57 protein-coding genes (1 of these 57 running past the window's edge) are annotated in these 54,233 nt (G+C 68.3%); 26 read left to right on the forward strand and 31 right to left on the reverse strand.

What is annotated here, in order from left to right:
* Positions 1-327: 327 nt before the first annotated feature.
* Positions 328-549 carry a hypothetical protein gene (locus ACEYYA_RS11660; RefSeq protein WP_374800801.1) on the forward strand — a complete coding sequence of 74 codons (222 nt, stop codon included), beginning with the start codon at positions 328-330 and terminating at the stop codon, positions 547-549.
* Here ACEYYA_RS11660 and ACEYYA_RS11665 read toward each other — a convergent pair whose 3' ends face one another.
* Genes ACEYYA_RS11665 through ACEYYA_RS11680 form a run of 4 tightly spaced genes read right to left on the reverse strand, consistent with a single transcriptional unit; the run spans position 550 to position 3,522 of the window.
* A complete protein-coding gene (locus ACEYYA_RS11665; protein WP_374800803.1) occupies positions 550-1,152 on the reverse strand; it encodes a pyridoxamine 5'-phosphate oxidase family protein in 603 nt (200 codons plus the stop codon).
* Positions 1,149-1,919: a lysophospholipid acyltransferase family protein gene (locus ACEYYA_RS11670; protein WP_374800805.1), complete on the reverse strand. Its 771-nt coding sequence runs from the start codon at positions 1,917-1,919 to the stop codon at positions 1,149-1,151. Before ACEYYA_RS11670 ends, ACEYYA_RS11665 begins: the two co-directional genes overlap by 4 nt.
* Entirely contained in the window at positions 1,919-2,845 is a 927-nt protein-coding gene (locus tag ACEYYA_RS11675) for a cell division protein FtsX (RefSeq protein ID WP_374800807.1), read from the reverse strand. The genes ACEYYA_RS11670 and ACEYYA_RS11675 overlap by 1 nt, the downstream gene beginning before the upstream one ends.
* A complete protein-coding gene (locus tag ACEYYA_RS11680; RefSeq protein ID WP_374800809.1) occupies positions 2,845-3,522 on the reverse strand; it encodes a cell division ATP-binding protein FtsE in 678 nt (225 codons plus the stop codon). The genes ACEYYA_RS11675 and ACEYYA_RS11680 overlap by 1 nt, the downstream gene beginning before the upstream one ends.
* 157 nt (positions 3,523-3,679) lie before the next feature.
* Between ACEYYA_RS11680 and ACEYYA_RS11685 the strand changes: the two genes are divergently transcribed.
* Positions 3,680-4,699, forward strand: a complete 1,020-nt coding sequence (locus ACEYYA_RS11685; protein WP_374800811.1) for a zinc-ribbon domain-containing protein — start codon at positions 3,680-3,682, stop codon at positions 4,697-4,699.
* A 9-nt stretch (positions 4,700-4,708) separates the two neighbouring features.
* Here the strand turns inward: ACEYYA_RS11685 and ACEYYA_RS11690 are convergent, their stop codons facing one another.
* The 5 genes from ACEYYA_RS11690 to argH all read right to left on the reverse strand — a co-directional run bounded on the left by ACEYYA_RS11690 (position 4,709) and on the right by argH (position 10,414).
* Complete coding sequence (locus tag ACEYYA_RS11690) at positions 4,709-7,183, reverse strand: DUF4175 domain-containing protein (protein ID WP_374800813.1); 2,475 nt, start codon at positions 7,181-7,183, stop codon at positions 4,709-4,711.
* On the reverse strand, positions 7,174-8,439 hold the full coding sequence (lysA, locus tag ACEYYA_RS11695; RefSeq protein WP_374800815.1) for a diaminopimelate decarboxylase: 1,266 nt from the start codon (positions 8,437-8,439) through the stop codon (positions 7,174-7,176). The genes ACEYYA_RS11690 and lysA overlap by 10 nt, the downstream gene beginning before the upstream one ends.
* Before the next feature lie 3 nt (positions 8,440-8,442).
* Positions 8,443-8,700: a DUF2834 domain-containing protein gene (locus tag ACEYYA_RS11700; RefSeq protein ID WP_374800817.1), complete on the reverse strand. Its 258-nt coding sequence runs from the start codon at positions 8,698-8,700 to the stop codon at positions 8,443-8,445.
* Positions 8,701-8,755: 55 nt separating this feature from the next.
* Positions 8,756-8,929 carry a lipoprotein gene (locus tag ACEYYA_RS11705; RefSeq protein ID WP_374800819.1) on the reverse strand — a complete coding sequence of 58 codons (174 nt, stop codon included), beginning with the start codon at positions 8,927-8,929 and terminating at the stop codon, positions 8,756-8,758.
* Between the two features lie 96 nt (positions 8,930-9,025).
* Positions 9,026-10,414: an argininosuccinate lyase gene (argH, locus tag ACEYYA_RS11710; protein ID WP_374800821.1), complete on the reverse strand. Its 1,389-nt coding sequence runs from the start codon at positions 10,412-10,414 to the stop codon at positions 9,026-9,028.
* 145 nt (positions 10,415-10,559) lie between these two features.
* Between argH and ACEYYA_RS11715 the strand changes: the two genes are divergently transcribed.
* The 5 genes from ACEYYA_RS11715 to yddG all read left to right on the forward strand — a co-directional run bounded on the left by ACEYYA_RS11715 (position 10,560) and on the right by yddG (position 15,877).
* Positions 10,560-11,102, forward strand: coding sequence for a TlpA family protein disulfide reductase (locus ACEYYA_RS11715; protein ID WP_374800823.1), 543 nt, complete (start codon positions 10,560-10,562; stop codon positions 11,100-11,102).
* Positions 11,103-11,196: 94 nt separating this feature from the next.
* The gene (locus ACEYYA_RS11720; RefSeq protein WP_374800825.1) at positions 11,197-12,027 is read left to right on the forward strand and encodes an EAL domain-containing protein; all 831 of its coding nucleotides are present in this window, start codon (positions 11,197-11,199) and stop codon (positions 12,025-12,027) included.
* A gap of 923 nt (positions 12,028-12,950) precedes the next feature.
* Complete coding sequence (locus tag ACEYYA_RS11725) at positions 12,951-14,126, forward strand: acetyl-CoA C-acetyltransferase (RefSeq protein WP_374800827.1); 1,176 nt, start codon at positions 12,951-12,953, stop codon at positions 14,124-14,126.
* Between the two features lie 95 nt (positions 14,127-14,221).
* Positions 14,222-14,947, forward strand: coding sequence for an acetoacetyl-CoA reductase (gene phbB, locus ACEYYA_RS11730; RefSeq protein ID WP_374800829.1), 726 nt, complete (start codon positions 14,222-14,224; stop codon positions 14,945-14,947).
* 63 nt (positions 14,948-15,010) lie between these two features.
* A complete protein-coding gene (yddG, locus tag ACEYYA_RS11735; RefSeq protein WP_374800831.1) occupies positions 15,011-15,877 on the forward strand; it encodes an aromatic amino acid exporter YddG in 867 nt (288 codons plus the stop codon).
* A 48-nt stretch (positions 15,878-15,925) separates the two neighbouring features.
* Here yddG and ACEYYA_RS11740 read toward each other — a convergent pair whose 3' ends face one another.
* From ACEYYA_RS11740 to ACEYYA_RS11750, 3 genes are all read right to left on the reverse strand, one after another.
* Positions 15,926-16,090, reverse strand: a complete 165-nt coding sequence (locus tag ACEYYA_RS11740; RefSeq protein WP_374800833.1) for a DUF465 domain-containing protein — start codon at positions 16,088-16,090, stop codon at positions 15,926-15,928.
* 107 nt (positions 16,091-16,197) lie between these two features.
* Positions 16,198-16,944 carry a tRNA1(Val) (adenine(37)-N6)-methyltransferase gene (locus ACEYYA_RS11745; protein ID WP_374800835.1) on the reverse strand — a complete coding sequence of 249 codons (747 nt, stop codon included), beginning with the start codon at positions 16,942-16,944 and terminating at the stop codon, positions 16,198-16,200.
* On the reverse strand, positions 16,941-17,159 hold the full coding sequence (locus ACEYYA_RS11750; RefSeq protein WP_374800837.1) for a putative signal transducing protein: 219 nt from the start codon (positions 17,157-17,159) through the stop codon (positions 16,941-16,943). The genes ACEYYA_RS11745 and ACEYYA_RS11750 overlap by 4 nt, the downstream gene beginning before the upstream one ends.
* Before the next feature lie 45 nt (positions 17,160-17,204).
* Here ACEYYA_RS11750 and ACEYYA_RS11755 point away from each other — a divergent pair, with 45 nt between their 5' ends.
* Positions 17,205-18,206 (forward strand): polyprenyl synthetase family protein, encoded by a 1,002-nt coding sequence (locus ACEYYA_RS11755; protein ID WP_374800839.1) that lies wholly within the window; start codon positions 17,205-17,207, stop codon positions 18,204-18,206.
* Positions 18,207-18,218: 12 nt separating this feature from the next.
* On the opposite strand, the gene ACEYYA_RS11760 is transcribed toward ACEYYA_RS11755, so the two are convergent.
* The 3 genes from ACEYYA_RS11760 to ACEYYA_RS11770 form a co-directional block, all read right to left on the reverse strand.
* Positions 18,219-19,049, reverse strand: coding sequence for a 4-(cytidine 5'-diphospho)-2-C-methyl-D-erythritol kinase (locus ACEYYA_RS11760; RefSeq protein ID WP_374800841.1), 831 nt, complete (start codon positions 19,047-19,049; stop codon positions 18,219-18,221).
* The gene (locus tag ACEYYA_RS11765) at positions 19,039-20,895 is read right to left on the reverse strand and encodes a tetratricopeptide repeat protein (protein ID WP_374800843.1); all 1,857 of its coding nucleotides are present in this window, start codon (positions 20,893-20,895) and stop codon (positions 19,039-19,041) included. Before ACEYYA_RS11765 ends, ACEYYA_RS11760 begins: the two co-directional genes overlap by 11 nt.
* A 165-nt stretch (positions 20,896-21,060) precedes the next feature.
* Positions 21,061-22,710, reverse strand: coding sequence for an electron transfer flavoprotein-ubiquinone oxidoreductase (locus ACEYYA_RS11770; RefSeq protein ID WP_374800845.1), 1,650 nt, complete (start codon positions 22,708-22,710; stop codon positions 21,061-21,063).
* 281 nt (positions 22,711-22,991) lie between these two features.
* On the opposite strand from ACEYYA_RS11770, the gene greA reads away from it, so the two are divergent.
* From greA to ACEYYA_RS11790, 4 genes are read left to right on the forward strand one after another with little or no spacing between them, the layout of a single operon-like run.
* Positions 22,992-23,462: a transcription elongation factor GreA gene (gene greA / locus ACEYYA_RS11775; protein WP_374800847.1), complete on the forward strand. Its 471-nt coding sequence runs from the start codon at positions 22,992-22,994 to the stop codon at positions 23,460-23,462.
* A 9-nt stretch (positions 23,463-23,471) separates the two neighbouring features.
* Positions 23,472-24,455 carry a hypothetical protein gene (locus tag ACEYYA_RS11780; protein WP_374800849.1) on the forward strand — a complete coding sequence of 328 codons (984 nt, stop codon included), beginning with the start codon at positions 23,472-23,474 and terminating at the stop codon, positions 24,453-24,455.
* Entirely contained in the window at positions 24,452-25,168 is a 717-nt protein-coding gene (locus tag ACEYYA_RS11785; protein WP_374800851.1) for an AzlC family ABC transporter permease, read from the forward strand. Before ACEYYA_RS11780 ends, ACEYYA_RS11785 begins: the two co-directional genes overlap by 4 nt.
* Positions 25,165-25,491: an AzlD domain-containing protein gene (locus ACEYYA_RS11790; RefSeq protein WP_374800853.1), complete on the forward strand. Its 327-nt coding sequence runs from the start codon at positions 25,165-25,167 to the stop codon at positions 25,489-25,491. Before ACEYYA_RS11785 ends, ACEYYA_RS11790 begins: the two co-directional genes overlap by 4 nt.
* Here ACEYYA_RS11790 and ACEYYA_RS11795 read toward each other — a convergent pair.
* From ACEYYA_RS11795 to dapD, 3 genes are all read right to left on the reverse strand, one after another.
* Complete coding sequence (locus ACEYYA_RS11795) at positions 25,488-26,099, reverse strand: hypothetical protein (protein WP_374800855.1); 612 nt, start codon at positions 26,097-26,099, stop codon at positions 25,488-25,490. The two genes, ACEYYA_RS11790 and ACEYYA_RS11795, sit on opposite strands and share 4 nt — an antisense overlap.
* Positions 26,100-26,129: 30 nt before the next feature.
* Positions 26,130-26,276: an aa3-type cytochrome c oxidase subunit IV gene (locus ACEYYA_RS11800; RefSeq protein WP_374800857.1), complete on the reverse strand. Its 147-nt coding sequence runs from the start codon at positions 26,274-26,276 to the stop codon at positions 26,130-26,132.
* Between the two features lie 102 nt (positions 26,277-26,378).
* On the reverse strand, positions 26,379-27,215 hold the full coding sequence (dapD, locus tag ACEYYA_RS11805; protein ID WP_374800859.1) for a 2,3,4,5-tetrahydropyridine-2,6-dicarboxylate N-succinyltransferase: 837 nt from the start codon (positions 27,213-27,215) through the stop codon (positions 26,379-26,381).
* 102 nt (positions 27,216-27,317) lie between these two features.
* Here dapD and ACEYYA_RS11810 point away from each other — a divergent pair, with 102 nt between their 5' ends.
* On the forward strand, positions 27,318-28,133 hold the full coding sequence (locus ACEYYA_RS11810) for an LOG family protein (protein ID WP_374800861.1): 816 nt from the start codon (positions 27,318-27,320) through the stop codon (positions 28,131-28,133).
* Between the two features lie 98 nt (positions 28,134-28,231).
* Positions 28,232-29,359, forward strand: coding sequence for an alanine racemase (locus tag ACEYYA_RS11815; RefSeq protein WP_374800863.1), 1,128 nt, complete (start codon positions 28,232-28,234; stop codon positions 29,357-29,359).
* A gap of 7 nt (positions 29,360-29,366) precedes the next feature.
* Here the strand turns inward: ACEYYA_RS11815 and ACEYYA_RS11820 are convergent, their stop codons facing one another.
* The 3 genes from ACEYYA_RS11820 to ACEYYA_RS11830 form a co-directional block, all read right to left on the reverse strand.
* The gene (locus ACEYYA_RS11820; RefSeq protein WP_374800865.1) at positions 29,367-30,239 is read right to left on the reverse strand and encodes a 50S ribosomal protein L11 methyltransferase; all 873 of its coding nucleotides are present in this window, start codon (positions 30,237-30,239) and stop codon (positions 29,367-29,369) included.
* Between the two features lie 12 nt (positions 30,240-30,251).
* Entirely contained in the window at positions 30,252-30,896 is a 645-nt protein-coding gene (msrA, locus tag ACEYYA_RS11825) for a peptide-methionine (S)-S-oxide reductase MsrA (protein ID WP_374800867.1), read from the reverse strand.
* Positions 30,897-30,992: 96 nt separating this feature from the next.
* Positions 30,993-33,179 carry a primosomal protein N' gene (locus ACEYYA_RS11830; RefSeq protein WP_374800869.1) on the reverse strand — a complete coding sequence of 729 codons (2,187 nt, stop codon included), beginning with the start codon at positions 33,177-33,179 and terminating at the stop codon, positions 30,993-30,995.
* Positions 33,180-33,320: 141 nt separating this feature from the next.
* Here ACEYYA_RS11830 and fsa point away from each other — a divergent pair, with 141 nt between their 5' ends.
* From fsa to ACEYYA_RS11850, 4 genes are all read left to right on the forward strand, one after another.
* Positions 33,321-33,974 carry a fructose-6-phosphate aldolase gene (fsa, locus tag ACEYYA_RS11835; RefSeq protein WP_374800871.1) on the forward strand — a complete coding sequence of 218 codons (654 nt, stop codon included), beginning with the start codon at positions 33,321-33,323 and terminating at the stop codon, positions 33,972-33,974.
* A gap of 169 nt (positions 33,975-34,143) precedes the next feature.
* A complete protein-coding gene (locus ACEYYA_RS11840; RefSeq protein ID WP_374800873.1) occupies positions 34,144-34,851 on the forward strand; it encodes a DUF484 family protein in 708 nt (235 codons plus the stop codon).
* Positions 34,848-35,780 carry a tyrosine recombinase XerC gene (locus tag ACEYYA_RS11845; RefSeq protein WP_374800875.1) on the forward strand — a complete coding sequence of 311 codons (933 nt, stop codon included), beginning with the start codon at positions 34,848-34,850 and terminating at the stop codon, positions 35,778-35,780. Before ACEYYA_RS11840 ends, ACEYYA_RS11845 begins: the two co-directional genes overlap by 4 nt.
* Before the next feature lie 39 nt (positions 35,781-35,819).
* Positions 35,820-36,518, forward strand: coding sequence for a CDP-alcohol phosphatidyltransferase family protein (locus ACEYYA_RS11850; RefSeq protein WP_374800877.1), 699 nt, complete (start codon positions 35,820-35,822; stop codon positions 36,516-36,518).
* Here the strand turns inward: ACEYYA_RS11850 and ACEYYA_RS11855 are convergent.
* On the reverse strand, positions 36,515-38,170 hold the full coding sequence (locus ACEYYA_RS11855; protein WP_374800879.1) for a thiamine pyrophosphate-binding protein: 1,656 nt from the start codon (positions 38,168-38,170) through the stop codon (positions 36,515-36,517). The two genes, ACEYYA_RS11850 and ACEYYA_RS11855, sit on opposite strands and share 4 nt — an antisense overlap.
* Positions 38,171-38,309: 139 nt before the next feature.
* Here ACEYYA_RS11855 and smpB point away from each other — a divergent pair, with 139 nt between their 5' ends.
* The gene (gene smpB, locus ACEYYA_RS11860; RefSeq protein WP_374800925.1) at positions 38,310-38,783 is read left to right on the forward strand and encodes an SsrA-binding protein SmpB; all 474 of its coding nucleotides are present in this window, start codon (positions 38,310-38,312) and stop codon (positions 38,781-38,783) included.
* Positions 38,784-38,877: 94 nt separating this feature from the next.
* Here the strand turns inward: smpB and ACEYYA_RS11865 are convergent, their stop codons facing one another.
* Together ACEYYA_RS11865 and ACEYYA_RS11870 are read right to left on the reverse strand one after the other, a co-directional pair.
* On the reverse strand, positions 38,878-39,474 hold the full coding sequence (locus ACEYYA_RS11865; RefSeq protein ID WP_374800881.1) for a hypothetical protein: 597 nt from the start codon (positions 39,472-39,474) through the stop codon (positions 38,878-38,880).
* Between the two features lie 51 nt (positions 39,475-39,525).
* Positions 39,526-41,340 carry an OmpA family protein gene (locus tag ACEYYA_RS11870; RefSeq protein WP_374800883.1) on the reverse strand — a complete coding sequence of 605 codons (1,815 nt, stop codon included), beginning with the start codon at positions 41,338-41,340 and terminating at the stop codon, positions 39,526-39,528.
* 278 nt (positions 41,341-41,618) lie between these two features.
* Here ACEYYA_RS11870 and ACEYYA_RS11875 point away from each other — a divergent pair, with 278 nt between their 5' ends.
* From ACEYYA_RS11875 to ACEYYA_RS11885, 3 genes are all read left to right on the forward strand, one after another.
* Positions 41,619-41,912: a hypothetical protein gene (locus ACEYYA_RS11875; protein WP_374800885.1), complete on the forward strand. Its 294-nt coding sequence runs from the start codon at positions 41,619-41,621 to the stop codon at positions 41,910-41,912.
* Between the two features lie 96 nt (positions 41,913-42,008).
* Positions 42,009-42,860, forward strand: a complete 852-nt coding sequence (gene sseA, locus ACEYYA_RS11880; RefSeq protein ID WP_374800887.1) for a 3-mercaptopyruvate sulfurtransferase — start codon at positions 42,009-42,011, stop codon at positions 42,858-42,860.
* Complete coding sequence (locus ACEYYA_RS11885; RefSeq protein WP_374800889.1) at positions 42,860-44,041, forward strand: amino acid aminotransferase; 1,182 nt, start codon at positions 42,860-42,862, stop codon at positions 44,039-44,041. Before sseA ends, ACEYYA_RS11885 begins: the two co-directional genes overlap by 1 nt.
* Positions 44,042-44,049: 8 nt before the next feature.
* Here the strand turns inward: ACEYYA_RS11885 and ACEYYA_RS11890 are convergent, their stop codons facing one another.
* Positions 44,050-45,303 (reverse strand): NAD(P)/FAD-dependent oxidoreductase, encoded by a 1,254-nt coding sequence (locus tag ACEYYA_RS11890; RefSeq protein ID WP_374800891.1) that lies wholly within the window; start codon positions 45,301-45,303, stop codon positions 44,050-44,052.
* Between the two features lie 101 nt (positions 45,304-45,404).
* On the opposite strand from ACEYYA_RS11890, the gene ACEYYA_RS11895 reads away from it, so the two are divergent.
* Positions 45,405-45,800, forward strand: coding sequence for a hypothetical protein (locus ACEYYA_RS11895; protein WP_374800893.1), 396 nt, complete (start codon positions 45,405-45,407; stop codon positions 45,798-45,800).
* 81 nt (positions 45,801-45,881) lie between these two features.
* Positions 45,882-47,144, forward strand: coding sequence for a lytic murein transglycosylase (locus tag ACEYYA_RS11900; protein ID WP_374800895.1), 1,263 nt, complete (start codon positions 45,882-45,884; stop codon positions 47,142-47,144).
* 222 nt (positions 47,145-47,366) lie between these two features.
* Here the strand turns inward: ACEYYA_RS11900 and ACEYYA_RS11905 are convergent, their stop codons facing one another.
* From ACEYYA_RS11905 to gpmI, 4 genes are read right to left on the reverse strand one after another with little or no spacing between them, the layout of a single operon-like run.
* Complete coding sequence (locus tag ACEYYA_RS11905; RefSeq protein ID WP_374800897.1) at positions 47,367-47,861, reverse strand: RNA pyrophosphohydrolase; 495 nt, start codon at positions 47,859-47,861, stop codon at positions 47,367-47,369.
* Positions 47,858-49,282, reverse strand: a complete 1,425-nt coding sequence (locus ACEYYA_RS11910; protein ID WP_374800899.1) for a S41 family peptidase — start codon at positions 49,280-49,282, stop codon at positions 47,858-47,860. The genes ACEYYA_RS11905 and ACEYYA_RS11910 overlap by 4 nt, the downstream gene beginning before the upstream one ends.
* A gap of 1 nt (position 49,283) precedes the next feature.
* A complete protein-coding gene (locus ACEYYA_RS11915) occupies positions 49,284-50,435 on the reverse strand; it encodes a murein hydrolase activator EnvC family protein (RefSeq protein ID WP_374800901.1) in 1,152 nt (383 codons plus the stop codon).
* Complete coding sequence (gene gpmI, locus ACEYYA_RS11920) at positions 50,435-51,955, reverse strand: 2,3-bisphosphoglycerate-independent phosphoglycerate mutase (protein ID WP_374800903.1); 1,521 nt, start codon at positions 51,953-51,955, stop codon at positions 50,435-50,437. The genes ACEYYA_RS11915 and gpmI overlap by 1 nt, the downstream gene beginning before the upstream one ends.
* Before the next feature lie 214 nt (positions 51,956-52,169).
* Between gpmI and ACEYYA_RS11925 the strand changes: the two genes are divergently transcribed.
* Complete coding sequence (locus tag ACEYYA_RS11925) at positions 52,170-53,090, forward strand: DUF535 family protein (protein WP_374800905.1); 921 nt, start codon at positions 52,170-52,172, stop codon at positions 53,088-53,090.
* Here ACEYYA_RS11925 and rlmH read toward each other — a convergent pair.
* Both rlmH and rsfS read right to left on the reverse strand, forming a co-directional pair.
* The gene (gene rlmH, locus ACEYYA_RS11930; RefSeq protein WP_374800927.1) at positions 53,078-53,548 is read right to left on the reverse strand and encodes a 23S rRNA (pseudouridine(1915)-N(3))-methyltransferase RlmH; all 471 of its coding nucleotides are present in this window, start codon (positions 53,546-53,548) and stop codon (positions 53,078-53,080) included. The genes ACEYYA_RS11925 and rlmH overlap by 13 nt on opposite strands.
* 10 nt (positions 53,549-53,558) lie before the next feature.
* The gene (gene rsfS, locus ACEYYA_RS11935; RefSeq protein ID WP_374800929.1) at positions 53,559-53,954 is read right to left on the reverse strand and encodes a ribosome silencing factor; all 396 of its coding nucleotides are present in this window, start codon (positions 53,952-53,954) and stop codon (positions 53,559-53,561) included.
* A gap of 195 nt (positions 53,955-54,149) precedes the next feature.
* On the opposite strand from rsfS, the gene ACEYYA_RS11940 reads away from it, so the two are divergent.
* Positions 54,150-54,233, forward strand: the start of a protein-coding gene (locus tag ACEYYA_RS11940) for an SH3 domain-containing protein (RefSeq protein WP_374800907.1). 252 nt of this gene lie beyond the right edge of the window; 84 of the gene's 336 nt are visible here — the first part of the coding sequence; its start codon is at positions 54,150-54,152; the stop codon falls past the right edge of the window.

Raw genomic sequence — 54,233 nt, forward strand, 5'->3', positions numbered from 1 at the left:
CTGTTGCCGAAGCGCCGCGCCACTGTTGCCGATCCGCACCAGCCACCCTAAAGGTCGCGGCGACCGGGGAATTTCCCCTTTTCCGGGCGGGCCGCCCCATGGCTGACTGCCGCCACAGCAACCCACCCCAGCGAAGGAGGGGACAGATGAACCATGTTACCCTCGTCAACACGCGCTGCGGTGTCGGCCTGAACGCGCGATACCATCGCGGATAAGGCCCCGGCGTCTGACGCCCGCACATTCCCCAAGCTGAGCTGACCTGCCACCGGCGGGCTACCCCATTCCCTTTGCAGAAGGCCGGTCGCGCAACCCGTGACCGGAGGCATCATGATCCTGACCAATCCGGCGCCGCAAGGCGCGGCCTTGCGTGACGATTTCAACCTGCTGATCGCCCGTTACGGGCGGATGCGCGTGATCTGGGCGGCGCTTGCGTTGCTGTGGCCACGGCGCAGGACGGTCAGCACCAGCACCCTGTCCGACCGGCTACGGCGCGACATCGGCCTGCCCCCGCAGGCCGGAGGGCCGCCGCGCCACTGGGATCTGCGCTGATCACCACAGCGACTGGCGGGCGCGCGCCGGCCAGTCGCGGTCATAGGCTGCCCAGTCGCCGGTGGCGATCTCGGCCATGATCTGGCCGATGCTGGGCAGGCCATCCGGCGCCGGTCGCCCGGCCCAGGTACCGGCGCGCATCAGCGCGCGGGCGCATTGGATCATGACCTGGGTGATCGTCACTTCGATCACGCTGCGCGGCAGCTTGCCGTTGCGGGCAAAGCCGTCCCGCAGCGCCTGATCGGCGCTGATCCGCGCGGTGCCGTTGACCCGCACCACATTGTCCGATCCCGGAACCATGAACATCAGCGCCACCCGGTTGTCGTGCAGGATGTTGCGCAGGCTGTCGATGCGGTTGTTGCCATGCCAGTCGGGCAGCAGCAGCCGTTCGGGCGACAGGATCGCCACCACCGGCCCGTCATCGCCGCGCGGGCTGGCATCCGGCCCGTTCGGCCCGATGGTCGTCAGCACGCACAACGGCGAGGCCGCGATCCAGCGCGCATAGCCGGGCGTCAGCCGCGGCACGACCTTTTGCATCGCCGCACCCACCGGCGTGCCATAAAGCGCGGCCAGATCATCGGGGTCAGTGATCCAGCCGGTCACGCGCCAAACCCCGCTTCGGCCATCAGCGCATCAGATCGCGCCTCGACCATGGTTTCCAGTTGCGCCAGCATCTCCTCCGGCGGCAGGCCGGGTTCGATCGCGGGAAGGAACTCGACCACGGCGTGACCCGACCGGATCGGCATCCCCTTCTTGTTCCAGAACAGGCCGACATTGGTGGCCGCAGGCACGCAGGGCAGATCCAGCGCCTGATAAAGGCCGGCGATCCCGTATTTGTATTTCCGCTTTTCACCGGGGCGGGTGCGAGTGCCCTCGGGGTAGACGATCAACTGACCCAGACCGCGCGCCTGATGCGCGGCCTTGGCCTCGGACAGCATCAGCCCCATCGCCTCATGCCCGCGCGACCGGTCGATGGGGATGCAGCCCGCCTTCATCGCGAACCAGCCCATGATCGGCACATGCAGAACCTGCTTTTTCATGATGAAGCAGCGCCGCGGCACGTTCCGGGCGATGATCAGGATGTCGAAGAAACTTTGGTGCTTGGCCCCGATCAGGCAGTTACCAGTGGGGGCGGTGCCGCGCAGCTCATAGGACAGGCCCATATACCAGCGCGCGGCATCCAGCAGGTGCTGGGACCAGACGTCACAGGTGCGATGCGCCCCCAGATAGCCATCCCTGCGTGAGATATAGGCGCCCCAGATGCCGATCAGCACTGTCGCCAGCGCGATATGCACATACCAGGCCGCCGTGCGGATATAGGTGAACGGCGTCACCCGGCCCGGTCGGTTCCCCGGTCTGTCCATCGCCATCAACGCACCTCGTTCAGCATGTGCAGCGCCGCGCGGCGGGTCGCGGCGAACCCCACGGCGGCGGCGACCAGCGGGATCACCAGCGGCCACAGCCAGCCCCAGCCCTGAAAGCCAAGGCCTGTCAGGAATGTGCCCGCGCTGTCCATATTCGGCAAGAGCGCAATGGCGATCATCCCCACCGCCGTGCCCGCCAGCGCCCCGCCCAGGGCGCGCCGGGTAAAGCGGCGCACGAACGCGGTGGCGATGGTGATGTCGCGCGCGCCGACCAGCCGCAGCACCCGGATCACCTGGCCATTCGCGGCCAGCGCCGCCTGCGCCGCCAGCGTGATGACCCCGGCCGAAGTCGCCGCGATCAGCCCCAGCGACAGAAGCCCCAGCCAGCGCAGCCGCCCCGCCGCGCTGACCAAGGGGCGACGCCAGCGGGTGTGATCGTCCAGCACCGCGCCGGGGGCCTCGGCGGTCAGGCGCAGCTTCAGCCCCTCGGGGTCGAAACCGCTGCTATCCTCGACCACCTCGATCAGCGCCGGGATCGGCAGCGCGTCGACCGGCACATCGGGGCCGAACCAGGGGGCCAGCAGGCCCTGCATCTCGGATTGGTCGAGGGCGCGGAAACTGGCAATGCCGGGGGTGGTCTGCAAGACGTTCAGCGTCGCCTGCACCTGCGCGGGCAGTTGATCCGCCGCCGCCGAGACGCGGATGGTGACGCTGCGCGCCAGCGAATCCGACCAGCGATCGGCCATCCGCCCGGCGGCCATCGACAGTGCCAGCGCGAACACCGCCAGAAACGCCATCGCCGCCGAGGTCAGCGCCGTCAGCCGCGCCGCATGGCCGCTGGGCGGCACCACCCGGTCGGTGCCCGACTGATCCGCCCCGATCAGCGATTGCAACAGCCCGCGAAGGTCCAGATTGCGCCGTGCCGGGTTCATCACAGATCCGCCCCCGCCAGTTGCAACTGCTTGCCCGAGATCCGCAGCACCCGCGCCGCGACCTGCTGTTTCGCGGCCCGGATCAGGTTCAGATCATGCGTGGCGATCAGCACCGCCTTGCCGGATTTGTTCAATTCGATCAACAGCGTCAGCAGGCGCATCGACATGTCCCAATCCAGGTTTCCGGTCGGCTCGTCCGCCAGGATCAGGTCCGGCGACAGGATCACCGCCCGCGCCAGCGCGGCGCGCTGCCGCTCGCCCCCAGACAGTTGCGGCGGATAGGCCTGCGCCAGCGGCGTCAGCCCGACCCAAGCCATCAGGTCATGCAGCGCGTCCGGGTCGATGGCCTGGCCCGACAGCATCAGCGGCAGGGTAATGTTCTCGGCCACCGTCAGATGGTCAAGAAATTGGCAATCCTGATGCACCACGCCGACGCGGCGGCGCAGCAGGGCGATCTGGTCACGGGTCAGGCTGGCGGCCTCATGCCCGAACAGGGTCATGCGGCCAGCGGTCGGCAGCAGTTCCGCATAGGCCAGCTTCAGAAAGGTGGTCTTGCCCGCGCCCGACGGCCCGGTCAGGAAATGGAACGTCCCCGGCATCAGATGCAGCGACATGCCGGCCAGCAGGTCGCCGCGACCCTGGCCATAGCTATAGGCGACATCCTGCATTTCGATCACGGGGCGGACCTCCGGGCTGGCACAGGGGCGAAAGGGGGCGGGGTTGACGCTTCCCACCCGGTCCCGCGCTTGCTACACCATCGCCAGGACGAAGGCCAGAAAGGGCGCGCGGATCGGCCTGACGAAAGCGTCAGATCCGGCGCCGCGAAAGGATGCGATGCGGCTGACCTGCCCCAACTGCGGCGCGCAATATGCGTTGGCCGATGGCGTGATCCCGCCCGAGGGCCGCGACGTCGAATGTTCGGCCTGCAACCACATCTGGTTCCAGCGTGGGGCCGGTGCCCTCGCGGTTCAGCCGGTGCGCCAGCCTGCGCCGCAACCCGCAACTCAGCCCGCAACTCAGCCCGCGCCGCAACCTGCGCAGCGCCCCGTTCCGCCGCGCCCCGCCCCCGGCATCGACTTTGCCGCCTTCGAGGATGAGGCCCCCCCGGCGCCGCGCCTGCCCGATTTTCCGCCCTTCGACACCGACGACGCCCCCGCGCCTCTGCCGCCGCCGCGCCGCTCGCTGAACGACAGCCTGCTGGCCGTCCTGCGCGAGGAAGCCGAGCGCGAAGCCAAAGCCCGCCGGGCAGAGGCGCAACGGTTTGAATATCAACCCGATCTGGGCCTGCCCGAGCCTGCACCGCAGGCGCAGGCCGCGCCACCCGCGCCGCCCGCCACCCGCCCGGATGCCGGGGATACAGCGCAGCCTGACCGCGACGCATCGCCGGACGCCGCGCCTTTGCCGCAGGAACCGGCAGACCAACCTGCCACACCCGCACCCGTCGAAGGCACATCCGCCAAGGCCGCGCCGACCCCTTCGGCAGCGCCCACCCCCGCGCGTGAGGCCCCCCCGGCGCCCAGCTTTCCGACTGGCGCGACTCTGGCCCGCCCCGCTTTGCCCGACCCCGAGGCGATCGGCGCGACGCTGACCACCACCCGTCCCGTCGATCCGCCCCGCCTGCCCGAGCCGCAGCCGCAAGCCGCGCCGCAGCCCGCAGCCGCCCCCCCGCGCCCCGGCCATGGCTTTGCCTGGGGCCTGCTGACGGCGTTGCTGATTTTGGCACTGGCAGTGTCACTTTATGCCTTGGCCCCGCGCCTTGCGGCGGCCTTCCCCGATCTGGCGCCGCATCTGGCGGTCTGGGTGGCTTGGGTTGACAGTCTGCGCGCGGGTCTGGCCGGGCTGGTGGGCCGTTAGCGCCGCGCCTTACGGGAAATTGTCCAGAAGCCTGCGCAGATAGCCGCGTTCCTCGGGCGGGCGGGTCTGTTCACCGGCGCGGCGGCGGATCTCGTCCATCAATTGCCGCGCGCGGCCGGGGCCGATCTCGTCGGGCAGCAGCGCATCGGGCGTGGTGATCGGCCCGCCCTGACCGATGGCACGCCCCAAAGGGTCACGCGCCTGGCCCTGTTGATCGGGGCTGCCCTGCTGGTCGGCGGGCATCCGCTCACCCGGTGCAGGACGCGCGGCCAGCGCCTCGCCCAATTGCCGCATCCCGTCGCGCAGCGACTGGATCGCCTCGGCCTGCCGGTCGATGGCCCCGCCCGGATCGCCGCCGCGCAGCGCCTGTTCGGCTTCGTCCATTGCGCGGCCCGCATCCTCCAGCGCCTGCCGCGCGCCGTCCCCCGCCGCCGTGCCGCGACCGGGCAGCATTCCCTGACTGCGGCCCAATTCGCGGCGCAGATCGCGCTGACGGTCGGCCAGATCACCGGGATCGGCGCGGTCCGACCCGTCGTCGGGTGGCTGGCCATAGGGGCGGTAGCTGTCCTGAAGGCTGCGGAACGCCTGATCCGCAAGATCCTGCTGACGGCGCAAGGTCTGGCCCAGATCCTGCATCGAGCCGGGCGCGCCATCGCCCTGCGCCGGATCGCCGCCCTGCCCGTTCTGGGTCACACGCAGGTTTTGCATCATGCGGTTGAACTGATCCAGCAGCGCCTGCGCCTCGGCCATCTTGCCCTCGTTCATCAGGCGCTGGATCTCGTCCATCATCTGCTGGATCTGGTCGCCGGTGATCGGCTGGCTTTGCGGTTGGCGGGCAAAGCGTTCGGCGGGGTCGGTCTCATCCCGCTCGGCCAGCATCCGGGTATAATCCTGGGTCGCCTGGCGCAGCTCCTGCATCAGGCGCTGGATTTCGTCGGGGCTGGCGCCCTGGCGGATCGCCTCGGACAGGCGTTCCTGGGCGCGCTGCATCCGGTCCAGCGCATCCGACAGGCCGCCATCCTCAAGCGTCACCGCCGCGTCCCACAGGATGCCCGCGACCTGATCGCGGGTGTCGGCGGTCAGGTCGGGGGCCTCGGCCTCGATCCGGCGGATCACGCTGCGCAGCAGCAGATAGACGGCCTGATCGGTCAGAAAGCCCTCGGGGTGATGGGTGATGGCGCGCAGGATCTGGGCCACGCGGGGGGCATTGGCGCGCGACCACAACAGGTCGCGGCGCTGTTCGATCAGCGCAGCGGCCAGAGGATCAAAGAACCGCCGCCCCGGCAGGATCAGGTGGAGGGCCGCGGATTGGCCGGTCTGGTCCAGGCCGTCGCGCACCGTGGCCTGCATCACCACGGGCAGGTTGGCAAAGGCATGTTCGGCGGCGTCGCCGGTCAGGCTGCCGGTGAAATCCTGCCGCGACCGGGCGGCGGGCAGCGGCAGGTCCAGCACCAGCGGATCGCGCGGTTCGGGGTCGATGGCCAGGCCAAAGCGGCGGTCGATGGCCGCCAGATCAAGGGCAATCGTCACCTGCCCGCCGACCACCGCGTGATCATCGCCCGCCGCAAAGGGCTGGGCCAGCCGCCCATCGGCCCGCCGCTCTGCCGGATCGCCAAGCGCGACATGGGGCGGCTGATCGGGGGTCACCGTCACATTCAGCACCTGCCCGTCCACCCGCACCAGACCCGAGCGATCCGCCGTGAAGGTCACCTGCCCCGGTTCAGGCGTCTGGCTGTCCTCGGCCAGCGTCTGATCCAGCGCGACCGCGCCGGGTTCGCCATACAGGCGGAAGGCCAGCTTGCTGCCCTGAGGCAGGGTCAGATCGGCGCTGTCCAGCCGGTTCAGATAGATCGTGGGCTTGCCGGTATGGGCCGGCGGGGTCGCCCACCCCTCCCAATTCCGGGCGGTCTGGGCGGGGGCGGGGCGCGGCGCGGTCAGGGTCTGGCGGGTCAGGTCGATCAGCCGCGCGGGCTGACCAAAGACCAGCGCCATGGCCAGCGCCAGCAGCGCGACCAGCCGCAGCGCAAAGGGATCGCGCGGCGCCAGATCAGGGCGCGGGCGCAAAGGCCGGGCCTGGGCTGCCTGCGCCGCCAGCCGCTGCCGATGCGCCGCCCACAGCGCGTCCCCCACGGTGCCGCCCGACAGAACCGGGCTGTCGCGCAGACCGGCCAGCGGGCGGCCCGGCAGGCTGGCATCCAGCCGCGCCTCGGCCTGTGTCAGCGGGATCGGGCGCAGACGGGCCAGCCCCCAGATCGCGGCCATTGTGATGCAAGCCAGCACGACCCAACGCGCCCAGCCGGGCAGCCGCGCATCCACGCCAAAGGCCAACGCCGCCGCGATCAGCGCGATCAGCGCCGCCAAGGGCCAGAAGGCGCGCGCGATCTGGTCGAGCCACAGCGCCCGCCGCGTCGCGCGGATGGCACCGATGGGCCAGCCGCCGGGGGCGGGGTCAGGTGTCAGATCGGTCGCGGGGCCTAGAGCCATTCCGGGATGCTATCGCGGGCCAGCATCTCGTCATAGCTGGGGCGGGCGCGGATCACGGCGAACTGATCGCCGCTGACCAGCACTTCGGGGATCAGCGGGCGGCTGTTGTATTCGCTGGCCATCACCGCGCCGTAGGCCCCGGCAGAGCGAAAGGCGACCAGCGCGCCCTCATCCACCGGGGGCATGGGACGCGCCTTGGCGAATGTGTCGCCGGTTTCGCAGACCGGGCCGACCACATCGACGGGCTGAAGCTGCGTGGCGGGGGCGGGTTCGATCACCGGCACGATGTCGTGATGCGCGCCATACATCGCCGGACGCGCCAGATCGTTCATCGCCGCATCGACGATCAGGAAGTCGCGGTCCTCGCCCTGTTTCAGGAACAGGACCGAGGTGACCAGCAGCCCGGCATTGCCGGAAATCAGGCGGCCCGGCTCGATCTCGACCTCGACATCCAGATCGGCAAAGACATCGCGGATGACCTGGCCATATTCCAGCGGCAAGGGCGGCGCGAGGTTCGAGCGTTCATAGGGAATGCCCAGGCCTCCGCCCAGATCGACGCGCCGGATCGCATGGCCCTGCGCGCGCAGATCTCGGGTCAGATCGGCCACCTTTTCAAAGGCTTGGCGAAACGGCTCAAGGTCGGTCAACTGGCTGCCGATATGCACATCGACGCCCACCACCTCGATCCCCGGCAGGGTGGCGGCCTCGGCATAGACCTGCGGGGCACGCGCAATCGGGATGCCGAACTTGTTTTCCTTTTTGCCGGTGGCGATCTTTTCATGGGTCTTGGCATCGACATCGGGGTTGACGCGCAGCGCGATCGGGGCGCGCAGGCCCATCTGATGCGCGATCGCCGACAGGGCGCGCAGTTCGTTCTCGGATTCCACGTTGAACTGCCGGATGCCGCCGGACAGGGCCAGCCGCATCTCATCCGCGGTCTTGCCGACGCCGGAAAAGACGATGCGGTCGCCGGGCACGCCGGCGGCGCGGGCGCGGCGGTATTCCCCGCCCGAGACCACATCCATGCCCGCACCCAGATCGCCCAGCAGCTTCAGCACCGCAAGGTTCGACAGCGACTTGATCGCAAAGCAGACAAGGTGGTCCATGCCTGCCAAGGCCTCTTGGAACAGGCGGAAATGCCGGATCAGGGTGGCGGCGGAATAGACGTAAAAGGGCGTGCCGACGGCCGCCGCGATCTCGGGGATCGCCACGTCCTCGGCGTGAAGAATACCGTCGCGATACAGAAAATGATCCATGCCCTAACCCCAATCGACCTTCGCCAGCCGCAGATACAGATACAGCGGCAAACCGCAACCCAGACCAAGGACAGCCGCCACCGGCAGCGCGATCAGCGCCCACCAGTTGCGCCGCACCGCAGTTTCCGACAAGGCCCAGACCGCCAGCGCCACCAGCCCGACCAGCGCCCCACCCGTCAGCGGCGGATGCAGTCCACCCCAGAGACCGATGAGGCCGCCAAGGATCGCCAGTGCCAGATAGGTCAGCCGCAACGGTGACATGAACGCCCTTTCCCTTGCGCCTTCGTAACGGCGCGCGGGGCCGGTGAAAAGCCGCTTAAAGCCCGATCACCACCCCGGTCGAGGCCTCACCCGAGACGGTGACGGCGGGGCCGGGCACCGGCGCGGGGGCCGGATAGGGCTGAACCGCGCCCGCAGGCGGGATCGGCGGGCCATCGACGCCGCAAGCGGCAAGGGCCAGCGTCAGGGCGATCAGGGCGATGCGGGTCATGGCGGCATTCCTTTTGTGCGGTTATCGCGCCGGCGGGATGGTTCAGCAAGACATGTGCGGCGGGCAAACGGGGGGCGCTGCCCCCGTCGCGGCCTGTCAGGCCAGCGCCGCCCGCCAGCGCACGATCTGCGCGCGGACCTGATCGGGGGCCGTCCCGCCATAGCTGGTGCGTGACGCGACCGAGTTATGCACGCCCAGCACCGAATAGATCGCCTGGGTGATCCTGGGGTGAACCGCCTGCATCTCATCCAGGGTCAGGTCGGGCAGATCGACGCCGCGCGCCTCGGCGCGGGCGACCAGGGTGCCGGTGACGTGATGCGCCTCGCGGAAGGGGATGCCGGCCTCGCGCACCAGCCAGTCGGCCAGGTCGGTTGCGGTGGAAAAGCCAGACGAGGCCGCCGCTTCCAGCTTGTCGCGGTTGACGGTCAGGTCGGACAGCATCCCCTGCATCGCCGCCAGCGACAGCATCAGGTTGTCGGCGGCGTCAAAGACCTGTACCTTGTCTTCCTGCATGTCCTTGGAATAGGCCAGCGGCAGGCCCTTCATCACCACGAACAGCGCCACCGCCGCGCCCAGGATCCGGCCAATCTTGGCGCGGATCAGCTCGGCCGCGTCGGGGTTGCGCTTTTGCGGCATGATCGACGATCCGGTGGACCATTTGTCCGATAGCGCGACAAAGCGGAATTGCGCGCTGGACCAGATCACCAGTTCTTCGGCCAGGCGCGACAGATGGGTGGCGCAGATCGCGGCGCAGGACAGGAACTCCAGCGCGAAGTCGCGGTCGCTGACGGCATCCAGGCTGTTGGCCATCGGGCGGTCGAAATCCAGCGCCTTGGCCGTCATCTGGCGGTCGATGGCAAAGCCGGTGCCGGCCAGCGCGGCCGCCCCCAGAGGGCTTTCGTTCATCCGCCGACGCGCGTCCTGAAAGCGCGACAGGTCACGGGCGAACATCTCGACATAGGCCATCATGTGATGGCCCCAGGTCACCGGCTGGGCGGTTTGCAGATGGGTAAAGCCGGGCATCACCCAATCGGCCCCCGCCTCGGCCTGATCCAGCGCCGCGCGCATCAGGGCGCGCAGCCCGGCGATGGCTGCATCGGCCTGATCACGGACCCACAGCCGGAAATCGGTCGCCACCTGATCGTTGCGCGACCGGGCGGTGTGCAGTCGGCCCCCGGCCTCGCCGATGATCGCGGTCAGGCGGGATTCCACATTCATGTGGATGTCCTCCAGCCGGGTCGAAAAAGCAAAATCGCCCGCCTCGATCTCGGCCAGCACCTGCGCCAGACCGGCGTCGATAGCCTTGGCGTCGGCTTCGGTCAGGATGCCCTGCGCCGCCAGCATCGCGGCATGGGCGCGCGATCCGCGGATATCCTGGGCATAGAGGCGCTTGTCGAAACCGATCGAGGCATTGATCGCCTCCATGATCGCGTCCGGCCCGGCGGCAAAGCGGCCGCCCCACATGCTGTTCGAAGATCCGCCCATGACTGGCCCCCTTTGCTGTTGCCCCGGCATACACGCGCGCCCGCAGCGGTGCAAACATCGCCTGACAAAGGGGTGAGCGCGGCCTGCGACGGGTTCCCGGCGACCGCCCGCCGGGCTAGGGTCGGGCGAAACAACCGAGGTTGCCATGCGCCTGATCCCCCTGACCCTTGCCCTGCTCACCGCACTGGCCGCCCCTGTGTCGGCCCAAGAGGCCCCCGAGACCCTGCTGGTGGGCGAAATGAAGCGCTTTGCCTTTGCCGCCGACCGCCCGCTGGCCCCGGTCGATACCGCCGTGGCCACCGCCGATGGTGGCAGCGTCCGGCTGGCCGATTTCAAGGGCAAGCCGATCCTGCTGAACTTCTGGGCGACCTGGTGCGCGCCCTGCCGGGCCGAGATGCCCTCGCTGGATCGGTTGCAGGCCGAACTGGGCGATGAGATCAAGGTCTTCACCCTGGCCACCGGTCGCAACGCCCCCGAGGCGGTGACGCGGTTCTTTGACGAAACCGGGGTCACGCATCTGCCGAAATATCTGGATCCGCGACAGGATATCGCGCGCGCGATGGGGGTGTTCGGCCTGCCCGTCACCGTGCTGCTCGACGCCGAGGGGCATGAGGTGGGGCGGCTGATCGGCGACGCCGAATGGGACACGCCCGAGGCCATCGCGCTGATCCGGCGTGCCGCGCGCTAGGGTCTGCGGCATTCGCATCAAATGCCCGGTATCGATTTACGGTGCGTAAGGAATTGCGCGCCATAATCCCCCTGAACGGATAGGGGGAATCGGCATGGACCGACGCGATCAGGATACCGACGGCGGCTTTTCCAGCCCGCTGGACTTTGCGATTTCGCAGCGCGAACGCGAAACCATGGCAGCCGTGCGCCGGGCCTTGCAACGCGGCGATGCGGTGCTGGCCTATCAGCCGGTGGTGCGCCGCGACCGCACCGACCGGCCCGCCTTTTACGAAGGGTTGATCCGCATTCTGGATGAAACCGGCCGGATCATCCCGCTGCGCGACTTCATGGAACGGGCGGAGACCACCGAGCTGGGGCGGCAGATCGATTGTCTGGCGCTGCATCTGGGGCTGAAGGCGCTGTCCGAAGATCCCGGCCTGCGGCTGTCAATCAACATGTCGGCCCGGTCCATCGGCTATCCGGCATGGTTGCAGACGCTGGATCGCGGCCTCGGGCGTGACGACCGGCTGGCCGAACGGCTGATTCTGGAAATCACCGAAAGCTCGGCGATGGGGCTGCCCGATCTGGTCGCGGCCTTCATGCGCGACCTGCAACTGCGCGGCGTATCCTTTGCGCTGGATGATTTCGGCGCGGGCTACACCTCGTTCCGCTATCTGCGCGATTTCCAGTTCGACATGATCAAGATCGACGGCCAGTTCATCCGCGACATCGGCCAGCATCCCGACAACCAGGTGCTGACCCGCGCGCTGATGTCGATTGCCCATCATTTCGACATGTTCACCGTCGCGGAATCGGTGGAAACCGCCGAGGATGCGGCGTTTCTGATCGAGCTGGGGATGGACTGCATGCAGGGCTATTACTTCGGCGCGCCGACCATCACCCCGCCCTGGAAGTCGCCGCAGGCGGCGGCAAAGCGGGCTTAGGAAAAGGCAGCGTCGCGTGCGGCGGGGCGCGGCGCGCTTTGCCTTGCAAGTGATCTGGGCGTGAACCACCAGACGCGCCGGGGCGACGGGATATTGGATGGCCGGGGAACGAGGGCGCAGCGCGGCCAACGCGCTTGGGCATGTTGCGCCCGATGTCCATCGCATGTGCCCATCGACATACGCCCCGCGCAGTTGGGCAGAGTCGCGGGTGTTTCGGCGGCCATTCGGTCGTCAGCGTGCGCCCCGCTCCGTGGGGCAGAGTCGTCGGCGGTGATCGCGGTCGTGCGGTCCGCCGTGCGTCCCGCGCGCGATGGGCAAAGGGCGATGGCGGTGTACAAGCACGACCGTCGGTCGCGTGCGCCCCACGCACGATGCGGCAGAGGGGTTTCATCGACCCGCGCAAGACGCGGCAGGTGGTGCGCCCCGCGCGCGATGGGGCTGAGGTGATACGGCTGGGCCGCCCCCTCGCGGCTGCCCGTGCGCCCCACGCACGATGCGGCAGAGGGCGGTTTCGCAGGTCATCCGCGCGCCCTCTCGGGTGCGTCGCAGGCGCGATCGGACGGATCTGGTGGATGTCTGGCCGCATCCCTGCGGCGTCCTGCACCCCGCGCATTGGGGGGCAAAGGTCGCCAGTTGCGCCAGGGGGGCATTCCCCCAACGCACCCTGCGCGCAACGGACCAACCTGCAGGGCGTTGCCTTGCGGCCTCTTTAGGTTAAAGCGGCCCCGCCCCGACACCGACACGGCCTTGTCCGACCATCCCCGGAAACACGCCTCTCGGATTTCGGCCAGCAGCGCCAACACGCATCATCACCGCCGCTGGCTGTGGTCAGGTGCCGTCCGCAAACCGGCTTGCACGCCGGCCTCGACCCGTCCAAGCTGACCCGGAAGGCCGTCAGGCCCAACTTTGGTTGGAGGAACCGCATGAGTAACGTCGTTATCGTCTCGGCCGCCCGCACCCCGGTCGGCAGCTTCCTTGGCTCATTCGCCAGCACCCCGGCGCATGAACTGGGCCGCATCGTTCTGGAGGAGGTCGTGCGCCGCGCCGGGATCGACAGGGCCGAGGTCTCCGAGACGATCCTGGGCCAGGTGCTGACCGCCGCGCAGGGCCAGAACCCCGCCCGTCAGGCGCATGTCAATGCCGGTCTGCCGATCGAATCGGCGGCCTGGGGCATCAACCAGGTCTGCGGTTCGGGGCTGCGCGCCGTCGCGCTTGGCGCCCAGCAGATCGCTTTGGGCGATGCGGCCATCGTCATCGCGGGCGGCCAGGAAAACATGAGCCTGTCACCCCATGCCGCCTATCTGCGCGCCGGGCAGAAGATGGGCGACATGGGCTATGTCGACACCATGATCCGCGACGGGCTGTGGGATGCTTTCAACAACTATCACATGGGCCAGACCGCCGAAAACGTCGCCGCGAAATACGGCATCACCCGCGACATGCAGGACGAATTCGCCGTGGCCAGCCAGAACAAGGCCGAAGCCGCGCAAAAGGCCGGCAAGTTCCAGGATGAGATCACCGCGGTCACGCTGAAGACGCGCAAGGGCGATGTGATCGTGGACAGCGACGAATACATCCGCCACGGCGCGACGATCGAGGCGATGCAGAAGCTGAAGCCCGCCTTCACCAAGGACGGCACGGTGACGGCGGCCAATGCCTCGGGGCTGAACGACGGCGCGGCGGCGGTGCTGATGATGTCCGAGGCCGAGGCGAACCGGCGCGGCCTGAAGGTGTTGGCCCGTATCGCAAGCCACGCCACCGCCGGTCTGGACCCGACGATCATGGGCTGCGGCCCGATCCCGGCCAGCCGCAAGGCGCTGGAAAAGGCCGGCTGGAAGGCCTCCGATCTGGACCTGATCGAGGCGAACGAAGCCTTTGCCGCACAGGCCTGCGCGGTGAACAAGGAAATGGGCTGGGACACGTCCAAGGTGAACGTCAACGGCGGCGCGATTGCCATCGGTCACCCGATCGGCGCCTCGGGCGCGCGGATCCTGAACACGCTGTTGTTCGAGATGCAGCGGTCGGGCGCGAAAAAGGGCCTGGCGACGCTGTGCATCGGCGGCGGCATGGGCGTGGCCATGTGCCTGGAACGTGCCTGACGCAGGGTCTTGAAAATCGGTCGCGCAATAATCTTGCGCGACCCGCTTGCGACGGGTAATTCTGTTGCCAAGCTGATTGTTACAGGGGAGGAATCATGTCGAAAGTTGCAGTCGTCACGGGCGGATCGCGGGGGATCGGTGCCGCCATTTCCAAGGCATTGAAGGACGCGGCCTATACCGTCGCCGCCAACTATGCCGGCAATGACGAGGCCGCCCAGGCCTTTACCGCCGAAACCGGCATCAAGACCTATAAATGGTCGGTCGCCGATTACGATTCCTGCGCCGCGGGCATCAAGCAGATCGAGGCCGACCTTGGCCCGGTCGCCGTGCTGGTCAACAATGCCGGGATCACCCGCGACGCGATGTTCCACAAGATGACGCCGCAGCAGTGGAAAGAGGTGATCGACACCAACCTGACCGGCGTGTTCAACATGACCCATGCGGTCTGGAACGGGATGCGCGACGCCAAGTTCGGCCGCGTCATCAACATCAGCTCGGTCAACGGGCAAAAGGGGCAGGCGGGCCAGGCCAACTATTCCGCCGCCAAGGCCGGTGACATCGGCTTCACCCGCGCCCTTGCACAAGAGGGCGCGCGCGCCGGGATCACCGTCAACGTCATCGCGCCGGGCTATATCGGCACCGACATGGTGCGCGCGATTGATGAAAAAGTGCTGAACGAACGCATCATCCCGCAGATCCCGGTCGGCCGCCTGGGCGAACCCGAGGAAATCGCACGGGCCGTGGTCTTTCTGGCCTCGGACGAGGCCGGTTTCATCACCGGCTCGACCATCTCGGCCAATGGCGGGCAATTCTTCGGCTGATCGCCCCTTGATTTCGCAAACGGCCCGTGCCCCCTTGGCGCGGGCCGTTTCCTTTGGGGCATCATGTCGCGCACCACCGCTACGCTGATCGGATTCACTGCCATCCTGATGTGGTCGGCGCTGGCGGTGCTGACCGTCGCCACAACGCCGGTGCCGCCGTTCCTGCTGAACGCGCTGACCTTTGCCATCGGCGGCGGGCTGGGGCTGGTCTGGGCCGCCGCCAGAGGCCAGATCGGCGCGCTGCGCCGCGTGCCACTGCGGGTCTATGCCATGGGGACGGCGGCGATGTTCGGCTATCACGCGCTTTATTTCAGCGCGCTGCGGCTGGCCCCCCCGGCGCAGGCCTCGCTGATCTGTTTCCTGTGGCCGCTGCTGATCGTGCTGGGGTCCGGCCTGATGCCGGGCGAGAGGCTGCGCGCCGGGCATGTCATCGGCGCAATCATCGCCTTTGCGGGCGCGGCGGCGATCCTGGGCGGGGGCGGCGCGCTTCAGTCCGGGGCGATGCTTGGCTATGGGCTGGCCTTTTGCTGCGCGCTGATCTGGGCGGCCTATTCGCTGGGATCGCGGCGCGGCGCGCATGTGCCGACCGCCGCCGTCGCGGTGTTCTGCCTGGCCACCGCGCTGCTGTCGGCGCTGATTCACCCGCTGGTCGAGGTCACTGCCTGGCCCCGCGATCCGCTGGGCTGGGGGGCCGTCGCCGCCCTTGGCGCGGGGCCGGTGGGGCTGGCGTTCTTCACCTGGGACATCGGCGTCAAGCGCGGCGATATTCAGGTGTTGGGAACGGCATCCTATGCGGCCCCGGTGCTGTCGACGTTGATCCTGATTGCAACCGGCGCGTCGCAGGCCGGGGCCGGGGTGATCGCGGCGGCGGCGATGATCGCCACCGGCGCGCTTCTGGCTGCGCGGGCGGGGCGCAGCAGGCCCGAATGACAACGGGCGCCACCCGGGGCGCCCGTTGTTGATGGAATGGGGACGGCCTTAATGGCCCAGTCGCTCGATCTCTTCCTTCAGCTTCAGCTTTTCCTTTTTCAACTGGCTGATTTCGGCATCACTGCTGCCCGGCGATTTCTGGATCGTTTCAACCCGGTCAGACAGTTGCTGGTGCTTGCGCTTCAGCTCGGCAAGGTGGGAGTCCATCGACATCGTTGTCTCCTCTGCTGGTGTCGGTGTCATGATTTCAGCACAGAGCGGGCAAGCTGTCACCCGCTAACAGGGGCCTGCGTAAAATGACGCATGTTTTCGCCGCCAGATCAGGCATCCATCGGCAAAGGCGCGCCATCGCGCAGGATCGCGCGTGTCACATCGGTGTAATCATCGGTGCCGTCGCCCTGATGCGCGGCCGCCGCATGGATGACCAGCGGCGCAAGCAGGGTCAGCCCGTCGCGCCGCCCCTTGATCGCGGTCAGGACGAATCGCGCCGCCGCCGCCCCCGCGCGTGGGGCGAGGGGCCGCAGGCGGATCGCACCGGCGCGCGGGGTCAGCGCCGCCAGCACCTCGGGCAGGCGGTCGCTGCGCTGGATCAGGCTCAGGCCCCCGCCCGGCCGCAGCCGCCGCAAGCCGGCGTCGATCCACTGACCGAGCGCCACGCCGTCCTGCCGCGCCCGCGCGCGCCCGGCATCGGGACCAGTCGTGCCGGGGGTGAAATAGGGTGGGTTCATCAGCACCTGATCGAACCGTCGCGCCCGCAGATCGGCGGGCAACGCCGCCAGATCGGCCGTCACTACGCCGAATCGCGCGCCGTTTTCCGCGCCGTTGCGTCGCGCCAGATCGGCATAGTCGGGTTGCACCTCGACCCCGGTCAGATCCAGGTCAGGCATCCGCGCGGCCAGACACAGGCTTGCCGTGCCGACCCCGCAGCCCAGTTCCAGCACCGCCTGACCGGGGCGCGCGGGGCAGGCGGCCGCCAGCAGCACCGGGTCCATCCCGGCGCGATAGCCGCGCGCGGGCTGCCAGATCCGCAGCCGGTCATTCAGAAAACCGTTGCAGGTCAGGCTCATGCGTCATCGGGCCACTGGCCGGTGTCACGCAGCGCGCGGATGGCGCGGTCATAGTCATCGTCGGCGACCATGATCCGGCGCGGCAGAATGCCCAGACTGCCCTCCAGCACGCTCGTGTGGACGTCCAGTTCAAAGGCGGCTATACCCTCGCCGTCCAGAACGGCGGTCGACAGGGCGAGGCGCACCGGATCGGTGCTGCGGAACAGTTCTTTCATGACCGCAGGTTAGGACAAAGCACGGTGGTTGAGAAGGGACGCAGGATGATGCTGGACGACAAGGCGACCAAGCCACATGACCGTCTGGCCGCCGCGCTGTCGGATGACCTGGTGGCGGTGAACGCGCTGATCCGCGACCGCATGGCCAGCCGCCACGCCCCCCGCATCCCCGAGGTGACCGCCCATCTGGTCGAGGCTGGCGGCAAGCGCCTGCGCCCGATGCTGACGCTGGCCGCCGCGCGGCTGTGCGGCTATGCGGGCGGCGATCACGTCAAGCTGGCCGCCACGGTCGAGTTCATCCACACCGCCACCCTGCTGCATGACGATGTGGTGGATGAAAGCGCGCAGCGGCGTGGGCGGCCGACCGCCAACCTGCTGTGGGACAACAAATCCAGCGTGCTGGTGGGCGATTACCTGTTCGCCCGCAGTTTTCAGTTGATGATCGAGACCGGCAATCTGCGGGTGCTGGACATTCTGGCCGATGCCTCGGCCACGATTGCCGAGGGCGAGGTGCTGCAACTGACCGCCGCGCAAAGCACCGCCACGGATGAGGCGACCTATCTGCAGATCATTCGCGGCAAGACCGCCGCGCTGTTCGCCGCCGCGACCGAGGTGGGCGGGGTGATCGCCGGGGTCGATGCCGCGCAGGTGCAGGGTTTGCGCGATTATGGCGACGCTTTGGGCATCGCCTTTCAGATGGCCGATGATCTGCTGGATTATCAGGGCGATGCCAAGGCCACCGGCAAGAATGTCGGTGACGATTTCCGCGACCGCAAGATGACGCTGCCGGTGATCCATGCCTATGCGCGCGGCGATGCGGATGAGCGCGCCTTTTGGGATCGGGTCATTTCCAGGGGCGATCAGAAGGATGGCGATCTGGACCGCGCGCTGGACCTGATGGAGCGCCATGGCACGCTGGATTCGGCGCGCCGTGTGGCGCTGCATTGGGGTCAGGTGGCGCGCGATGCCTTGGCGCCGCTGCCCGATCACCCGCTGCGCGACATGCTGTCGGATCTGGCCGATTACGTCGTGGCGCGGCTGAACTAGGCCCAACCTGAATCAACGGCTGCCCGCGCCCAGGATCGGCGCGTCCTGCACCCACCAGCCGGGCTGGGCGGCGCGCAGGCCCTGCGCGGCGGCGGCGGCGGCATCCGCCGTGGCATAAACCCCGAAGCAGGTGGCCCCCGATCCCGACATCCGCGCGATCAGGCAGCCATCGCTGGCCGCCAGCGCGCCCAATACCGTATCGACGGCGGGCGCGATCCGGCGGGCGGGGGGTTCCAGATCGTTGCGGCAGGACAACAGGAAATCGGCCAGCCGCCGCGCATCCGACAGATCGGGCAGCGCATCGGGCATCGGCGGATTGTCGCGGCGCGCCAGTGCGCCAAAGACCGCGCCCGTCGGCACCGCAACGCCGGGATTGACCAGCACCAGATGGGCGCGTGCAAGACCCGTCACCGGGGTCAGCACCTCGCCAATGCCCGCCATCCGCATCGGTTGCGGCGCCGCCAGACAGACCGGCACATCCGCGCCCAGCGACAGCACCGCCGCCGCATCGGGCAGCGCGCGCCCCTGCCCTGCCAGCGCCCGCAGCACCGCCGCCGCATCGGACGATCCGCCGCCCACGCCCGAGGCCACCGGCAGGTTCTTCACCAACCGCACAGCCGCGCCGCCCATCAGCGCCGCCGCCTGCATCACCAGATTGTCCTTACCCCCCGGCACCTGGCCCGCGAACGGCCCGGTGACCGTCAGCCCGTCCCCCGGCGCAACAGCAATCTCGTCGCCGATGCCCGCAAAGACCACCAGCGAATCCAGCAGGTGATAGCCGTCGCCACGGCGTCCGGTGACATGCAGCGTCAGGTTGACCTTGGCGGGTGCGTCAATCGGCATGAAGCGGTTTTGCGCCTTCGTCCTTCAGCACCTGATCCAGGCCGACCTCGATCTTGCGGCGCACGCGGTCGGGGTCCACCTCATCGGCGGTCTGCGCCCCGGCGGGGATCAGCGACAGCGCGCGACGCCATTGCACCCGTGCCTCACGCTCGCGCCCCACGGCCCAATAGACGTCGCCCAGGTGATCGTTGACCAGCGGGTCGTCGGCCATGCGCGCGATCGCCAGCTCCATCGGCGCGACGGCCTCGTCATAGCGGCCCAGGCGGAAATAGGCCCAGCCCAGGCTGTCCTGAATGTAACCATCCTCGGGGCTGGCCTCGACCGCGGCCTTGATCAGCGACAGCGCCTCATCCAGCTTTTCGTTGCGATCAACCAGCGCGTAACCCAGATAGTTCAGCGCCTCGGGCTGTTCGGGCGACAGCTCGATTGCCTTGCGGAAATCGGCCTCGGCCTTGGGCCATTGCTTCGACCGCTCATGCGCGACGCCGCGCGCGTAATACAGAAACCAGCTTGCCCCGCCGGTCTTTTCTGCCAGATCAATGGCCTTGTCATAGGCAGGCGCGGCCTTGGCGAACTGGCTGTCCTGGCGCAGCATGTCGCCCAACGACAGCCAGCCGGTGATCAGATCGGGATGCGCCTTGGTCACCGCCTGCGCGACGTCGATCCCCTGTTCGACCTGCCCGGCCCGGCGCAAAGCCTGCGCGCGACCAAGATCGGCAATGGCGCGCATCGGGCTGTCCTGCGGCACCGCCTCATAGGCCTGAACCGCCAGATCGAACTGCTCCATCTGTTCCAGCAGCGCCGCCGCCAGCATCTGCGCATCCAGATTGGCCGGGGTCAGCCAGGCTGCGATGCGGGCATAAACCAGGGTCGAGGCATCGGGGACATCGCCGCCCAGCATCATGCCGGCAAAGTTGAAATAGACCTCGCCCAGGCCGTCGCTGGCCGATGTCACGGTGTCGAACGGCACCGCCTCACCGGCGGCCAGCCGGTCGCGCAGGCTGGACAGCACCGGGTCGGCCTCGACCTTCAGCGCGCTGTCCAGCAGGGCGATGGCGTCGTCATTCTTTTCAAGCTGCGACAGGATCTGGGCATGGGCCACCAGCCCGCGCCGGGTCAGGCGCAGTTCCTCGCCGTCCTGGCCGGTCAGCAGCGCATTCGCACCCTCGAAATCGCCGACCGAAGCCAGCGCCAGTGCCTTGTGATAGCGGCCAAAGGGGGTGGCGCCGGGTTGGGCGATCACCCGGTCAAAGCCCTTGACCGCCTCGGACATCTGGCCCTGGCCGACCTGCGCCCAGGCGCGCACAAGTTCCGCGATCAGGTCGATCTGCGGGGCGGCATCGGTGCCGCCGTTGGCCGGGGGCGTTTCCTGCGCGGCGGCCTTGGCGGCGGCATCGCCCTGATCCAGCAGGGCCAGCACACCGGCAAAATCGCCTGCCTTGGCGGCCTTGGCCAGCCCAAGGATCTGCCCGATCATATGGGTCGCGCCCTGATCCGCCATCGTCTGCGCGCGCTCGATCGCCTCATCCACGCGGCCCAGCGCGACACGCGCCAAAAGCGCGGTTTCCTGCATCGCCTGATTGCCGGGATCAGCCTGCAAGGCGCGTTCAAAGTAATCCAGCGCCGATTGGAAATCCGACCGCGTGGCCGCATAGCCCGCCGCCAGATAGGCCCCGGCATCCTCGCCCGCCAAGGTCGGCACCTGATCGGCGGGCAGCGCGCGATCGGCGCTGACACCCATGCCCATCTGCGGCATGGCCGGGGTATCGGCGTTCTGCGCCAGCAGCGGCGCGGGCAGGCCCATCGCCAGGGCCAGGGCAAAGATCGAGGTCGTCAGGCGCAACATGTCCATCCTTCGGCGGCGCCGCCATGGCGCGCCCCGACCCTAGCCCCGGCCCCCGGCACTGTCCATCCGGCCCCGCCCGCGCACACCCCCGCCCCCGCCCGCCTGACGGGAATGTGACGGGCGCGGGTGCCATGAAAAAGGCGGCCACGGGGGCCGCCTTCCTGATCACATATTGGGATAATTCGGCCCGTCACCGCCCTGCGGCGTGGTCCAGACGATGTTCTGCGACGGATCCTTGATGTCGCAGGTCTTGCAATGCACGCAGTTCTGAAAGTTGATGACGAACCGCGCATCGGCGCCCTCGCCCACCACCTCATAGACGGCTGCCGGGCAGTAACGCTGCGCCGGTTCGGCATATTCGGGCAGGTTCACCGCAATCGGGATCGAGGGATCCTTCAGCCGCAGATGGCTGGGCTGGCTTTCCTCGTGGTTGGTGAAGCTGAAGCTGACGTTGGTCAGCCGGTCGAAGGACAGCTTGCCATCGGGCTTGGGATAGTCGATGGGCGCAAAGTCCTTGGCCTTTCCGGTATGGGCGGCGTCGCTCTTGCCGTGTTTCAGCGTACCGAACAGCGAAAAGCCGAACAGGTTGTTCGTCCACATGTCCAGCCCACCGAACACCAGCGAGGGCCACATCCCCCAATGCGACCACATCGGCTTGACGTTGCGCACCCGCTTCAGATCCTTGGCGATCGGGCCGCTGCGCAGGTCGGTTTCATATTCGACCAGCTCATCGCCTTCGCGGCCGGCCTTGATCGCGGCGCAGGCGGCCTCGGCGGCGGCAATGCCCGACAGCATGGCGTTATGGTTGCCCTTGATGCGCGGCACGTTCACCAGCCCCGCCGAACAGCCCAGCAGCACAGCGCCCGGCACCGTCAGCTTGGGGATCGACTGCCAGCCGCCTTCGGAAATCGCGCGCGCACCGTAAGCCACGCGCTTGCCGCCCTCCAGCAGCTCGGCGACCATCGGGTGATGCTTGAAGCGCTGGAACTCCATATAGGGGAACAGATACGGATTCTCATAGTTCAGGTGAACCACGAAGCCGACCAGAACCTGATTGTTGTCAAGATGATAGATGAAGCTGCCGCCGCCCGCATTCTTGCCCAGCGGCCAGCCCATCGTATGCGTGACGGTGCCTTCGCGGTGCTTGGCAGGGTCGATTTCCCAGATTTCCTTCATGCCCAGGCCGAACTTTTGCGGGCATTTCCCGGCCGACAGATCGTATTTTTCCATCAACTGCTTGGCCAGCGACCCGCGCACGCCCTCGCTGATGAAAACGTATTTGCCGCGCAGCTCCATCCCCGGCTCATAGCTGGGGCCGGGGGTGCCGTCGGGGTTCAGCCCCATTTCGCCGGCCACGACACCGGCGACGCGGTTGCCGTCGAACACCAGTTGCGAACAGGCCATGCCGGGGAAAATCTCGACGCCCAGAGCTTCGGCCTGTTCGGCCATCCAGCGGCAGACATTGGCCATCGACACGATGTATTTGCCGTGGTTCGACATCAGCGGCGGCATCGGCCAGTTCGGGATGCGCATCCCGCCGGCGGCGCCCAGGATATAGAAATTGTCGTGCTTGACCTCGGTCTTGATCGGCGCCCCCATCGCGCGCCAGTCGGGCAGCAGCGCGTCAAGACCCGCGGTATCCAGCACCGCACCCGACAGGATATGGGCGCCGACCTCGGACCCTTTTTCCAGCACCACCACCGACAGGTCAGGGTCGATCTGTTTCAGCCGGATCGCCGCGGACAGGCCCGACGGCCCCGCCCCCACGATGACGACATCATAGTCCATCGATTCGCGCATCATCTGGTCGCTCATCCGTCCCCCCACATCTGGCGCGGCAAGGCCCGATCCGGCCCGCCTGCTTGACCTTCACGTCAGCACTAGCCCAGCCGGGGCCGTGGCGCAATGATGACGCCACGCGCGTCTTTGGCGCAATTTTCGATCCCGGCCCAGCAAGAAGCCGCCACAACGGTCATCCAAGGGTTGCATTCCGCGCCGGTTCCGGTTTCCTGTGACGCATGACTTGCAGACCGACCTTGCCCGCCGCGCGGGTGGGGTCGGTCTGTTCATGAAAACGAACGGCGTTGCAGGACGGCATGGAAAAGATCCCGATGACCCGCGCGGGCTTCGCGCAACTGGACGAAGAACTGAAACAGCTGAAATCGGTCGAGCGGCCGGCGGTCATCAAGGCCATCGCCGAGGCGCGCGAACATGGCGATCTGTCGGAAAACGCCGAATATCACGCCGCCCGTGAAAAGCAGAGCTTCGTCGAGGGCCGGATCAAGGAGATCGAGGCGCTGATTTCCCGCGCCGAGGTGATCGACCCCGCCAAACTGTCCGGCCCGATCAAGTTCGGCGCCACCGTCACCCTGGTCGATGAAGACAGCGACGAGGAAAAGACCTATCAGATCGTCGGTGAGACCGAGGCGCAGATCGAAGGCGGCCTGCTGAACGTGCGCTCGCCCCTGGCGCGGGCGCTGATCGGCAAGGAGCCGGGCGACAGCGTGGAAGTGCGCACCCCCGGCGGCGAAAAAAGCTATGAGATTCTGGACGTCCAATACATCTAGGGGGCGCGCATGACCGGGCTGGTCGACGGCTTTCGCAAGGTTGTGGCGCGTCATGGCGCGGTCGTCGTGGCGGGCGCGATCAGCCTGATCTGGCTGGCGCTGGTGGGGCTGTTCTGGCTGCTGACGCCCAGCCCCGACCAGCCCCCCGGTGCGCTGGCGCGGCTGATGTCGCTGGTCGGCGTGCTGCTGCCGGTGGCGCTGATCTGGATGGCGGCAGGCGCGGCCGAGACGCTGGCGCAATTGCGGGCCGAGGCCGACCGGCTGCGCGCCGACATGGATCGCATCCGCCCGCCCGCACGCCCTGCCCCGACGCCGATCGACGCAGTCGAGCCAGCCACGCCCGAGGTTCGCCCGGCGGCGCGCCCCGCCGCAGCCCCGATGGCCGCCGCCCCGATCGCCGCCGCCCCGATCGCCGCGCCGCAGCCCCGCGCGCGCGTGGCAGCCCCGACCGCAGCCCCCACCGCACCGCAACCCGCGCAATCCAGCCTGGCGCTGGATCTGCCGGGCGCCGCGACCGACAGCCTGCCTGCCGACACGCTGATCCGGGCGCTGAACTTTCCCGAAAGCGGCGATGACAGCGCCGGGATCGCGGCCTTGCGCGCAGCCTTGGCCGATGCCACGGCCTCGCGCCTTGTGCGGGCGGCGCAGGATGTGCTGACGCTGCTCGCGCGCGACGGCATCTTCATGGATGACCTTGCGCCTGACCGCGCCCGACCCGAACTGTGGCGGCGCTTTGCGCATGGCGAACGCGGGCGCGAGGTCTCGGCCCTGGGCGGGGTGCGCGACCGGGTGACACTGACGCTGGTGCAGGATCTGTTGCGCAGCGACACCATCTTTCGCGATGCCGCGCATCATTTCCTGCGCCAGTTCGACCGCGCCCTGGCGACGCTGGAGCCACAGGCCGACGATGCCCAGATCGCCGCCTTTGCCGCCACCCGCACCGCCCGCGCCTTCATGCTGCTGGGCCGCGCCGCGGGGACGTTCGACGGATGACCACGCGTGCTTTTGCCAAGGGGCTGCGCGACGGGCTGCCGTTCCTTCTGGTGGTGCTGCCCTTTGCCCTTTTGTTCGGCGTCGTCGCGCATGAGGCGGGGCTGGATCTGGCGCAGATCATGGGCTTTTCGGTGCTGGTTCTGGCCGGTGCCTCGCAATTCACCGCCGTGCAACTGTTGGCCGACAATGCCCCCGCGCTGATCGTCATCGTCTCGGCACTGGCGGTGAACCTGCGGATGGCGATGTATTCGGCCAGCCTGGTGCCGCATCTGGGGGCCGCGCCGCTGCGGATGCGGGCGCTGATCGCCTATCTTCTGATCGACCAGACCTATGCGCTGTCGGATGCCGAGTTTACCGCACGCCCCGCCCGCCCCCTGGCCGAAAAGATCGCCTATTTCATGGGCACCTCGGTCACCTTGTGCCTGCCCTGGATGGCGATGACAGCGATCGGTGCGACGATGGGCCGGGCGATCCCGCCGGCCTTCGCGCTGGATTTTGCGGTGCCGATCACTTTTCTGGCGATGATCGCGCCGGCGCTGCGCAGCCTGCCTCATGTTGTGGCGGCGGCGGTGTCGGTGATCGGCGCACTGGTGTTTTCGGTGCTGCCGCACGGCCTGGGCCTGCTGGTCGCCGCGCCACTGGCAATGGTCGCGGGCGCCCGGACCGAGCTGTTCCTGGCCCGCCGCGCCGCCCGCAGGGGGGCCTTGGGATGACCGCATCCAGCACGACGATCTGGCTGGTGATCCTGGCGCTGGGCCTTGGCACCTATGTGATCCGGCTGTCGTTTCTGGGCCTGATCGGCGCGCGGCAACTGCCCGAATGGGTGCTGCGGCATCTGCGCTATACATCCGTGGCGGTGCTGCCCGGGCTGGTCGCGCCGCTGGTGATCTGGCCCGCCGCGACCGGCGGCGCCTTTGACGCGCCGCGCTTTCTGGCGGCACTGGCCGCGCTGGGCTTTGGCATCGCCTTTCGCAACACGCTGGCCGCGATCCTGGGCGGCGCAGCGGTGCTGTATCTTTCGCTGGCGCTGATCTAGCGGTTCAGAACCTTGCCCTGCTGCACCAGCAGGACATTGTGATTGTTCGCCGGATCGCCATCCTTGTGGATCTTGGTCTGCACGCCGGGCAGCTTGCCGAAGGCATCACGGATGCGCAGCGGATAGAAGCTAACCGGGATCGTCTCGAACCCTGGCAAGCCGCGCAGCACGGTCGAGGTGGCATTGGCGCACATCGCCTTGGACACCGCGCCATATTCCTCGGCCCGGCGCATCGCCAGTTCGGCGACCTCGGGGCTGACCAGCACCTTCTGCTCTTCGACGTAATAGGTCTCGCGCGCGTGGTAATCGATGTAGAACGCCTTCATCATCGGCGTGATGCCGTAATGCACATCGTTGCGTTCCGGCACGTTGGGGTGGCGCCAGGTTCCGGCCGGGTCGAACATGACCCGCTGGCTGGCGTCGATCATCAGCGCCGAATGCCCGCCCTCGCCGCGCGGAATGCCGATCACGGTGAACAGCGTGATCGAGGGCGGCTCGCCCGTCGAAAACCGCGCCTGACGCACCGCATCATCGGGCGCCCAGGTCGGTTCGGCCCCGCAGGCCGCCAGCAGGGGCAGCAAAAGACAGACCAGAAGTTTACGCAGCATGATCTGCCTTTCTTGTTCGTGCCGTGATGATCAGGCGTTCGACAACGCCAGGAAGATCACCACCAGAATTGCCAGCACCGCCGCCCAGGTCGACAGCCGGATGAAGCCGTCAAAAGTCTTTTCATGCTCACGCACCGACATGTCGCCGTGAACATGGGTGGTCTTGTGATCGGCCATGGTGGTTCCCCCCTTGCAATGACGCGGTTGGCCGATCTCCCTTCGGCCACCCGCTTTTGCTAACCGATCCGAAACGCCCTGTCAGCCCCGCAGATCGCCCGTTCAATCCCGCAGCAATTCGTTGATCGAGGTCTTGGACCGGGTTTGCGCATCCACGCGCTTGACGATCACCGCGCAATACAGGTTCACGCCGTTCTTCGACGGCATCGAACCGGCCACGACCACCGACCCGGCGGGCACCTCGCCATACATCACTTCGCCGGTTTCGCGGTCGACGATCTTGGTCGACTTGCCGATGAACACGCCCATGCCCAGCACGCTGCCTTCGCGGACGATGCAGCCCTCGACCACCTCGGACCGGGCGCCGATGAAGCAATTGTCCTCGATGATGGTCGGGCCTGCCTGCATCGGTTCCAGCACGCCGCCGATGCCGACGCCGCCCGACAGGTGAACGTGCTTGCCGATCTGCGCACACGAGCCGACGGTGGCCCAGGTGTCGACCATCGTGCCTTCATCGACAAAGGCGCCCAGGTTGACGAAGCTGGGCATCAGCACCACGCCCTTGCCGATATGGGCGCTGCGACGGACGATGGCACCGGGGACGGCACGGAAACCGGCGGCGCGCCACTGGTTGTCGCCCCAGCCCTTGAACTTGGTGTCCACCTTGTCCCACCAGCTTGCGTCCTGCGGCGCGCCCGGCATCTGTTCCATGTCCTTCAGGCGAAAGCCCAGCAGCACGGCTTTCTTGGCCCATTGGTTCACATGCCAGTCGGCCCCGCGCTTTTCGGCCACCCGCAGCGCGCCGCTGTCCAGCGCCTCCAGCGTGGCCTCGATCGCCTCACGCGCCTCGCCCTTGGTGGAGGGGGTGATCGTGTCGCGGGCCTCCCACGCGGCTTCGATGGCGTTTTCCAGCTCGGCGGTGTTCAGGGGGGAACTCATGCGGGGGCCTCATTGGTTGTGAACGGACGGGTCGCGCGGGTATAACCGCCGCCACGTCCCCCATGCAATGCGCCGCGCGCCGATGGCCGCCGAAAGGATCAGATGACCGACGACCACCAGACCCCGTTCCGCGACAGCCAGCAGGACGCCGCGGCCGCGCGCGAGATCCCCGATACGCCGCAGACCCGCGCCCCGGCCTATAAGCTGGCCTTTCAGGATCGGGATTTCCTGCTGCGCCCGGAACTGCGCCCCGTGCGCCTGCAACTGGAGCTGCTGAAGCCGCAACTGGTGATGGACGAACGCGGCATCGTGTCGACCGTGGTGATGTTCGGCGGCGCGCGCATCCCCGCCCCCGACCAGGTGGCGCGGGCGCGCACGCAGACGCTGGCCGATCTGTCGCGTTACTACGAACAGGCGCGGCTGTTTGCCCAGGCGATGACCGAGCGCAGCCTGAAAAGCTATGGCCGCGAATGGGTGGTCTGCACCGGCGGCGGCCCCGGCGTGATGGAGGCCGGCAATCGCGGCGCGCATGAGGCGGGCGGCCAGTCCATCGGCCTGAACATCGTGCTGCCGCATGAACAGGCGCCGAACGAATATGTCACGCCCGACCTGTGCTTCAACTTCCACTATTTCGCCATTCGCAAGATGCATTTCCTGATGCGCGCGGCGGCGATCTGCGTGTTCCCCGGCGGCTTCGGCACTTTGGATGAGATGTTCGAGGCGCTGACCCTGATCCAGACGCTGCGGATGAAGCCGGTGCCGTTCCTGCTGTTCGGGCGCGACTTCTGGGACGGGATCATCAACTGGCAGGCGCTGGCAGAGGCCGGCACGATCTCGGCCGAGGATCTGGACCTGTTCACCTATGTCGAAACCGCGGATGAGGCGATCGCGGCCATCGACGCCTTTCGGGCGGACTGACGTGGCGGACTGACGTGGCGTCATGACCCTGCGGCTTGCCAGACTGTTCGGTCGTGCTAAAACCCGGCCGAACAAACGGGCAGCCGGGGACAGGGGCGATGGATTTTCAGGCGGTGACGCGGGCCTTGGCCCAGGCGGGGATCGTTCGCCCCGCCCTGGTGCTGGACCGGCGGCGGCTGCGTGACAACCTGTCGGTGCTGGCGGCGGGCCTGCCTGCGGACCATGCGGTGCGGCTGGCCGACAAGTCGATCCCGGCGCCCGATCTGATCGCGGCGGGGATGGCGGGGCTTTCGACCGACCGCATCATGTCCTTCCACCTGCCGCTGACGGCGCGGGTGCTGGCGCGCTTTCCGCAGGCCGAGGTGCTGATGGGCAAGCCGATGCCTGCCGCCGCCGCCGCCGCCTTTCGCCGCGATGTGGCGGGGGCGGATCGGGTGATCTGGCTGATCGACCGCTGCGAGGTGCTGCGTGATTACCTGTCGCTGGCCGCCGCCGATGGCCGCCCCATGCGTCTGGTGTTCGAGGTCGACATCGGCCTTGGCCGTGGAGGCTATGCCCGGCCCTCTGATCTGGCCGCCGCCGCCGGGCGCGTCACCGCCCCGGTCCAGATCGAGGGCCTGATGGGATATGAGGCCCATGTCAGCGCCCTGCCCCGGCTGCTGGGTGGTCAGGGCCGGGCCGGGGTGCAGGCGATGGCGCGGCTGTCGGATTTCATCGCCGCCTTGCCGCCGGGCGCGCGGCGCATCCTGAACACCGGCGGGTCTTCCACTGCTTTGGCGATGCCAGCCGGCACACCGGGGAATGAGGTCGTGGTCGGCTCGGCCCTGGTCAAGCCGTCGGATTTCGACCAGCCCTGCAACGCGGCGCTGACGCCCGCGCTGTTCATCGTGGCGCCGGTGCTGAAAACCGTGCCGCACGGCCTGCCCGGCCATCCGCGCCTGTCAGAGGCATTGCGCGGCGCGCGGCTGATCGGCGACCGCATCGCCTTTGGCTGGGGTGGCAAGTGGATGGCGCAGCCGGTCTATCCGGCCGGGCTGCGGCCCAGCCCCTTCTATGCGCCATCCTCGAACCAGCAGGGATGGGTGCTGCCGCGCGGCGCGCCCGAGCCTACCGTGATCGCCCTGCGCCCCACCCAATCCGAGGCCGTCATTCAGGATTTCGCCGAAATCCTGATCCATGAGGACGGCCGCATCACCGATAGCTGGCCGGTCTGGCCGCCCGGCTAGTCTGCCATCAGGGCTTGCGCAGCACCAGCGTCGACCATTCGCCCAGATCGTCGCGGTGTTCGGGCACCAGCCCCTGCGCGACATAGGCCGCCGTCACCTCATCGGCCTGGGTGGTCAGCAGCCCCGACAGGATCGCCCGCCCGCCCGCCGCCAGATGCGCGGCCATGTCGGGGGCCAGGTCGATCAGCGGCTGTTTCAGGATATTGGCCAGCACGATGTCATAGGGCGCGGCGGCAGCATGATCGGGGTGATCAAAGCCCGTCGCCTGAAAGCAGGCGACCTTGCCGTCCAACCCGTTGTTCAGCACATTCGCCTCGGCCGTTTCGACCGCGATCACGTCGTTATCCGAGGCCATGACCGGCACCTCCAGCCCCGGCCACAGCCGCGCGGCCCCCATCGCCAGCACCGCCGTGCCGCAGCCGATGTCCGCCACCCGGCCCGGCGCGGTATCGGCCAGCCGGTCCAGCGCCAGCAGGCAGCCCTTGGTGGTGCCGTGGTGGCCAGTGCCAAAGGCCATCGCCGCGTCGATATTCAGCGCCAGGGCCCCGGCAGGCAGCTTGTCGGCGTCATGGCTGCCATAGACGAAGAACCGCCCGGCCTGCACCGGCGCCAGTTCGCGCCGCACATGCGCCACCCAGTCGATGTCGGGCAGTTCCGACACGACAAAAGGCTGCGCGCCCTGCGCGGCGGCCAGCAGCAGCAGCGCCACCTCATCGGGGCGTTCGGTGAAATAGGCGCCGACTTCCCACCGGTCGGACCCGTCCTCGATCTCGAACACGCCGGTGCCATAGGGTTCCGGCTCAAGCGCCTCGACATGCTCGGCCAAGGCCTCGGCCTGGGCGCGGCTGGGGCAGGTGGTAAAGGCGGTGAAGGTGGTCATGGCGGCCCCTGTTCAAAGCGATTGGCTGGTGCTGGCCTTAACCCCGGTGCCCTTCAGCCCGCAATAGCCGTTCGGATTCTTGTGCAGATATTGCTGATGCTCATCCTCGGCGAAATAGAACACGGGCATCGGCGCGATCTCGGTGGTGATGGCACCGAAGCCACCGACCGCCAGCCGGTTGCCGAAGTCCACTGCCGAAGCCTCGGCCAGTGCCAGATGGTGATCGTTCATCGCATAGATGGCCGACCGATACTGGGTGCCGCGATCATTGCCCTGGCGATTGCCCTGGGTCGGATCGTGATTGTCCCAGAACAGTTGCAGCAGATGCGACAGGCTGATGCGGGCCGGGTCAAAGACCACGCGCACCACCTCGGCATGGCCGGTGCGACCGGTGCAAACCTCGGCATAGGTGGGGTTCGGGGTCAGGCCACCGGCAAAGCCCACCGCTGTCGAATGCACACCCTCGGCCTGCCACAGCAGGCGTTCGGCGCCCCAATAGCAGCCCATGCCCAGCAGCACGACCTCATGCCCGGCGGGCAGTTCGCCGATGTCGGTGCCCAGCACGGCATGGCGGCCCGGCACCATGATCGGGGCATCGCGGCCCGGCAGCGCCTCGTCGGCGGTGGGCAGGCGGTCGGCAAAGGGTCCGGTGGTCATCGCACTCTCCTGTCGTTGGGCTGCCCGAAGATAGGGGGCGGGCGGCGCTGTTACCAGACCGAACGCCGCGGGCCAGCCCGGCGTTCCGCTACGGGGCTACAGGAAGCTCTGCGGGTCGATATCGACGGCCAGCCGCACCTTGGCGGGCAGCCGCACCTGCGCCAGCCAGGCCGACAGCGCCGGTTGCAGCGCAGCCCCCCGGTCGGCGCGCACCAGCAGGCGCAGGCGGTGGCGGCCCCGCACGCGGGCAATCGGCGCGGGCGCAGGCCCCCAGACCTCGGCGCCGATGGCGCGCAGAGGGGCATCGGCGCGCGCAAGCGCCTCGCCCACCTCCAACGCCGCTTGGGCGTCGGGCGATGACAGGATGATCCCGGCCAGACGGCCAAAGGGCGGCATCCGCAGCGCCTGACGTTGCGCCGCCTCGGCCTGCCAGAAGCCTTCGTCATCGCCCGCCAGGATGGCGCGGATCACCGGGTGGTCGGGCTGGTGGGTCTGCAACAGCGCCAGCCCCGGCGCCTGCGCCCGCCCGGCGCGACCGGCGACCTGGCGGATCAGTTGAAAGGTCCGCTCGGCGGCGCGCAGATCCGACCCGAACAGGCCCAGATCGGAGTCGATCACCCCCACCAGCGTCAGATCGGGAAAGTTGTGCCCCTTGGCCACGATCTGCGTGCCGATGATGATATCGGCCTGCCCCGCCGCAATCGCCGCGATCTGATCGCGCAAGGCCCGCGCGCTGGTGAACAGATCCGACGACAGCACGGCAGCCCGCGCACCGGGAAAACGCGCCGCGACCTCCTCGGCCAGCCGCTCGACACCGGGACCGACGGCGGCCATGGCACCGGTGGTGCCACAACTGGGGCAGGTCTGCGGCACCGGGCGGGTCGCGCCGCATTGGTGGCAGACCAGACGGCGCAGAAAGCGATGCTCGACCATGCGCGCATCGCAGTGATCGCAGGCGATCTGGCCGCCGCAGGACCGACAGACGGTCAGCGGTGCATAGCCACGCCGGTTCAGGAACAACAGGCTTTGCTCGCCCTTCTCCAGCCGGTCGACCATGGCGCGCGCCAGGCTGGGGCTGATCCACTGGCCCGCCTCCATCGGCTCGGCGCGCAGGTCGATGGTGGCCATGTCGGGCAGTTCCGCCACGCCGAACCGCGCGGTCAGATCGACGCGCCCGTAACGCCCGGCCCGCGCATTCACCCAAGTCTCAAGCGCCGGCGTGGCCGAGGCCAGCACCACCTGCCCGCCCTCAAGACTGGCGCGCAACACCGCCATGTCGCGGGCGTGATACAGCACACCGTCTTCCTGCTTGTAGCTGGTGTCATGCTCCTCATCGACGACGATCAGGCCCAGATCGCGGAACGGCAGGAACAGCGCCGATCGCGCGCCGACCACCAGCCCGACCTCGCCGCGCCCGGCCATGGTCCACAGCCGCCGCCGCTCGGCCTGGGTGACACCGGAATGCCACTCGCCCGGACGCGCCCCGAACCGCGCCTCGACCCGCGCCAGAAAGGCCGAGGTCAGCGCGATCTCCGGCAAAAGCACCAGCGCCTGACGCCCGGCGCGCAGACAGGCGGCCACGGCCTCAAGGTAAACCTCGGTCTTGCCCGACCCGGTGACGCCCTTCAGAAGCGTGGTGCCATAGCCCCCCGCCGTCATGCCCGCGCAGAGCTGATCTGCGGCGGCCTGCTGGCTGTCATCCAGCGCCTTGCCGGGCAGGTTGGGATCCAGCCGCGGATAGGGCAGATCGCGCGGCGCGGCGATTTCGGCCAGCACGCCCGCCTTGACCAGCCCGTGAATGACCGAATGCGATACGCCCGCAAGCGCGGCCAGCTCACCCAGGGCGAACCCTGCGCCGCCGTGATCCGCGATCACCGCCATCACCCGCGCCCGCGCCTCGGTCAACCGCGCGGGCGGCGCCCCGGCGGGCACATAGATGCGTCGCATCCCCGGCGGATCGGCCAGCCCCGGCGCGCGCGTGGCCAGCCGCACCATCGCAGGCAGCGGCGTCATCGTATAGGCGGCGGCCCGCTCCAGAAACGCCCGCATCCCTTCGGTCATCGGCGCGGCGTCCAGCACGGCAATCACCGCGCGCAATTTCTCGATCGGGTAATCGCCCGCCGCCGGCCCCCAGACCACCCCGACCAGCCGCCGCGGCCCCAAGGGCACCAGCACGAAATCCCCCGCGGCGCAGCCCGCCTCGGGCGCCAGATAATCCAGCGCCCGACCGAGGCCCTCGGGCAGCACCACCGCAACCGGCTGACCTTGGGCAAAGCGGCTCATGCCCCTTTCCCCTGTTCGCAAATACTCCGGGGGGTGCGGCGCAGCCGCAGGGGGGCAGCGCCCCCCGGCCGCCCCATCCGCCCTTTCCGCGACCGGCCTTTTGCGCTATCACCGCGCCAACTCATCCCAAAGGAGTATCCCATGAAGTTCTTCGTCGATACCGCCGACGTCGCCGCCATCCGTGAACTGAACGACCTGGGCATGGTCGATGGCGTGACCACCAACCCGTCGCTGATCCTGAAATCCGGCCGCGACATCACCGAGGTGACGCGCGAGATCGCCGAGATGGTCAGCGGCCCGGTCTCGGCCGAGGTGGTGTCGACCGACGCCAAAGAGATGATCCGCGAAGGCAAGGTTCTGGCCAAGATCGCCCCCAATATCGCCATCAAGGTGCCGCTGACCTGGGACGGTCTGACGGCCTGCAAGGCTTTCGCATCCGAAGGCCACATGGTCAACGTCACCCTGTGCTTCAGCGCCGCGCAGGCGATCCTGGCAGCCAAGGCGGGCGCGGCCTTCATCAGCCCGTTCATCGGGCGGCTGGACGACATCAACCTGGACGGCATCCAGCTGATCGAGGACATCCGCACCATCTATGACAATTACGACTTCAAGACCGAGATCCTGGCCGCCTCGATCCGGTCGGTGAACCATATCACCGACGTGGCCCGCATCGGTGCCGATGTCATCACCGCGCCGCCGAATGTGATCAAGGCGATGGCCAGCCATCCGCTGACCGACAAGGGCTTGGATCAATTCGTCAAGGACTGGGCCGCCACCGGTCAGAAGATCGGCTGACAGGCTAGGGGCCGAGGCGTTCGTCGGCGAAAAGGTCCATTGGACCTTTTCGTGACCCGCCTCACTCCCCCCAGGGATATCTCCGCCAAGAAGAAAGAGGTGCGCGGGGTCTCGGCTTCGGTTATCTTTGCGCAACTGCCCGCGTCAGACGGGCCGAGTTGAGGCGAGCATGACCCGAACCACCCTTGCCCCCGATCTGCGGGCGCAGCTTCTGGCCGCGCCCGAAGCCCTGTTGAACGATGCCGAAGTGATGCGCGCGCTGATGGATGCGCGCGATGCCGAACAGGGCGGCAATGTCATCGACATTCGTGGTCGCTGGATGGCCCGGCTGGAAGAGCGGCTGGACGATCTGCAAACCACCCATCGGCATGTGCTGGCTGCCGCCTATGACAACGTGGCTGGCACCCGTCAGGTGCATCGCGCCGCGCTTGCGTTGATCGGGGCCGCCGATCTGGCCGGGCTGCTGGCGGTGTTGGGCGATCAATTGGCGGTGCTGCTGCGCATCGAATCCGTCCGCCTGCTGATCGAGGACGCCCCCGTTCCGCTGGCGGCTGACACGCGCGCCGCCCTGCTGGCCCATCCCCGGCTGGTCGAGCTGAGCCCCGCCGGTGCAGTCGCCGCGCGGCTGGCCGTGCGGCGGGCGCAGGCCAGCGGCGTCACCCTGCGCCGCACCGGGGACGACGCCGCGCGCGCCCATCCCCATGCCAATGCGCCCATCGCATCCGAGGCGGTGCTGCCCCTGTCCCTTGGCGGCGCGCGCGCCGGTCTGCTGCTGCTGGGCGCGACTGAGGCCGCCACCTTCGCCCCCCAGCAAGGCAGCGACCTGATGGCCTTTCTGCAAGGCGTCATCGACGCCCTGCTGGCCCGAATGCTGTGAGCGTCGCGGGCTTCTCGGATGCCGCCGCCGATCTTCTGGCGCGGTTTCTGGCCCATCGTCAGGCAATCGACGGGGCGAGCGCCCATACGATCACCGCGCTGCGCAGCGATCTGGCGCGGTTTCTGACCTTTCTGGGCGATTACCAAGGCGGCCCGCTGACCCCTGCGGCGATTGGCGGGCTAGGCCCCGCCGATCTGCGCGCCTTTCTGGGGGCCGAACACCGGCGCGGGCTATCGCCGCGGTCGATGGCGCGGCGGCTGTCCTCGATCCGGGGGTTCATCGCCTGGGTGGCCGACCGGCAGGGCGTCGATGCCAGTGCCGCGCTGACCACACGCGCGCCGAAATACGCCCGCAAGCTGCCGCGCCCGCTGGCCCAGGATCAGGCCCGCGACGTCATTGATCTGGTCGAGGTGCAGGCCACCGCCCCTTGGATCGGCGCGCGCGACGCGGCCATCGTCACCCTGCTTTACGGCTGCGGCCTGCGCCTGTCCGAGGCATTGTCGCTGACCGGGGCCGATCTTCCGCTGGGCACCGCGCTGCGCATTCGCGGCAAGGGCGGCAAGGAGCGGCTGGTGCCGGTGCTGCCCGTCGCGGTGCAGGCAGTCGAGGCCTATCTGGCGGTCTGCCCCTGGCCGATGGCCGATGACCAGCCGCTGTTTCGCGGCGCGCGCGGCGGCCCGCTGAACCCGCGACTGGTCGCCCGCGCGATGGAGGCGGCCCGCACCTCGCTGGGGCTGCCCGCGACCGCCACCCCCCATGCCCTGCGCCACAGCTTCGCCACGCATCTGCTGGGCGCAGGCGCCGATCTGCGCGCCATTCAGGATCTTCTGGGCCATGCCCGGCTGGCCACCACCCAGGTCTATACCGCCATCGACAGCGCCCGGCTGGTTCAGGCCTATGACGCGGCCCATCCGCGCCAGCGCCGCTGAACGGTTGATTTCACCCCTTTTCTGCGCCACAAGGCGCGCATGACCCCACGTCTGAAAGCCCTTTCCGTGCATCTGCTGACCGCCACCGGCGCGGTCCTGTCGATGCTGGCGATGCTGGCCGCCGTGAACGAGCAATGGGCGCTGATGTTCTTCTGGCTGGTGATCGCGCTTGTCGTGGATGGCGTCGATGGCCCGCTGGCGCGCCGCTATGACGTCAAGGCCAACTGGCCGACCTATGACGGCGTGCTGATGGATCTGATCGTCGATTACCTGACCTATGTCTTCATCCCCGCCTATGCCCTGTTCAAATCGGGCATCCTGCCGGGCTGGACGGGCTGGGTCGCGATCATCGTGATCGTCTATGGCTCGGTCGTCTATTTCGCCGATACCCGCATGAAAACGCGCGACAATTCCTTTGCGGGCTTTCCCGCCTGCTGGAACATGGTGGTGTTGGTGCTATTCGCGCTGAAACTGAACTTCTGGGTCGCTTTGGCCATCGTCGTGGCTTTGGCCGCAACCATGTTCACCAATCTGAAGTTCATCCACCCGGTGCGGACCGAGCGGTGGCGCGCCATTTCATTGCCCATGGCTTTGGCCTGGACGGGCTTTGCCTTCTGGGCGGTGGCGGTCGATTTCCACCCGCAAAGCTGGGCGCTCTGGGGGCTGCTGCTGACCTCGGCCTATCTGCTGCTGGCGGGGATCGTTCAGGAAATCATCCCCGAACGCCGCCGCGCCTAACCCGCCGCGGACTGCCCTGCCGCGCGCGCCTCACTCAGGGTCATGCCGGTCGACAGCGCCTCGGGGTCCAGCCGCAATTCGATCAGCGCGACCCCCGGCGCGGCCAGCGCGCGGTCCAGCGCGGCGGGGAAATCAGCGCCATCAGCCACGACCTCACCCTGGCCGCCATAGGCGCGGGCCAAGGCGGCGAAATCGGGATTGGCCAGATCGGTGCCGGACACACGCGCCGGATAGGTCTTTTCCTGATGCATCCGAATGGTGCCATAGCGCCCGTTATTGGCCACGATCAGCACCAGCCGCGCGCCGTGCTGGGCGGCGGTCGACAGCTCATTCAGGGTCATCTGCACGTCGCCATCCCCGGCCAGACAGACGACCGTGCGCCCCGGCAACGTCAGTGCGGCCGCGATCGCCGCAGGCAGCCCATAGCCCATCGACCCCGAGGTCGGCGCCAGTTGCGTGCCCGGCCCCTTGTAGGTGAAATAGCGGTGCAGGAAGGCCGCGAAATTGCCCGCGCCATTGGTCAGGATCGCATCCTCGGGCAGGTGGTCGGACAGATGCTGCACCACCTCCTCCAGCCGCACCGCGCCGGGCGTCGGGCGCGGCTTCTGCCAGTCCAGATAATCCGCCCGCAGCGACGCCGTCCAATCATCCCAGCGGCGCGGGGCCGGGCGGTCGGCCAAGGCCGCCAGCAGCGCGCGCGGGCAGGCCGCGATCCCCGGATCGGCGCGCCACAGCACCCCGATCTGATCGGGGTCGGGGTGGACCTGCACAATCCGCCGCCCCGCCGCCCGCGGGGCCATCAGATCATAACCGCCGGTCAGCGTATCCCCCAGCCGCGACCCCAGCGAGACGACGCAATCCGCCCGTCGCAGCGCCTGCCCCAGTTTCGGGTTCATACCGACGCCCAGATCGCCCACATAGTTCGGCAGGCGATTGTCCAGATGCCCCTGACGGCGGAAGGGCACGGCGACGGGCAGGCCCCAGCCCTGGGCCAGCCGCGCCAGATTGGCCGCGTCATCCGCCGTCCAGATCGAGCCGCCGGGGATCAGCAACGGCTGGCTGGCGGCGGCCAGGGCCTCGGCCACGGCATCCACCTGGGCGGCGCTGATCCCGGCGATCACCGGCGGCGCGGGCGGCAGGTCGGGCGTGTCGGCGCGGGCCGACAGCATATCCTCGGGCAGGGACAGCACGACCGGACCGGGGCGGCCCGACATCGCCACGTCAAAGGCGCGCGCGACATATTCGGGGATGCGCGCGGTCGTGTCGATCTGGGCCACCCATTTCGCCAGGCCACCGAACATCTGGCGATAGTCCACCTCTTGAAAGGCCTCGCGGTCGCGGTCGTCGCGGGCGATCTGGCCGATGAACAGGATCATCGGCGTGCTGTCCTGCCGCGCCACATGCACGCCCGCACTGGCATTGGTCGCGCCGGGACCACGGGTAACCAGGCAAATGCCGGGGCGGCTGGTCAGTTTGGCGCTCGCCTCGGCCATCATCGCGGCGCCGCCTTCGTGACGGCAGACGATATTGGCGATGCCCGACCCGTGCAGCCCGTCCAGCACCGCCAGGAAACTTTCGCCGGGCACCGAAAATACCCGCGTCACCCCATGCAGCCGCAATTGATCGACCAGGATCTGCCCACCGTGACGCATCGCTTGCCCCCATTTCCAGCCGCAGCAATCCTGCGACAGCCGCCCGCCGGGGGCAAGTCGGTGATGGCGCGGCCCCAATCCCGGGCCGCGCGCCCCATGGGTGCTGGACTTGCGCCATCCGCGCGCCTATCTGATCGGCATGGTCCAGAAATCCGATCCCAACAGCAAGCTGATCGCCGAAAACCGCCAGGCCCGGTTCCATTACGCCATCGAGAGCGATCTTGAGGCCGGGATCGTGCTGACCGGATCCGAGGTGAAATCCCTGCGCACCGGCCAATCGAACATCGCCGAAAGCTATGCCAGCGTGGAAGATGGCGAATTGTGGCTGATCAACGCCTATGTCGCCGCCTATAAGCAGGCCGGCGTCTTCGGGCATGAGGAGCGCCGCAAGCGCAAGCTGTTGGTCAGCAAGCGCGAACTGGCGCGGCTGTGGCAGGCGACGGGTCGCGAGGGGATGACGCTGGTGCCGCTGCGCATGTATTTCAACGACCGCGGCATCGTGAAGCTGAAACTGGGCATCGCCAAGGGCAAGAAGCTGGCCGACAAGCGCGAAACCAGCGCCAAACGCGACTGGAACCGGCAGAAACAGCGCCTGCTGAAGCAGAACCAATAGCCCGTTTCGCTGTGCCGAGCTAGTCGGGGGTGCGGGGGCAAAGCGCCCGTGCCGCGGCGGCAGGGCCGGGGGCCGCAGCCCCCAAGCCAAGATTTTACTTCTGCGGCATGATGCCCTGGGCCAACAGCCTGGCCTGCCCCACCCAGTCATCGCGGGTCACGCGGCCCTTGAAACCCTCAAGGTTCTCATCGACCCAAGCGATTTCCTCGGCGGTCCAGGCGGCCACCTGATCGAAGTGGTAAAAGCCCAGGCTGTGACACAGCTTTTCCAAGACCGGCCCCACGCCCGAGATCAGCTTCAGATCGTCAGGCTGGCCATTGCGCGCGGCGGCCAGCGCGGCCGGGCGGCGGCCGACGGCGACAAAGCCTTCGGCATCGACTGCGGCGGGGGCGGCAGGTGCGGCGGCGAAGGCCGCCGGTGCAGGCGTGTCTTTCAGCGCGGCCTCGGCCTCGGCGCGGCCCGCCTCGCATTCGCTCAGGCGCTGCCGGGCGGCGGCCAATTGATCGGCGCAGGCCTTGCCGTCACGGCGGCAGGCGGCCAGATCGGCGCGAAGCTGGTCGGCCTCGGCGCTGTTGACCACGGTGGTGCTGCGGCGGCCGAAGATCAGCCAACCGGCCAGCAGCCCCAGCAGCGCGGCCAGCGCCAGCAGGAACCAGATTTCGCCCAGCAGGAAGCCCCATTCACGAAACATGTGTCTCTCCTTGTCAGTTGCGCCCCGCGGGGTCGCACAGGATGGATTGGATCAGTTGGTCCAGACGATTGTCGTCCGGCGGTTCTTGGCGCGGCCTTCCTCGGTCGCGTTGTCGGCAATGGGCTGGCTGGCGCCAAACCCCATGGCGGTCATTGCCGCCGCCGGAACGCCACGCGCGACCAGCGCGTCAAAGACCGATTGCGCGCGATCCTGGCTAAGCTTGCGGTTCACCTCGGCATCGCCGGTGGCATCGGTGTGGCCACCCAGTTCCGCCTTCAGGCCGGCCGCCGCGCACGGCGCCATGATCGCGGCCAGCTCGTTCACCGCGCGGGCGGCCTCGGCGTTCAGCCGGGCCGAGCCGGTCACGTAGCCGATGCCGAACCGGTCCAGGATGTCCTGCGCCATACCGTTGCAGGCGGCGACATCAGCGGTGAAATCGCGCTTGGGCAGCCAGAAGCCGCCGACGAACCGCTCGGTCTCGCCGGTCGCGGCATTCAGCCGCTCGGCCCCGTCTGCGACGCGCAGCGCGGGGGCGGACACGTCCAGCGCGACGCCCGTGCCCAAGCCTTCAGACAGCGCCGCGCCGATCAGTTCGGCATCCGCCCCGGCGGTCAGTTCGACCGAGGCGGCGGGCTTGGCGCCCAGGCTAAGACCCAGCTTTTCGATCTGCGGCAGCCAGGCCTTGAAGGCCCCGATCGCCGCCAGCCCCGCATCGCGCAGATCCGCGCCGCCCTTGGCAGGGGTCAGATCGGCCGAGACGGTGTTCAGGCCCAGCGCCCCGGCGACGGCCGCCGCATCCAGCCCTTCGGGCGCGGCACCGGCAATCGTCGCGCCCTCGCCCGCAACATAATCCAGACGATAATCCGCCTCGGGCAGGGTCGCGGCGACACTGATGTCAGCCCCCTGCGGCAGCGCGCCCGCAAGCGCCTGCCGGATCGCATCGACATCCGCGCCGGGCTTGGCGGTCACAGTCGCGGCAGCGGTCAGGCCCTGCATCCGCAGATCAAAGGCCGACAGATCGTCCAGCTTCGCGGCCAGCGCCGAAAGAGCGGCCTGGCCCGTCGCAGCCTCGGTCGGGTCGCTGGCCTGAACCGGTGCCGCGTCGCCGGCGACCGAAGGCAGGCCCAAGGCGACGGCCAGCGCGGGCAGGTCCAGGCCGGCGGGCAGTTGCCCGGCGGCTTTCGCGCCATCCGTCTCGGTCCAGCTCAGCGACCAGTCGCCCGGCATCGCGGGCACCGGCACCTCGATCTGCGGCTTGGCGGTGTAACCGGCGGGCAACGCGGCCAGCGCGGTTTCGGCCTTGGCAGCGGCATCCGGCCCCGAGGCCGTGCCGGTGATCGTCAGCACCTGATCGACCAGCGACAGGCTGCCACTGTCCAGTGCGGCCAGCGCGCCCAGACCGGCACCGATAGCGCCCGTCCAGTTGCCATCCGGCGCGCCCGAGGCCAGTTCCAGCCCCTTGGCGGCCTCGGCGCCGATCAGCCCGGCAAGCCTGGCGCGGGCGGCTTCGGACGGGATCACCCCGGCGACATTGGCCAACCCGCCATCCGCCGTCTTGTCGACGCCAAAGGTATAGGGCGCGGCGGGCTCGAGGATTCTCAGGTCGTCATTGACCACACGCCGACCGTGCAGCGCGTCCAGATCGGCAAGCAGCCGGTCGCGCTCTGCGGCACTGTCGGCCAGCCCGCCGATGGTGATGTCGCGGCCCGACACGCGGGTCTGCGCGCCATGAATTGACGTCCCGGCGACGGCCTTGGCCGCCTCGTCGAGATGCTTTTCGATGCGTGGCGCGTGCTCGCCCCGCGCCCAAAGTCCCAGGCCCAGAACGCCCAGGACCAAGACAAGATAGCCAATCAGTTTACGCACAGATGCCCCCGAAAATGACCGAAACGGATGTTCGCTGCCGTGATCGCCCGATTTTTCAGACGATTTCAGGGGAAAACGCTTCGCCCCGCCGCATTCCCTTGCGTCACCTGTTGCGCCGGCGCCACAGGCGGCCGCTGACACGCGGCCAAAATCCGGGCCGCCCGGCCATGCCGCAGCGCAGGCTTGCCGCACCTTGGATGCTATGTCATTTTTTAATCACCCTGCGCCCAGGCAGATCCACGGCGCGGCTGACCCTTCCACCATCGGAGATGTGAGACATGGACTATCTGCCCCTTATCATCAGCCTGCTGTCGGGTGCGGCGGGTGGCAATATCGTCGGCGCGCTGGCCAAGAACCTGAACCTGGGCACGCTGGGCAATTCCATCGCCGGCATCCTGGGCGGCGGCCTTGGCAGTCAGATCCTGGCGATGCTGGGCGCGGGTGGCGCGGCGGCGGCTGCGGGCACCGGCGCGCTGGACATGGGCGCGATCCTTGCCTCGGTCGCGTCGGGCGGCGCGGGCGGCGGCGTACTGATGGCCGTCATCGGCGCCATCCGGTCGATGATGCGCTGAACCTTCGGCGGGCCGCGCCCGATCGCGGCCCGCTTTTTCACATTCAAACCTGCCGCCCGCCCTGCTATGGCAGGGGCCAGCAACATGAGGGGCGGCATGAACGATCCGAAAACCCTGGTTTCAACCGATTGGTTGGCCGATCACCTGGCCGACCCCGACCTGCGGGTCATCGATGCCTCTTGGTATCTGCCCGCGATGGGCCGCGATGCGCGGGCCGAATATGACGCCGCCCACATCCCCGGCGCGCGGTTCTTCGACATTGACGAAATCAGCGACCAGCGGTCATCCCTGCCGCATATGGCGCCGCCGCCGGAAAAGTTCGTCAGCCGGATGCGCGCCATGGGCATCGGCGACGGCCATCAGGTCGTCATCTATGACGGCCACGGCCTGTTTTCCGCCCCCCGCGTCTGGTGGACCTTTCGCCTGATGGGCAAGACCGATGTCGCGGTGCTGGATGGCGGTTTCCCGAAATGGCAGGCCGAGGGCCGCCCGGTCGAGGACATGCCCCCCGTGCTGCGCGACCGCCACATCACCGTCAGCCGACAGGCCGGTCTGGTCAAGGACGTCACCCAGGTCGCGGCGGCATCGAAGCTGGGCGATCACGCCATCGTCGATGCCCGCCCCGCCGCGCGCTTCACCGGCCAGGACGACGAACCCCGCCCCGGCCTGCGCAAGGGCCATATCCCCGGTTCGCGCAACATCCCCTGGAACAGCGTCACCAACCCCGACGGCACGATGAAATCGCCCGAGGCGCTGCGCGCGCAGTTTCAGGCCGCCGGCGTCGATCTGTCGAAGCCCGTCATCACCAGTTGCGGATCGGGCGTCAGCGCCGCGATCCTGTCGCTGGCGCTGGAACGGATCGGGCACCGCAACCACTCGCTCTATGATGGCGCCTGGGCCGAATGGGGCAGTTTCACCGACCTGAAGATCGCCACCGGAGAGGCCTGATGCTGAACAATCTGAAACCGCAGCCCGCCGACAAGATCATCGCGCTGATCGCCGCTTTCAAGGCCGACCCGCGCGCGGACAAGATCGACCTGGGGGTCGGCGTCTATAAAGACCCGACCGGCCTGACCCCGGTGATGCGCGCCGTCAAGGCGGCCGAGCGCAAGATCTGGGACGACCAGACCACCAAGACCTATACCGCGCTTGCCGGTGAGCCTGCCTATCAGGAGGCGATGGCCGGGCTGATCCTGGGCGATTCCGTCGCGCGCGACCGGGTGGCGGCGCTGTCGACGGTGGGCGGCACCGGCGCGATCCGGCAGGCGCTGGAGCTGGCGCGGCTGGCCAACCCCGGCGTGCAGGTGTTCGTGTCGGACCCGACCTGGCCGAACCACCTGTCGATCCTGACCTATCTGGGCATCCCGACCTTCAGCTATCGCTATTTCGACGCGGCGACCTGCGGCGTGGATTTCGACGGGATGATGGCCGATCTGGCGCGCGCCAAGGCGGGCGATCTGGTGCTGCTGCATGGCTGCTGCCACAACCCGACCGGCGCGAACCTGACCCTGGATCAATGGGCGCAGGTCGCGGCGCTGCTGGAAAAGACAGGGGCCACGCCGCTGATCGACCTGGCCTATCAGGGCTTCGGCGACGGGCTGGATGATGACGCGGCGGGCACCCGGCTGCTGGCCAGCCGCCTGCCGCAGGTGCTGATTGCGGCCTCGTGCAGCAAGAACTTTGGCATCTACCGCGAACGCACGGGCATCCTGCTGGCCGTCACCGATCCCGCGATCCGCAACGTCGTGCAGGCGAACCTGGCCGGGCTGAACCGGCTGAACTATTCCTTCGCCCCCGATCATGGGTCGCGCATCGTCACCACCATCCTGACCGACGCCGCCCTGCGCGCCGACTGGCAGGCCGAGCTGGAGGAGATCCGCAACGGCATGCTGGCCCTGCGCGAACAACTGGCGCGCGAGCTGCGCGACCGCGCCGGGTCGGACCGTTTCGGCTTTATCGCCCAGCATCGCGGCATGTTCTCGCGCCTGGGGGCCAGCCCGGAACAGGTGGCGGTGCTGCGCGACAAGAACGGCATCTACATGGTTGGCGATTCCCGCATCAACATCGCCGGGCTGAACCCCGCGACAGTGCCGGTGCTGGCGCAGGCGATGATCGAGGCCGGAGTCTAGATCGGGGTCTAGCAGAACCTGAACAGGTCGGCGTCCGGGTCAGCCCGGCCGCCGATCCAGCCCGCGATCAGATCGGCGGCGATCACGCTGAAGGTGATGCCATTGCCGCCAAAACCCATCACCGCAAAGGTCCGGTCATGCCCCGGCACGCGGTCGATGATCGGCAGGCCATCCACCGTATTCCCGAACGGCGCGGCCCAGACATAGGCGGGCTTGCCGATGTCGATGCCACCCACCTGCCGCAGCTTTTTCGCAATCGCTTTGGCCTTGGGTTTCAGCAGCTTGGGATCGCTGTTGCGGGTCGCGCTGTCCTCATCCTCGCCACCCGCGATGATCCGGCCATCGGGCGTGGTGCGGTAATACAGATAGGGGTCCGCCGCCTCCCACACCAGAAAACCGTCCAGCCATTTCGGATGGGCGATGCCGGGTTCGGACGCCAAGGCCCAGGTCGATGTGATCTGGTGGCTGGGGCTGTGCATCTGGGGCAGGAACTCATAGCCGCTGCAAAAGACCGCATGACCCGCCGTGAACACCCGCCCGTCGCGCGTGGCCAGGGCCACGCCGCCCGGCAGTTCGGCCATATCCGTCACCTCGATGGGCGCGGCGATTTCGGCCCCGCGCGACACCGCGACGCGCAGCAGCCCGGCCGCAAGTTGCGCCGGATTGGCCGAGGCCGAAGCCTCCGACACGATCGCCCCGGTGCGGTCGATCCCGAAGCGGTCCATCAGGGCCTTCGCATCCAGATATTCGGCCTTGATGCCCGCGGCGTGGCGGGCCTCGACCTCGGTTTGCAGGGCGCGGTGGCCCAGATCGTCGCCCGCCAGATACAGCGCGCGCTTGGGCTGCATCGAACAGTCGATGTCCAGCCGCTTGACCAGCCGCACCAGATCCCTGACCGCCTTGACCGACCGCAGCCACGACCGTTCGGCACGGTCGCGCCCGGCGTCGCGGATCAGCCGGTGCAGCGGCACGTCGATCTCATGCTGGATCATCGCGGTCGAGGCCGGGGTGGACCCGCGCACCGCCGCGCGCCGGTCGATCACCAGCACCCGCCGCTTGCGCCGCCCGCGCGTCAGCGCCTCGGCCACCAGCGCGCCGGAAATCCCCGCACCAACCACGATCACATCGTAATGGCTGGCCGAAGGGCGGGCCAGCGTCGGCGCCGTGGTATCGGGGGTTTTCACCCAATAGGGCGTGCCGATGCGCAGATCGTCCTTGCGCGTGCTTGCGTCCTTGCCGCCTGTCGTCCCGCCCCTTGCCATGATACCCCCCGAATAAGCTGCGCCCCAACACGGCTGCGGCTTTCCGGTTCCCTTTCGCCCCGGTCCGTGATTGAACAGGCGCGTCCAGTCAGGGGAGCGCCATGTCCGACACGTCTGATACGCCCGCCAAGCCCAAGCGCCCGCAGCAGGTCTACACGCTGGTCGTCGAACTGGGCCGCAGCCCCGGCGATGGCCTGCCCGACAAATCGACCGGCGCGGCGCTGATGGTTTATGCCACCGGCGTGGACGAGGCCGAGGCGGTGCGCGAAACCGTCGCCGTGCTGAAACAGGCCGACCTGTCGCCCGTCGATGTGACCGGCTATGGCACCGCCGAGGAACGCGTGGCCCAGGGCCAGGTGATCGAGGATGACGAACGCGAATTGATGGCCCGCGCCCTGGCCGACAATGCCGTCGTCGTCGCCCAGATGGAGCCGTATTACGACGATGACGGTGCGCGCAGTTATCGCGGCGGCCTGCCAAAGGGCGCGATCGACTAGGCGAACGCGGCTGTTGGCGCGAACGGCGGCTTCGGTTAGACTGCGGCAAAACAACATGCAGCAGCTAATCACAGGCACCCCATGACCCTTATCCGACTGACCGTTTCGGCCGCGCTGATGGCCACCGTCGCGGCCTGCGCCGCACCGATGCCGCGCGGCGGCGCCATGCTGGGCAATGCGACCCTGCCCGAACCCACGGCGATCCCGGCGGCCAACCCCGCCGATCAGGCCGGGCTGCAAAACTGGATCGCCGGTTTCCGCGGCCGCGCCCTGTCATCCGGCGTCAGCGCCGCGACCTACGACCGCGCCATGGCCATCGCCCGCTACAACCCCGAGGTGATCCGTCTGGACCGCCGCCAGGCCGAGTTCTCGCGCCCGGTATGGCTCTATCTGGACAGCGCGGTGTCGGATCAGCGCATCACGACGGGTCGGCAGATGCTGGCCCGCCACGGCGCCGCGTTGCGCCAGATCGAGGCGCGCTATGGCGTTCCGGCCGAAGTCGTGCTGGCCGTCTGGGGGATGGAATCGAACTTTGGCGCGAACCGGGGCCGGATGCAGATCATCCCGTCGCTGGCGACGCTGGCCTATGACGGGCGGCGTGGGCAGATGTTCCAGAACCAGTTGATCGCGGCACTGAAGATCATTCAGGCGGGCGATGTCGATCCGGCGCATATGCTGGGGTCGTGGGCGGGCGCGATGGGGCATACCCAGTTCATGCCGACCAGCTATCTGGAATATGCGGTCGATTTCACCGGCGACGGTCGCCGCGACATCTGGTCGGACGATCCGCGCGATTCGCTGGCTTCGACCGCCGCCTATCTGGCGCGCAACGGCTGGAAGCGCGGCCAGCCCGCGGTGGCCGAACTGCGTCTGCCGGCCGGATTCAACATGGGCCAGATCGGCAAGGGCACGCGCGTTTCGGCGGCCTCGCTGGCGTCGCAGGGCGTCACCCGCATCGACGGGCGCGCGCTGCCGGGCGGCACCGGGTCGATCATCATGCCGGCGGGGGCGAATGGCCCGGCCTTCCTGATCATGGACAATTTCCGGTCGATCCTGCGTTACAACAACAGCGACAACTATGCGCTGGGCGTCAGCTATCTGGCCGAACGCATCGCCGGGCGGTCGGGCATCATGGGCCAGTGGCCGCGCAATGATCGCCCGCTGACCACCGGCGAACGTCAGGACATCCAGCGCCTGCTGATGGCCAAGGGCTTCTATCAGGGTGAGATCGACGGCCTGTTCGGCTCCGCCACGATGGAGGCGGTGCAGGCTTTCCAGCGGTCGATCGGGGTGACGCCGGACGGCTATCCGACCTCGATCCTGCTGGGGCAATTGCGCCGCTGATCGACACGACCGCGCAGTAGAAAGGCGGGCCAACGGCCCGCCTTTTCGCATCACCGGACTGCCAGGCCCGCCCCCGGCCACGAGGCCCCGGCACGGCGGGCTTGCGTCTTTCAGCGACCGCCGCACAAGTGCCGGATACCCGCGGGCGAGGCAGCCTCCTGCGGGTCTGTGCAGAGGCTTCATCCGAACTGCTGCGATCTTGCCCTACTGGTCAACCTGACCTCAGGCCAGATGGTCCCGAAACGCGGCGATCACCTGTTCATAGACGGCGCGCTTGAAGGGCACGATGGCGGCCAGCATGTCATCCGCCGAAATCCAGCGCCATTCGCCGAACTCGGGATGTTCGGTGGCGATGTTGATGGCGTCGTCATCGGCCATCAGGCGCATCAGGAACCAACGCTGCTTCTGGCCGCGATACTTGCCGCCCCAGACCCGGCCCATCAGTTCGGGCGGCAGGTCATAGGTCAGCCAGTCAGGGGTCTTGGCGATCACCTGCACCTGATCGGCACTGACGCCGGTTTCTTCCCACAGCTCGCGCAGCGCCGCTTCCTTGGGCTTTTCGTCCGCGTCGATGCCCCCTTGCGGCATCTGCCACGCGGGGGGCGCGGCGGGGTTGGCGCCGTCGCGGTCGATCCGCCGACCGGCAAAGATCAGCCCATCGGCATTGATCAGCACTACCCCCGCGCAGGGTCGATAGGGCAGATCGCCCCCGCTCATTGCGAGGGCGCCTGTTCGGCAGGCGCATCCGCAGGCGCGGGCACATCGGACCGAACGCCCGGCACCGGCGTGCCCTGCATCGCGGCCTGGCTGACCGCCAGCCCCTTCAGGATGTCGACGGCATAGGCCAGCTGGTAATCCTCATCGCGCAGCTTGGCGGTGCGTTCGGCCTCGGCGGCTTCGGCCTCGATCTGCTTCTTCTCGTCCTCGGTCATCGAGTCATTGGTCAGCGACCCGCGCAGATCGGCCTCGGAACTGCCAAAGCGCGAGGCGGTCTTGGGCGTGTCGTCCTGCCCCTCGGGCGTGGGGGTGGCGCGGGGCTGTTCCACGATGATGTCGGGGGCGATCCCCATCGCCTGAATCGACCGGCCCGAGGGCGTGTAATAGCGTGCGGTGGTCAGCCGGATGGCGCTGTCGCCGGTGACCGGCATCACCGTCTGGACGCTGCCCTTGCCAAAGGACTTGGTGCCGACGACGATCGCCCGCTTGTGATCCTGCAAGGCGCCGGTGACGATTTCGGACGCACTGGCCGAGCCGCCGTTGATCAGCACGACCATCGGCTTGCCGGCGATCAGGTCGCCATCCTTGGCGTTCCAGCGTTCGCTGTCCTCGGGGTTGCGGCCACGGGTGCTGACGATCTCGCCCTTGTCCAGAAAGGCGTCGCTGACGTCGATGGCCTGGTTCAGCAGGCCGCCGGGGTTGTTGCGCAGATCCAGCACCACGCCGGTTACCTGGTCGATGCCGCCCGCTTCCTCGACGGCCTTGTCCAGTTCCGCCTTCATCGTGTCATAGGTCTGGTCGTTGAAGGTGGTGACGCGCAGCACGACGGCGTGGCCCTCGGTCCGGCCCTTGGCGGCGGTCAGCTTGATCGTGTCGCGCACGATGTTGATGTCGAACGGCTCTTTTTCGTCCTTGCGCAGGATGGTGACGGTGATTTCCGACCCCACTTCGCCGCGCATCATCTCGACCGCCTGATCCAGCGTCAGGCCCATCAGGCTTTGGCCATCGACATGGGTGATGAAGTCGCCCGCCTTGACGCCAGCCGCATCGGCCGGGCTGCCCTCGATCGGCGCGACGACCTTGACCAGCCCGTCCTCCTGGCTGACCTCGATCCCCAGGCCGCCAAAGGTGCCGCGGGTCTGGGTCTGCATGTCGGTGTAAGCATCGGCATTCAGAAAGCCAGAATGCGGATCAAGCGAGGTCAGCATGCCGTTGATCGCCGCCTCGATCAGTTTCTTGTCGTCCACCGGTTCGACGTAACCGGCGCGGATGCGTTCAAAGATCGTGCCGAACAGATCAAGCTGTTCATAGACCGAGGCTTTCTTCTCGGCCTCCTGGGCGATCAGCGGCCCGGCAAACTGGGTTGCCACCACCAGCCCGGCCAGCGTGCCGCCCAGTGCGGCCATCATCACCTTGTTCATGCTATTCCTCAGCCTTCCCTGTTGGCGCGAACCACGGTTCGGGGTCGATCGGCGTCTTGCCCTTGCGCAACTCGATATAAAGCGTTTCCGTCCGGCCCGCACCCCCACCTTCGCGCGCGGCGGCCACGAAACCGGACCCGAACTCGGCGGCGGTCGGCTCGGTGCCGCCCATCAGGCCCAAAGGCTCACCGGCGGCCAGCACGTCGCCGGTCTGTCCGAAGACTACCGATAACCCGGCAAGGATCAAAAGATAGTCCCGCGCGGGTTCGACGATCATCACATTTCCGTAGTCCAGCAGCGGCCCGCGATAGCGGATGGTGACCGGCCAGGGCGCGGTGACCATGGCGGCGGGGGCGGTGGCGACGACGATGCCGGGGCGGCTGATCCCCGCCGCGTCGGGCTGACCCGAGCCGCGCAGGACGGTGCCGATCACCGGCATCGGCAGGCGGCCCTTGGCGCCCTCGAAATCGCCCATCGGCGCGCCGACATCCTGTTCCAGCCCGGCCAGCCCCTGCGCGAAATCGTCCAGCGTGCGGGCAGCGGCGACCATCCGCGTCAGTTCTTCGGGCTGATCGACAAAGCGGGTGGGCAGGTCGCCCCGGTCGGCGATGGCCTGCGCCAAAGCCTGCCGCGCCGCCTGCACCCGGCCCAGACCGGAGGCCAGCACCGCCTCGGCCTCGGTCTGCTGGGCGCGCACGGCGGCGATTTCGGCCAGGTCGGCCTTCAGCCGGTCGGCCTCGGCCTGGATCGCGGGGGCGACCGATCCCAGCAGCATCCCGGCGCGCGCTGTCCCCTCGGGGCCAGAGGGGTGCAGCAGCAGAAGGGTCTCGGGCGATTGCTCCATCGCCGACATCACCCCCAGGATCCGGCCCAGCCGGTTCGACCGGTCGTTGAAGGCGCTGCGGATTTCCGCCTCGCGGATGGCGGCCCGGCGCAGACCGGCGCGCAGCGAGGCCAGCCCCTGTTCATAGGCCTGCACCGTCGCGGTCAGCGCCGCCACCTGATCGCGGCCCTCGGGGGTGGTGGTCATGCCCTCGATCGCGGTGCGCAGCGCATCGGCAGCGGCGCGCGCCTCGGCGGCGGCATCTTCGGCACGGGCGGGCGCGGCAAGGCCCGCCAGCAACGCCAGCACAAGGGTCAGACGGGTCCGCATCAGCGCAGGATCAGCGTTTGGCCGGTCATCTCGGGCGGTAGCGGCAGCCCCAGCAGATCCAGCAGCGTCGGCGCCAGATCGGCCAGCCGACCGTCGCGCAGGCGCACGCCCGCAGGCCCACCGATCAGCGCCACCGGCACCGGGTTCAGCGTATGCGCGGTATGCGGGCCGCCCGTCACCGGGTCGATCATGGTTTCGCAATTGCCATGATCTGCGGTCATCACCATCGCGCCGCCGACCCGTTCCAGCACCGGCAGCACCCGGCCCAGATCGCGGTCGATTTCCTCACACGCCGCGATGGCGGCGCGCAGGCTGCCGGTATGGCCCACCATGTCGGGATTGGCGTAGTTCACCACGATCAGGTCATAGCCCTTTTCGATGGCCTCGATCAGCCGGTCGGTCACCTCGGGCGCCGACATTTCCGGTTGCAGGTCATAGGTGGCAACCTTGGGGCTGGCGGGCATGAAGCGATCCTCATGCGCACTGGGCGCCTCGATCCCGCCATTCAGGAAAAAGGTGACATGCGGGTATTTCTCGGTCTCCGCGATGCGGAACTGGGTCAGGCCGTGCTTTTCCGCCCATTCGCCCAGCGTGTTCACCACCGGCCGCTTGGGATAGGCGGCAGGCATGAAGCTGTCGTGGCGTTTGGAATAATCGACCATACCCAGCATCGCTGCCCAGTTCGGGCGATCATGGGCATCGAAACCGTCGAAATCGGGGTCGGCCAGCGCCAGCAGGATTTCGCGCGCGCGGTCGGCGCGGAAGTTCAGGCAGAAGAAACCGTCGCCGTCAAAGGCGCCGTTATAGCCGTCGATGACGCGGGGTTCGATGAACTCATCCATCTGGCCCGAATCATGGGCATGCAGCACCGCCGAGGTCGCGCTTGCCTCGGTCTCGCCCTCGCCACGGACGATGGCGCGAAAGGCGCGCTCGACCCGTTCCCAGCGGTTGTCGCGGTCCATCGCCCAGTAACGCCCGATGACGGTGCCAATGCGCGCGCCGTCGGGCAGCACCTCGTCCAGCGCGGCCATGAATTGCGGGGCGCTGTCGGGGGCGACGTCGCGGCCATCGGTGATGGCATGGATGACGACCGGGATGCCAGCCGCCGCGATATGGCGGGCGGCGGCGGTGATGTGGTTCAGGTGGCCATGCACGCCCCCGTCCGAGATCACTCCCATCAGATGCGCGGTGCCGCCGCTGACCCGCAGCTTGCCGATGAAGCTGGCGATTTCGCCATTTTCAAAGAAGCTCCCGTCCTCGATCGCCAGGTCGATCTGGCCCAGATCCATGGCGACGACGCGGCCCGCGCCGATATTGGTATGGCCGACCTCGGAATTGCCCATCTGCCCGCGCGGCAGGCCGACATCGGGACCATGGGTGACCAGCGTGGCATGAGGGCAGGTCGCCATGATCCGGTCGTAGGTGGGCGTGCGCGCCATCGCCGGGGCGGAATGTTCGGGGATCGGGCCGATGCCCCAGCCGTCAAGAATGCACAGGATGACGGGTTTCGGTGTGGTCATGGCGGCCTCCGGCGGTTTGCCGCCTTTCTAGGGCGTGGCGGGCCGGGGGGCAACGGTTGACCGGGGTGCCCCTGGGGCAGGTCGCGCCGCGCGTATTTGAACAAGGAAGAAACGATCACCGAAAAGCGATCACCGATCACCGCAATGCGATGTGACCGGCGCGGGGGCGGGGCGCTATGGCGGGCATGGGGATCGCCCCCATGAAGGACATGACGTGACCGACCGACCTTTGCCCTGTGCCGAGGTTCCCAGTTTCCCTGTTCAGGATCAGATCAACCGGACCTTCGCGCAGGCGGCGGGTCTGTGGCGGCGCGTGACGCCCAAGCGCGCCGTGCTGTTTTACGGGCGTGCGCTGATCCGGCCCGGCGCGACGCTGACCTGGCTGCGCCATCTTGACCGGCTGGCGGGACAGCACGATCTGGGCGCGCCCGATGACGCGCTGCTGCAAAAGCCGCTGTCCAAGTTCCTGTGCCATGGCCTGCCCACCCGGCGGCGGCTGGAACTGGTCTGTGGCCATTTTGATCTGGCCGCGACGCTGATGACGCCCGCGGCGATGGCGGCAAGCTGGCGCGGCGCGCATGTGCCACTTGGTCAGGTAGCGGGCCGGACCGACGCCTATGCGCTGACCCTGGCGCTTGCCGATTGCGCCGGTGGCCGGCATGAGGGGGGCCACGCCCTTGCCCTGACCCGGCTGTCGGACGGGATCGAGCTGTGCAGCCTCAAGTTCCTGCTGATCGACGGCCCGCAGGGCGTGACCGCCGTGATCGGCGGCGTCCAAGGCAGCGAGGGCGCCAAGCGCGCGGTGATCGAGGCCACGCGCGATCTGGGCGGCCTGCGCCCGAAAGAGGCGTTGCTGCTGGTCATCCAGGGCCTGATCGCGCCGGGCGGCGCGGAGGGATGCCTGGCGGTGGCCAGCGACCGGCTGACGATCCGCTATCGCCGCCGCCGTCGTCAGGCGCTGCTGAAAGCCGATGTCGACGCCTTCTGGCGCGACCGCCGCGCCACGCCGGATGCCGAGTTCGGATTTCTGGTGCCGTGGTCGGGGCTGACCGGCAGCAAGCCGCGCGACCGTGCCAAGCGCGCCTTCGCCGAGCTGGGGCAGGCGCTACGGCGGGACGGCGGTCAGACGCGGTGATAGGGGCTGCCGTTCAGGATCGTCGCCGCGCGATAGATCTGTTCGGTCAGCATCACCCGCGCCAGCATGTGCGGCCAGACCATGCGCCCCATCCGCACCCGCGCATCGGCCCGGTCGCGCAGGGCGGGGTCGATGCCATCCGCGCCGCCGATCACCAGAGCCAGATCGCCGCGCCCCTGATCGCGCCAGCCCGCCAGCCGGTCGGCAAACTCGGGCGAGGTCCAGTCCTGGCCGCGTTCGTCCATGCAGACCAGCACCGCGCCATCGGGGATCACCCGCGCCAGCGCCGCGCCCTCGGCCGCCATGCCGCCGCCCTTCCTGTCCTCGACCTCATGTTCGGTCAGCGGGCCAAGGCCGATGCCCCGGCCCGCGGCATTGAAGCGGCGGGTGTAATCGTCGATCAGATCGCGTTCGGGGCCGGACCTGAGCCGGCCCACGACACAAAGGTGCAGCCGCAACATGGGCGCGTCAATGCGCGCGCTGTTCGGGCCTGTGCGGCGCGGTCGGGGTCAGGCCCGACGGCATCCACATCTTTTCAAGCTGATAGAAATCGCGGACCTCGGGGCGGAACACATGAACGATCACGTCGTCGGTGTCGATCAGCACCCAATCGCCGGTTTCCTTGCCCTCGACACGGGCCGACCGCCCGGTCTGGGCCTTCAGCCGCTCCATCAGCTTTTCGGCAATGGCGGCGACCTGACGCGCGGACCGGCCGCTGGCGATCACCATGTGATCGGCCATGGCGGAACGGCCACGCAGGTCGATGGCGACCACATCCTCGGCCTTGTCGTCATCCAGTGAGCTTAGCACCAGCTTCAGGATCTCGTCGCTGGTGGGGTGGCGGGCGGCTTCGGCGCCCTGCATGTGCAGCGTGGACAGATGCCCATCCTCCGTCAATCGCGCCGTTCATCCCCGGCGCCGGGTATCCCCAAGGTAACAAGCGCGGCGTGACATTTCAATGAACCGCGTTTCCTTGACCAAATCTCGACAATGTGAGGACGGTTTGCCCACCGAACCGGTTAGTTTGGACCGCATGACCACCGTTGCGGAGACCGGCCCATGCGCCACCTGACCCTGATGTTCCTGGCCGCCAGCCTGACCACAAGCCTGGCCGCCACCACCCCCGCGCTTGCCACCACCGGC

This window comes from Paracoccus zhouxuedongae, assembly GCF_041927815.1.
In the GTDB taxonomy this organism is placed as follows: Bacteria; Pseudomonadota; Alphaproteobacteria; order Rhodobacterales; family Rhodobacteraceae; genus Paracoccus.

Excerpts from the sequence above, each read along its gene's own strand:
- ACEYYA_RS11660 (WP_374800801.1), top strand. The coding sequence starts at position 328 with ATGATCCTGACCAATCCGGCGCCGCAAGGCGCGGCCTTGCGTGACGAT.
- ACEYYA_RS11670 (WP_374800805.1), bottom strand. The coding sequence starts at position 1,919 with ATGGCGATGGACAGACCGGGGAACCGACCGGGCCGGGTGACGCCGTTC.
- ACEYYA_RS11675 (WP_374800807.1), bottom strand. The coding sequence starts at position 2,845 with ATGAACCCGGCACGGCGCAATCTGGACCTTCGCGGGCTGTTGCAATCG.
- ACEYYA_RS11685 (WP_374800811.1), top strand. The coding sequence starts at position 3,680 with ATGCGGCTGACCTGCCCCAACTGCGGCGCGCAATATGCGTTGGCCGAT.
- ACEYYA_RS11690 (WP_374800813.1), bottom strand. The coding sequence starts at position 7,183 with ATGGCTCTAGGCCCCGCGACCGATCTGACACCTGACCCCGCCCCCGGC.
- lysA (WP_374800815.1), bottom strand. The coding sequence starts at position 8,439 with ATGGATCATTTTCTGTATCGCGACGGTATTCTTCACGCCGAGGACGTG.
- ACEYYA_RS11700 (WP_374800817.1), bottom strand. The coding sequence starts at position 8,700 with ATGTCACCGTTGCGGCTGACCTATCTGGCACTGGCGATCCTTGGCGGC.
- ACEYYA_RS11705 (WP_374800819.1), bottom strand. The coding sequence starts at position 8,929 with ATGACCCGCATCGCCCTGATCGCCCTGACGCTGGCCCTTGCCGCTTGC.
- argH (WP_374800821.1), bottom strand. The coding sequence starts at position 10,414 with ATGGGCGGATCTTCGAACAGCATGTGGGGCGGCCGCTTTGCCGCCGGG.
- ACEYYA_RS11715 (WP_374800823.1), top strand. The coding sequence starts at position 10,560 with ATGCGCCTGATCCCCCTGACCCTTGCCCTGCTCACCGCACTGGCCGCC.
- ACEYYA_RS11720 (WP_374800825.1), top strand. The coding sequence starts at position 11,197 with ATGGACCGACGCGATCAGGATACCGACGGCGGCTTTTCCAGCCCGCTG.
- ACEYYA_RS11725 (WP_374800827.1), top strand. The coding sequence starts at position 12,951 with ATGAGTAACGTCGTTATCGTCTCGGCCGCCCGCACCCCGGTCGGCAGC.
- phbB (WP_374800829.1), top strand. The coding sequence starts at position 14,222 with ATGTCGAAAGTTGCAGTCGTCACGGGCGGATCGCGGGGGATCGGTGCC.
- yddG (WP_374800831.1), top strand. The coding sequence starts at position 15,011 with ATGTCGCGCACCACCGCTACGCTGATCGGATTCACTGCCATCCTGATG.
- ACEYYA_RS11740 (WP_374800833.1), bottom strand. The coding sequence starts at position 16,090 with ATGTCGATGGACTCCCACCTTGCCGAGCTGAAGCGCAAGCACCAGCAA.
- ACEYYA_RS11745 (WP_374800835.1), bottom strand. The coding sequence starts at position 16,944 with ATGAGCCTGACCTGCAACGGTTTTCTGAATGACCGGCTGCGGATCTGG.
- ACEYYA_RS11750 (WP_374800837.1), bottom strand. The coding sequence starts at position 17,159 with ATGAAAGAACTGTTCCGCAGCACCGATCCGGTGCGCCTCGCCCTGTCG.
- ACEYYA_RS11755 (WP_374800839.1), top strand. The coding sequence starts at position 17,205 with ATGATGCTGGACGACAAGGCGACCAAGCCACATGACCGTCTGGCCGCC.
- ACEYYA_RS11760 (WP_374800841.1), bottom strand. The coding sequence starts at position 19,049 with ATGCCGATTGACGCACCCGCCAAGGTCAACCTGACGCTGCATGTCACC.
- ACEYYA_RS11765 (WP_374800843.1), bottom strand. The coding sequence starts at position 20,895 with ATGTTGCGCCTGACGACCTCGATCTTTGCCCTGGCCCTGGCGATGGGC.
- ACEYYA_RS11770 (WP_374800845.1), bottom strand. The coding sequence starts at position 22,710 with ATGAGCGACCAGATGATGCGCGAATCGATGGACTATGATGTCGTCATC.
- greA (WP_374800847.1), top strand. The coding sequence starts at position 22,992 with ATGGAAAAGATCCCGATGACCCGCGCGGGCTTCGCGCAACTGGACGAA.
- ACEYYA_RS11780 (WP_374800849.1), top strand. The coding sequence starts at position 23,472 with ATGACCGGGCTGGTCGACGGCTTTCGCAAGGTTGTGGCGCGTCATGGC.
- ACEYYA_RS11785 (WP_374800851.1), top strand. The coding sequence starts at position 24,452 with ATGACCACGCGTGCTTTTGCCAAGGGGCTGCGCGACGGGCTGCCGTTC.
- ACEYYA_RS11790 (WP_374800853.1), top strand. The coding sequence starts at position 25,165 with ATGACCGCATCCAGCACGACGATCTGGCTGGTGATCCTGGCGCTGGGC.
- ACEYYA_RS11795 (WP_374800855.1), bottom strand. The coding sequence starts at position 26,099 with ATGCTGCGTAAACTTCTGGTCTGTCTTTTGCTGCCCCTGCTGGCGGCC.
- ACEYYA_RS11800 (WP_374800857.1), bottom strand. The coding sequence starts at position 26,276 with ATGGCCGATCACAAGACCACCCATGTTCACGGCGACATGTCGGTGCGT.
- dapD (WP_374800859.1), bottom strand. The coding sequence starts at position 27,215 with ATGAGTTCCCCCCTGAACACCGCCGAGCTGGAAAACGCCATCGAAGCC.
- ACEYYA_RS11810 (WP_374800861.1), top strand. The coding sequence starts at position 27,318 with ATGACCGACGACCACCAGACCCCGTTCCGCGACAGCCAGCAGGACGCC.
- ACEYYA_RS11815 (WP_374800863.1), top strand. The coding sequence starts at position 28,232 with ATGGATTTTCAGGCGGTGACGCGGGCCTTGGCCCAGGCGGGGATCGTT.
- ACEYYA_RS11820 (WP_374800865.1), bottom strand. The coding sequence starts at position 30,239 with ATGACCACCTTCACCGCCTTTACCACCTGCCCCAGCCGCGCCCAGGCC.
- msrA (WP_374800867.1), bottom strand. The coding sequence starts at position 30,896 with ATGACCACCGGACCCTTTGCCGACCGCCTGCCCACCGCCGACGAGGCG.
- ACEYYA_RS11830 (WP_374800869.1), bottom strand. The coding sequence starts at position 33,179 with ATGAGCCGCTTTGCCCAAGGTCAGCCGGTTGCGGTGGTGCTGCCCGAG.
- fsa (WP_374800871.1), top strand. The coding sequence starts at position 33,321 with ATGAAGTTCTTCGTCGATACCGCCGACGTCGCCGCCATCCGTGAACTG.
- ACEYYA_RS11840 (WP_374800873.1), top strand. The coding sequence starts at position 34,144 with ATGACCCGAACCACCCTTGCCCCCGATCTGCGGGCGCAGCTTCTGGCC.
- ACEYYA_RS11850 (WP_374800877.1), top strand. The coding sequence starts at position 35,820 with ATGACCCCACGTCTGAAAGCCCTTTCCGTGCATCTGCTGACCGCCACC.
- ACEYYA_RS11855 (WP_374800879.1), bottom strand. The coding sequence starts at position 38,170 with ATGCGTCACGGTGGGCAGATCCTGGTCGATCAATTGCGGCTGCATGGG.
- smpB (WP_374800925.1), top strand. The coding sequence starts at position 38,310 with ATGGTCCAGAAATCCGATCCCAACAGCAAGCTGATCGCCGAAAACCGC.
- ACEYYA_RS11865 (WP_374800881.1), bottom strand. The coding sequence starts at position 39,474 with ATGTTTCGTGAATGGGGCTTCCTGCTGGGCGAAATCTGGTTCCTGCTG.
- ACEYYA_RS11875 (WP_374800885.1), top strand. The coding sequence starts at position 41,619 with ATGGACTATCTGCCCCTTATCATCAGCCTGCTGTCGGGTGCGGCGGGT.
- sseA (WP_374800887.1), top strand. The coding sequence starts at position 42,009 with ATGAACGATCCGAAAACCCTGGTTTCAACCGATTGGTTGGCCGATCAC.
- ACEYYA_RS11885 (WP_374800889.1), top strand. The coding sequence starts at position 42,860 with ATGCTGAACAATCTGAAACCGCAGCCCGCCGACAAGATCATCGCGCTG.
- ACEYYA_RS11890 (WP_374800891.1), bottom strand. The coding sequence starts at position 45,303 with ATGGCAAGGGGCGGGACGACAGGCGGCAAGGACGCAAGCACGCGCAAG.
- ACEYYA_RS11895 (WP_374800893.1), top strand. The coding sequence starts at position 45,405 with ATGTCCGACACGTCTGATACGCCCGCCAAGCCCAAGCGCCCGCAGCAG.
- ACEYYA_RS11900 (WP_374800895.1), top strand. The coding sequence starts at position 45,882 with ATGACCCTTATCCGACTGACCGTTTCGGCCGCGCTGATGGCCACCGTC.
- ACEYYA_RS11905 (WP_374800897.1), bottom strand. The coding sequence starts at position 47,861 with ATGAGCGGGGGCGATCTGCCCTATCGACCCTGCGCGGGGGTAGTGCTG.
- ACEYYA_RS11910 (WP_374800899.1), bottom strand. The coding sequence starts at position 49,282 with ATGAACAAGGTGATGATGGCCGCACTGGGCGGCACGCTGGCCGGGCTG.
- ACEYYA_RS11915 (WP_374800901.1), bottom strand. The coding sequence starts at position 50,435 with ATGCGGACCCGTCTGACCCTTGTGCTGGCGTTGCTGGCGGGCCTTGCC.
- gpmI (WP_374800903.1), bottom strand. The coding sequence starts at position 51,955 with ATGACCACACCGAAACCCGTCATCCTGTGCATTCTTGACGGCTGGGGC.
- rsfS (WP_374800929.1), bottom strand. The coding sequence starts at position 53,954 with ATGCAGGGCGCCGAAGCCGCCCGCCACCCCACCAGCGACGAGATCCTG.